The organism is Longimicrobium terrae, from assembly GCF_014202995.1.
GTDB classification, from domain to species: Bacteria; Gemmatimonadota; Gemmatimonadetes; order Longimicrobiales; family Longimicrobiaceae; genus Longimicrobium; species Longimicrobium terrae.
Genome location: NZ_JACHIA010000013.1, coordinates 115,344 through 172,755, shown reverse-complemented (window position 1 = coordinate 172,755; position 57,412 = coordinate 115,344). Strand labels below are relative to the sequence as shown.

At 67.8% G+C, this 57,412-nt stretch carries 50 protein-coding genes (2 of these 50 only partly in view); 27 read left to right on the top strand and 23 right to left on the bottom strand.

Annotation, left to right across the window (positions count from 1 at the left end; all coding sequences use genetic code 11):
- From HNQ61_RS19100 to HNQ61_RS19060, 10 genes are all read left to right on the top strand, one after another.
- On the top strand, window positions 1-167 hold the 3' portion of the coding sequence (locus HNQ61_RS19100) for a hypothetical protein (protein WP_170032026.1). It extends 64 nt beyond the left edge of the window; only the last 167 of its 231 coding nucleotides appear in the window; its start codon lies off the left edge, out of view; its stop codon occupies window positions 165-167.
- A gap of 971 nt (window positions 168-1,138) precedes the next feature.
- Entirely contained in the window at window positions 1,139-1,768 is a 630-nt protein-coding gene (locus HNQ61_RS19095; protein ID WP_170032029.1) for a hypothetical protein, read from the top strand.
- A gap of 4 nt (window positions 1,769-1,772) precedes the next feature.
- Window positions 1,773-3,131 (top strand): allantoinase AllB, encoded by a 1,359-nt coding sequence (gene allB, locus HNQ61_RS19090; RefSeq protein WP_170032032.1) that lies wholly within the window; start codon window positions 1,773-1,775, stop codon window positions 3,129-3,131.
- The gene (alc, locus tag HNQ61_RS19085) at window positions 3,131-4,132 is read left to right on the top strand and encodes an allantoicase (RefSeq protein WP_205761187.1); all 1,002 of its coding nucleotides are present in this window, start codon (window positions 3,131-3,133) and stop codon (window positions 4,130-4,132) included. The genes allB and alc overlap by 1 nt, the downstream gene beginning before the upstream one ends.
- Window positions 4,129-4,638 (top strand): 2-oxo-4-hydroxy-4-carboxy-5-ureidoimidazoline decarboxylase, encoded by a 510-nt coding sequence (uraD, locus tag HNQ61_RS28335; RefSeq protein WP_205761190.1) that lies wholly within the window; start codon window positions 4,129-4,131, stop codon window positions 4,636-4,638. Before alc ends, uraD begins: the two co-directional genes overlap by 4 nt.
- 422 nt (window positions 4,639-5,060) lie before the next feature.
- The gene (gene uraH / locus HNQ61_RS19080) at window positions 5,061-5,402 is read left to right on the top strand and encodes a hydroxyisourate hydrolase (RefSeq protein WP_170032036.1); all 342 of its coding nucleotides are present in this window, start codon (window positions 5,061-5,063) and stop codon (window positions 5,400-5,402) included.
- A gap of 30 nt (window positions 5,403-5,432) precedes the next feature.
- Window positions 5,433-6,632 carry a urate hydroxylase PuuD gene (locus HNQ61_RS19075; RefSeq protein ID WP_170032040.1) on the top strand — a complete coding sequence of 400 codons (1,200 nt, stop codon included), beginning with the start codon at window positions 5,433-5,435 and terminating at the stop codon, window positions 6,630-6,632.
- 96 nt (window positions 6,633-6,728) lie between these two features.
- Window positions 6,729-7,169: a hypothetical protein gene (locus HNQ61_RS19070; protein WP_170032043.1), complete on the top strand. Its 441-nt coding sequence runs from the start codon at window positions 6,729-6,731 to the stop codon at window positions 7,167-7,169.
- On the top strand, window positions 7,166-7,777 hold the full coding sequence (locus tag HNQ61_RS19065; protein WP_170032046.1) for a PIN domain-containing protein: 612 nt from the start codon (window positions 7,166-7,168) through the stop codon (window positions 7,775-7,777). The genes HNQ61_RS19070 and HNQ61_RS19065 overlap by 4 nt, the downstream gene beginning before the upstream one ends.
- A gap of 88 nt (window positions 7,778-7,865) precedes the next feature.
- Window positions 7,866-8,054, top strand: a complete 189-nt coding sequence (locus HNQ61_RS19060) for a hypothetical protein (RefSeq protein WP_170032048.1) — start codon at window positions 7,866-7,868, stop codon at window positions 8,052-8,054.
- A 113-nt stretch (window positions 8,055-8,167) separates the two neighbouring features.
- Here the strand turns inward: HNQ61_RS19060 and HNQ61_RS19055 are convergent, their stop codons facing one another.
- Window positions 8,168-8,830 (bottom strand): hypothetical protein, encoded by a 663-nt coding sequence (locus tag HNQ61_RS19055; RefSeq protein ID WP_170032051.1) that lies wholly within the window; start codon window positions 8,828-8,830, stop codon window positions 8,168-8,170.
- A 418-nt stretch (window positions 8,831-9,248) separates the two neighbouring features.
- On the opposite strand from HNQ61_RS19055, the gene HNQ61_RS19050 reads away from it, so the two are divergent.
- On the top strand, window positions 9,249-10,550 hold the full coding sequence (locus HNQ61_RS19050) for a PQQ-dependent sugar dehydrogenase (RefSeq protein WP_170032054.1): 1,302 nt from the start codon (window positions 9,249-9,251) through the stop codon (window positions 10,548-10,550).
- A gap of 299 nt (window positions 10,551-10,849) precedes the next feature.
- On the opposite strand, the gene HNQ61_RS19045 is transcribed toward HNQ61_RS19050, so the two are convergent.
- Complete coding sequence (locus HNQ61_RS19045; protein ID WP_170032057.1) at window positions 10,850-11,077, bottom strand: hypothetical protein; 228 nt, start codon at window positions 11,075-11,077, stop codon at window positions 10,850-10,852.
- 72 nt (window positions 11,078-11,149) lie between these two features.
- Here HNQ61_RS19045 and HNQ61_RS19040 point away from each other — a divergent pair, with 72 nt between their 5' ends.
- The 5 genes from HNQ61_RS19040 to HNQ61_RS19020 all read left to right on the top strand — a co-directional run bounded on the left by HNQ61_RS19040 (window position 11,150) and on the right by HNQ61_RS19020 (window position 13,194).
- Window positions 11,150-11,395 carry a helix-turn-helix domain-containing protein gene (locus HNQ61_RS19040; RefSeq protein ID WP_170032060.1) on the top strand — a complete coding sequence of 82 codons (246 nt, stop codon included), beginning with the start codon at window positions 11,150-11,152 and terminating at the stop codon, window positions 11,393-11,395.
- Between the two features lie 156 nt (window positions 11,396-11,551).
- Complete coding sequence (locus HNQ61_RS29275) at window positions 11,552-11,683, top strand: hypothetical protein (protein WP_276510075.1); 132 nt, start codon at window positions 11,552-11,554, stop codon at window positions 11,681-11,683.
- A 45-nt stretch (window positions 11,684-11,728) separates the two neighbouring features.
- A complete protein-coding gene (locus HNQ61_RS19030) occupies window positions 11,729-12,370 on the top strand; it encodes an FMN-binding negative transcriptional regulator (protein WP_170032063.1) in 642 nt (213 codons plus the stop codon).
- On the top strand, window positions 12,367-12,819 hold the full coding sequence (locus HNQ61_RS19025) for a hypothetical protein (RefSeq protein ID WP_170032066.1): 453 nt from the start codon (window positions 12,367-12,369) through the stop codon (window positions 12,817-12,819). Before HNQ61_RS19030 ends, HNQ61_RS19025 begins: the two co-directional genes overlap by 4 nt.
- A gap of 108 nt (window positions 12,820-12,927) precedes the next feature.
- A complete protein-coding gene (locus HNQ61_RS19020) occupies window positions 12,928-13,194 on the top strand; it encodes a hypothetical protein (protein WP_170032069.1) in 267 nt (88 codons plus the stop codon).
- 40 nt (window positions 13,195-13,234) lie between these two features.
- Here HNQ61_RS19020 and HNQ61_RS19015 read toward each other — a convergent pair whose 3' ends face one another.
- Window positions 13,235-14,575 carry a DUF6986 family protein gene (locus HNQ61_RS19015; RefSeq protein ID WP_170032072.1) on the bottom strand — a complete coding sequence of 447 codons (1,341 nt, stop codon included), beginning with the start codon at window positions 14,573-14,575 and terminating at the stop codon, window positions 13,235-13,237.
- A gap of 48 nt (window positions 14,576-14,623) precedes the next feature.
- Window positions 14,624-15,193 carry a nucleoside deaminase gene (locus HNQ61_RS19010; RefSeq protein ID WP_170032075.1) on the bottom strand — a complete coding sequence of 190 codons (570 nt, stop codon included), beginning with the start codon at window positions 15,191-15,193 and terminating at the stop codon, window positions 14,624-14,626.
- A 481-nt stretch (window positions 15,194-15,674) separates the two neighbouring features.
- Here HNQ61_RS19010 and HNQ61_RS19005 point away from each other — a divergent pair, with 481 nt between their 5' ends.
- From HNQ61_RS19005 to HNQ61_RS18995, 3 genes are read left to right on the top strand one after another with little or no spacing between them, the layout of a single operon-like run.
- Window positions 15,675-17,792, top strand: coding sequence for a xanthine dehydrogenase family protein molybdopterin-binding subunit (locus HNQ61_RS19005; RefSeq protein ID WP_170032078.1), 2,118 nt, complete (start codon window positions 15,675-15,677; stop codon window positions 17,790-17,792).
- Window positions 17,777-18,199 (top strand): (2Fe-2S)-binding protein, encoded by a 423-nt coding sequence (locus HNQ61_RS19000; RefSeq protein WP_170032081.1) that lies wholly within the window; start codon window positions 17,777-17,779, stop codon window positions 18,197-18,199. The genes HNQ61_RS19005 and HNQ61_RS19000 overlap by 16 nt, the downstream gene beginning before the upstream one ends.
- Window positions 18,196-19,017, top strand: coding sequence for an FAD binding domain-containing protein (locus HNQ61_RS18995; protein ID WP_170032084.1), 822 nt, complete (start codon window positions 18,196-18,198; stop codon window positions 19,015-19,017). The genes HNQ61_RS19000 and HNQ61_RS18995 overlap by 4 nt, the downstream gene beginning before the upstream one ends.
- Window positions 19,018-19,318: 301 nt before the next feature.
- Here HNQ61_RS18995 and HNQ61_RS18990 read toward each other — a convergent pair whose 3' ends face one another.
- Both HNQ61_RS18990 and HNQ61_RS18985 read right to left on the bottom strand, forming a co-directional pair.
- Window positions 19,319-19,849: a hypothetical protein gene (locus HNQ61_RS18990; protein WP_170032087.1), complete on the bottom strand. Its 531-nt coding sequence runs from the start codon at window positions 19,847-19,849 to the stop codon at window positions 19,319-19,321.
- Entirely contained in the window at window positions 19,846-20,415 is a 570-nt protein-coding gene (locus tag HNQ61_RS18985; protein WP_170032090.1) for a hypothetical protein, read from the bottom strand. The genes HNQ61_RS18990 and HNQ61_RS18985 overlap by 4 nt, the downstream gene beginning before the upstream one ends.
- A gap of 269 nt (window positions 20,416-20,684) precedes the next feature.
- On the opposite strand from HNQ61_RS18985, the gene HNQ61_RS18980 reads away from it, so the two are divergent.
- Window positions 20,685-21,554 (top strand): protein adenylyltransferase SelO family protein, encoded by an 870-nt coding sequence (locus HNQ61_RS18980; protein WP_170032093.1) that lies wholly within the window; start codon window positions 20,685-20,687, stop codon window positions 21,552-21,554.
- Here HNQ61_RS18980 and HNQ61_RS18975 read toward each other — a convergent pair.
- The 10 genes from HNQ61_RS18975 to HNQ61_RS18935 form a co-directional block, all read right to left on the bottom strand.
- Complete coding sequence (locus HNQ61_RS18975; protein ID WP_170032097.1) at window positions 21,500-21,784, bottom strand: MafI2 family immunity protein; 285 nt, start codon at window positions 21,782-21,784, stop codon at window positions 21,500-21,502. The genes HNQ61_RS18980 and HNQ61_RS18975 overlap by 55 nt on opposite strands.
- Before the next feature lie 172 nt (window positions 21,785-21,956).
- On the bottom strand, window positions 21,957-22,130 hold the full coding sequence (locus HNQ61_RS18970) for a hypothetical protein (RefSeq protein ID WP_170032100.1): 174 nt from the start codon (window positions 22,128-22,130) through the stop codon (window positions 21,957-21,959).
- 14 nt (window positions 22,131-22,144) lie between these two features.
- Entirely contained in the window at window positions 22,145-22,600 is a 456-nt protein-coding gene (locus HNQ61_RS29865) for a CDI toxin immunity protein (RefSeq protein WP_420816049.1), read from the bottom strand.
- Window positions 22,601-24,575: 1,975 nt separating this feature from the next.
- The gene (locus HNQ61_RS18965; RefSeq protein ID WP_170032103.1) at window positions 24,576-24,743 is read right to left on the bottom strand and encodes an RHS repeat-associated core domain-containing protein; all 168 of its coding nucleotides are present in this window, start codon (window positions 24,741-24,743) and stop codon (window positions 24,576-24,578) included.
- Window positions 24,744-25,811: 1,068 nt separating this feature from the next.
- Entirely contained in the window at window positions 25,812-26,699 is an 888-nt protein-coding gene (locus tag HNQ61_RS18960; RefSeq protein ID WP_205761192.1) for an RHS repeat-associated core domain-containing protein, read from the bottom strand.
- Between the two features lie 720 nt (window positions 26,700-27,419).
- A complete protein-coding gene (locus HNQ61_RS18955; protein ID WP_170032106.1) occupies window positions 27,420-28,520 on the bottom strand; it encodes an RHS repeat-associated core domain-containing protein in 1,101 nt (366 codons plus the stop codon).
- Window positions 28,521-29,173: 653 nt separating this feature from the next.
- Window positions 29,174-29,935: an RHS repeat-associated core domain-containing protein gene (locus HNQ61_RS29655; protein ID WP_205761194.1), complete on the bottom strand. Its 762-nt coding sequence runs from the start codon at window positions 29,933-29,935 to the stop codon at window positions 29,174-29,176.
- Window positions 29,936-30,264: 329 nt separating this feature from the next.
- Window positions 30,265-30,564 carry a hypothetical protein gene (locus HNQ61_RS18945; protein WP_170032109.1) on the bottom strand — a complete coding sequence of 100 codons (300 nt, stop codon included), beginning with the start codon at window positions 30,562-30,564 and terminating at the stop codon, window positions 30,265-30,267.
- A gap of 139 nt (window positions 30,565-30,703) precedes the next feature.
- Complete coding sequence (locus HNQ61_RS18940; protein WP_170032112.1) at window positions 30,704-31,399, bottom strand: hypothetical protein; 696 nt, start codon at window positions 31,397-31,399, stop codon at window positions 30,704-30,706.
- Window positions 31,400-31,412: 13 nt separating this feature from the next.
- Window positions 31,413-36,641 (bottom strand): RHS repeat-associated core domain-containing protein, encoded by a 5,229-nt coding sequence (locus tag HNQ61_RS18935; protein ID WP_170032114.1) that lies wholly within the window; start codon window positions 36,639-36,641, stop codon window positions 31,413-31,415.
- Window positions 36,642-37,295: 654 nt separating this feature from the next.
- Here HNQ61_RS18935 and HNQ61_RS18930 point away from each other — a divergent pair.
- The 4 genes from HNQ61_RS18930 to HNQ61_RS18915 all read left to right on the top strand — a co-directional run bounded on the left by HNQ61_RS18930 (window position 37,296) and on the right by HNQ61_RS18915 (window position 43,460).
- Entirely contained in the window at window positions 37,296-38,939 is a 1,644-nt protein-coding gene (locus HNQ61_RS18930; protein WP_170032115.1) for a glycosyltransferase, read from the top strand.
- Window positions 38,936-39,706 (top strand): ElyC/SanA/YdcF family protein, encoded by a 771-nt coding sequence (locus HNQ61_RS18925; protein WP_170032117.1) that lies wholly within the window; start codon window positions 38,936-38,938, stop codon window positions 39,704-39,706. The genes HNQ61_RS18930 and HNQ61_RS18925 overlap by 4 nt, the downstream gene beginning before the upstream one ends.
- Before the next feature lie 36 nt (window positions 39,707-39,742).
- Window positions 39,743-40,336 (top strand): hypothetical protein, encoded by a 594-nt coding sequence (locus tag HNQ61_RS18920; RefSeq protein WP_170032119.1) that lies wholly within the window; start codon window positions 39,743-39,745, stop codon window positions 40,334-40,336.
- Window positions 40,337-40,763: 427 nt separating this feature from the next.
- On the top strand, window positions 40,764-43,460 hold the full coding sequence (locus HNQ61_RS18915) for a DUF5916 domain-containing protein (RefSeq protein ID WP_170032121.1): 2,697 nt from the start codon (window positions 40,764-40,766) through the stop codon (window positions 43,458-43,460).
- Window positions 43,461-43,572: 112 nt separating this feature from the next.
- On the opposite strand, the gene HNQ61_RS18910 is transcribed toward HNQ61_RS18915, so the two are convergent.
- The 4 genes from HNQ61_RS18910 to HNQ61_RS18895 all read right to left on the bottom strand — a co-directional run bounded on the left by HNQ61_RS18910 (window position 43,573) and on the right by HNQ61_RS18895 (window position 45,484).
- Complete coding sequence (locus HNQ61_RS18910; RefSeq protein ID WP_170032123.1) at window positions 43,573-44,097, bottom strand: hypothetical protein; 525 nt, start codon at window positions 44,095-44,097, stop codon at window positions 43,573-43,575.
- 124 nt (window positions 44,098-44,221) lie between these two features.
- The gene (locus HNQ61_RS18905; protein ID WP_170032125.1) at window positions 44,222-44,761 is read right to left on the bottom strand and encodes a hypothetical protein; all 540 of its coding nucleotides are present in this window, start codon (window positions 44,759-44,761) and stop codon (window positions 44,222-44,224) included.
- A 15-nt stretch (window positions 44,762-44,776) separates the two neighbouring features.
- Window positions 44,777-44,914, bottom strand: coding sequence for a DUF6984 family protein (locus HNQ61_RS18900; RefSeq protein ID WP_170032127.1), 138 nt, complete (start codon window positions 44,912-44,914; stop codon window positions 44,777-44,779).
- Window positions 44,915-45,139: 225 nt separating this feature from the next.
- Entirely contained in the window at window positions 45,140-45,484 is a 345-nt protein-coding gene (locus HNQ61_RS18895) for a hypothetical protein (protein WP_170032129.1), read from the bottom strand.
- Between the two features lie 220 nt (window positions 45,485-45,704).
- On the opposite strand from HNQ61_RS18895, the gene HNQ61_RS18890 reads away from it, so the two are divergent.
- Window positions 45,705-46,856 carry a hypothetical protein gene (locus HNQ61_RS18890; protein ID WP_170032132.1) on the top strand — a complete coding sequence of 384 codons (1,152 nt, stop codon included), beginning with the start codon at window positions 45,705-45,707 and terminating at the stop codon, window positions 46,854-46,856.
- Between the two features lie 615 nt (window positions 46,857-47,471).
- Here the strand turns inward: HNQ61_RS18890 and HNQ61_RS18885 are convergent.
- The 3 genes from HNQ61_RS18885 to HNQ61_RS18875 are packed head-to-tail and all read right to left on the bottom strand — an operon-like array spanning window position 47,472 to window position 54,864.
- Window positions 47,472-48,122: a response regulator gene (locus HNQ61_RS18885; protein ID WP_170032135.1), complete on the bottom strand. Its 651-nt coding sequence runs from the start codon at window positions 48,120-48,122 to the stop codon at window positions 47,472-47,474.
- Window positions 48,119-49,765 (bottom strand): sensor histidine kinase, encoded by a 1,647-nt coding sequence (locus tag HNQ61_RS18880; protein WP_170032138.1) that lies wholly within the window; start codon window positions 49,763-49,765, stop codon window positions 48,119-48,121. The genes HNQ61_RS18885 and HNQ61_RS18880 overlap by 4 nt, the downstream gene beginning before the upstream one ends.
- Window positions 49,762-54,864, bottom strand: a complete 5,103-nt coding sequence (locus tag HNQ61_RS18875; RefSeq protein WP_170032142.1) for a PAS domain S-box protein — start codon at window positions 54,862-54,864, stop codon at window positions 49,762-49,764. Before HNQ61_RS18875 ends, HNQ61_RS18880 begins: the two co-directional genes overlap by 4 nt.
- 809 nt (window positions 54,865-55,673) lie before the next feature.
- Between HNQ61_RS18875 and HNQ61_RS18870 the strand changes: the two genes are divergently transcribed.
- Together HNQ61_RS18870 and HNQ61_RS18865 are read left to right on the top strand one after the other, a co-directional pair.
- On the top strand, window positions 55,674-56,930 hold the full coding sequence (locus tag HNQ61_RS18870; RefSeq protein ID WP_205761196.1) for an alpha/beta hydrolase: 1,257 nt from the start codon (window positions 55,674-55,676) through the stop codon (window positions 56,928-56,930).
- 117 nt (window positions 56,931-57,047) lie between these two features.
- Window positions 57,048-57,412, top strand: partial view of a response regulator gene (locus HNQ61_RS18865; RefSeq protein ID WP_170032145.1) — the 5' portion only. It continues 61 nt past the right edge of the window; the window shows 365 of its 426 coding nt (coding positions 1-365); it begins with the start codon at window positions 57,048-57,050; its stop codon lies off the right edge, out of view.

The window sequence follows — 57,412 nt, the reverse complement described above, 5'->3', positions numbered from 1 at the left end:
CGCGGGTGCTGCGCGAGGCGCGTGCGCAGGCCATCCGTACCTCGCTTCGCCCGGGGCCCACGCGGCTCGAGGTGGAGGAGTGCGCCGCCAGCCTTTATCCCCGCCTTGCCCCGGAGCTTCTGCTCGAGGCGGTGGAACTGGTCTGCGAGCGTAACGGCTCCCGCTAGACCGGCTGAACGTCTGTGAACGAGGCCCCGCATCCACCCGGATGCGGGGCCTCTTCGCGTCCGCCCGCCCCGGTTCGTCCCTGCCGCCCATGACCCGGCAACCGCCTCGCGCGCCCTGTGGCGTGACGATGGTTGATGGTCGATGGCGATACGCAGGCGGCGTCGATGCACTGCGTTGGGCGATGGCGATCGCTGACGATGTGCGCCCACGGGCGTAATTCCTGAGAGGGCGTGCGCCGGCCTCTCCGTCACGCCGAGGTCATGCGCGACCGAAGGATCTGCTCTCCGCCGAGCCAACGTCGCGACACGCACCGGGCCGGCGTTCCCTTGCGGCGCTCCGTGCCGCTGCCGCGCCCGAACTCAGGTGCAGCGAAGGGTAGATCCTTCGGCCCGCAGGGGCCCGCGCGAGGGCTGTTCCGGCGTGCCTGGGCCTCAGGATGACGCCTTTACGGCGTGAGCCGTCGTTGGGGCCAGTCTGAGCCAGGGTGGACTGGGTTTCTCATCACCTTCTCAGGATGACACGGTGCGGGGCGGCCGGACCCGATGCGAGGCGAGGCGATTGCCTGTCGTCCCGAGCGGGCGCGGGCCGCTTCCTTCGAGGTGGACGACGCATTGGCGCGGAGGGCGGCCCGCGCAACTCTGCCGCGCGCGCCGAAGCCGCCGATGCAGTCCGCGCAGGCGGACTTCGTGCCTTTCCAGCGGCGAATTCATTCGCTCCCGGACGGCCGACGCGCCAGGCTCGCAGACCCACGCCGATACTTCCGCCGCAGTCCGCGCAGGCGGACTTTGCGCCGTTGTTGCCGCGACTTCAGTCGCCCCGGTCCCCCGGCCGCGGTTCCACGAAAGGCCCCTCACCCACGCCCCACGTTCCCGTTACGCGGCGGCGGTGGTATCATTCCGTCCCGCGGCGGCAGCGCGGGGGGCGCGGCGCGCAAGGCGGCCGGCCGATTTGGAAATACAGGGTCAGGGTCATGGATTCAAAGATGGTGCTGGAGATCGTGGGATACGTGGCGAGCGTGCTGGTCGCCATTTCGCTGATGATGAGCTCCATCCTGCGGCTGCGGCTGATCAATCTGGTGGGGTCGGCCGCGTTCACCGTGTACGGCGTGCTGATCCACGCGTACCCGGTGGCGGTCGTCAACCTGATCATCGTGTTCATCAACCTGTACTACCTGCGGCAGATGCTGGGCTCGCGGGAGTACTTCAAGCTCCTGCGCGTGCGCCCCGACGCGGAATACCTGCGCTACTTTCTGGATTTTCACCGCGACGAAATCCACCGTTTTCTCCCCCGCTTCTCGCACACGCCGGCGGACGGGCAGGTCACCTTCTTCGTGCTGCGCGACATGGTGCCGGCCGGGCTGTTCATCGGCGAGCGCCAGCCGGACGGCGGGTTGCGCGTGCTGCTGGACTTCGTGATTCCGCAGTACCGCGACTTCAAGACGGGCACCTACCTGTTTCGCGACCAGGCGGACTTCTTTCGCGAGCTGGGCGTGACGGAAATCCGCAGCGAGCCCGGCAGCGACGCGCACTCCGACTACCTGCGCCGCATGGGCTTCATCCCCGGCCCCACCAGCGGGATGTACCGCCTTCCCATCGGCTGACGCCATGAACGGTCCCGTTCTCCTCATCCGCTCCCGCCGCGCGGTGCTTCCGGACGCCATCCGCGCCGCCGCCGTCCGCGTGGCTGGCGGCCGCATCGCCTCGGTTGAGGCGTGGGACGCGCCCGCGGACGGCGCGCACGTGGTGGACGCGGGCGACGACGTGCTCATGCCGGGGCTCGTGGATACGCACGTGCACGCCAACGAGCCCGGCCGCACCGAGTGGGAAGGCTTCGCGACCGCCACCCGCGCCGCGGCCGCCGGCGGGGTGACGACGGTCATCGAGATGCCGCTGAACAGCATTCCCGCCACGACCTCCGCGGACGGGCTGCGGCAGAAGCTGCGCGCGGCGGAGGCGCGCTGTGCGGTGGATGTCGGCTTCTGGGGCGGACTGGTGCCGGGGAACGCGGACCAGATCCGGCCGCTGTGGGAGGCGGGCGTCTTTGGCTTCAAGTGCTTTCTGTCCCCCTCCGGCGTGGACGAATTCGGCAACGTGGGCGAGGCGGAGCTGCGCGCCGCCATGCCCGTCCTGGCGGAGATCGGCGCGCCGCTGCTGGTGCACGCGGAGTGGCCGGCCGTGCTGGACGCGGTGGAGCGCCCGGTGAATGCCGATCCGCGCGCCTACGCATCGTACCTCGCGTCGCGACCGGCGCTGGCGGAAACCGAGGCGATCCGGGTGATGATCGGCCTGTGCCGCGAGTTCGGCACGCGCGTGCACATCGTCCACCTGGCGACGGAAGAGGGACTGCCGCTGCTGCGCGCCGCGCGCGCGGAGGGCTTGCCCATCACCGCGGAAACCTGCCCGCACTACCTGCACTTCGCCGCGGGCGAGATCGCGGACGGCGCCACCGAGTTCAAGTGCGCCCCGCCCATCCGCGGCGAGCACACCCGCGCGGCGCTGTGGGACGCGCTGGCCTCGGGCGCGCTGGACCTGGTGGCGTCCGACCACTCTCCCTGCCCGCCGCACATGAAGGGGCGGGACGCGGGCGACTGGTTCGCCGCGTGGGGCGGAATCGCGTCGCTGCAGCTGGGGCTCCCCGTCGTGTGGACCGGGGCGCGGGCGCGCGGCCTGGGCCCCGAACGGGTGGCGGAGTGGATGAGCGCGGCCCCCGCGCGCCTCGCCGGGCTGGCCGGGCGCAAGGGCGCCATCGCCGCCGGATGGGACGCGGACCTGGTGGTCTGGGACCCGGACGCCACGTTCACGGTGGACGCGGACGCCCTTCATCACCGCCATCCCGTGACGCCGTACGCGGGCGGCTCCTTTTCCGGCGTGGTGCGCTCGACGTACGTTCGGGGGCAGCGCGTGTACCACGATGGCCGCTTCGCCCCTGAGCCGGCCGGACGCACCCTTCTTCGCGATCGCTGATGATTGACTTCGAGGATCTGGCGGACCTTGCCTCCGAGCGGCTGGGCGGCGCCGTGCTGGCGGCAAACGATGAGTTCTTTGCCCCCAAGGAAGGGCTGCTGAAGCCCGGGCCGGCGGAGTGGCGGCAGGACGAGTACACGGAGCGCGGCAAGTGGATGGACGGCTGGGAAACGCGCCGCCACTCGCGGGACCACGACTGGGCGCTCATCCGCCTGGGCGTGCCGGGCATCGTGCGCGGCGTGGTGGTGGACACCAGCTTCTTTCGCGGCAACTATCCCGAACACTGCTCCATCGAGGCCGCCAACGTACCGGGCACGCCATCGCTGGAGCAGCTGGAGACCGCGTCGTGGGAGGAGATCCTTCCCAAGTCGGCGCTGGAAGGCGACAGCCGCAACCGCTTTCCCGTGTATTCGGAACAGCGCATCACGCACCTGCGCCTGCACATCTACCCGGACGGCGGCGTGGCGCGGCTGCGCGTGCACGGCGAGGTCGTTCCCGCGTGGACGCGGTTTGCGCGCGGCGGCGGCGAGGTGGACCTGGCCGCGCTGGAAAACGGCGGATGGGCGATGGCGTGCAGCAACATGTTCTACGGCGACCGGCAGAACCTGATCCTTCCCGGCCGCTCGCTGTTCATGGGCGATGGATGGGAAACGCGCCGCCGCCGCGGTCCCGGGTACGACTGGAGCATCATCCGCCTGGCCGCGGCGGGAGCGATTCACCGCGTGGAGCTGGATACGGACTACTTCAAGGGCAACGCGCCGGACCGCTGCACGCTGGAAGTGGCTAACCTGCCCGGCGCCACGGTGCGCCAGTTGACGGCGGCGGACGCGCCGTGGAAGCCGCTGCTCCCCGAAACGCGCCTGCATCCGCACACGCGCTACCGCTTCGAGGACGAGGTGCTCCCCGCGGGCGAGGCCACCCACGCCCGCATCAACATCTTTCCCGACGGCGGCGTGGCGCGGCTGCGGCTGTTCGGCACGCTGGCGGAGTCGGCGCGGTGAGCGGTCTCGCGCGGCTCAACGCGCTTCCGGCGGAGGACGCCGCGCGCGAGCTGCTCACCTGCTGCGGGTCGCGCGCGTGGGCTCGTTCGATGGTGGATGCGCGCCCGTTCGCCGACGCGGACTCGCTGCTGCGGCGCGCGGACGAGGCGTGGTGGGCGCTGGATGAGGAGGACTGGCGCGAGGCGTTCCGCAGCCATCCCAAGATCGGCGAGCGAAAGGCGCAGGCCGGGCAGACGGACCGCGAGCAGGCGTGGTCGTCCGGGGAGCAGGCGGGAATGATGACCGCCGCGGAGGCCACGCAGGCCGCGCTGGCAGAGGGGAACCGTACGTACGAGGCGCGCTTCGGGTTCATCTACATCGTCTGCGCCACGGGCAAGTCGGCGGATGAGATGCTGGAGATCCTCACCGGCCGCCTGGGCAACGCGCCCGACGCCGAAATCCGCGTCGCCGCCGAGGAACAGCGCAAGATCACCCGCATCCGCCTGGAGAAGCTCCTCGCCACGTAGCGGTTCTGGATGATCCACGGCCGTGCCTTGGCCGATCGCGGCGCCGTGGATCGCGCGCCGTGGATGGCGAGCGGTGACGGGATATGCGGGAGAGAGTGCCGGTGCGGAACGGGGGATCCGGCGCGGCCCGATACATCCAGGAGCGAATGAATTCGCCGCTGGAAAGGCACAAAGTCCGCCTGCGCGGACTGCGGCGGCCGCCTCCGCGCGGGCGGGATGATTCGGTGGACAGATCGGATTGCGATCACCCGCGCTCGTGGGATCCCGCATCGGCACTGGCCGCATCTACGCGCCCGGATTCCGGGAACGGCGTGAACCGGCTGCGCGCGGCGCGAAGGCAGACTTCGCGCCGTTATTGTTGTATTTTCAACCGCCCGCCACTGCCCCGGCGGTTCCGCGACTCCACATCCCAACGTCTGCTCATGAGCGCCATCACCACCCACGTCCTCGACACCTCCCGCGGCCGGCCGGCGCAGAACGTCGCCATCGTGCTGGAGTGGGTCGAGGGCGGCGCATCCCACGTCCTGGGCCGGGGCGCCACGGATGCCGACGGGCGCCTGCGCGAGCTGCTCCCCGCCGGCCAGCCGGTGCAGCCGGGCACGTACCGCCTCACCTTTCACACCGGCGCGTACTTCGCGGCCAGCGGCGTGGACGCGTTCTATCCCGAAGTCGCCATCCTGTTCGAGGTCCGCGCGGCGGGCGAGCACTACCACGTGCCGCTGCTGCTGAATCCGTTCGGCTACTCCACCTACCGCGGAAGCTGACATGCCGCCCCGCTCGCACTGCCCCCGCTCATGAGCCCCGCCATTCGCGAACTGCTGGACCTGGTCTTCCGCTGGATGCACGTCATCGCCGGCATCATGTGGATCGGCAACTCCATGCTGTGGAACTGGCTGGACCGCAACCTCCAGCCGTCCAAGACGGGAAAGCCAGGGATCCAGGGTGAGATCTGGCTGCTGCACAGCGGCGGATTCTACTTCATGGAAAAGGACCTCGGCGGATGGGACCGCGACCGCCCGCTGCACTGGTTCAAGTGGCAGGCGTACACCACCTGGCTCACCGGCGCGGCGCTGCTCATCGTGGTCTACTACGCCAGCGGCGGCGCGCTGCTCATTGACCCGGCCGTGGCGGATCTTACGCCTGGGCAGGCCGTGGCCGTCGCCGCGGGAAGCATCGTGGCCGCGTGGCTGGCGTACGACTTCTTTCTGGGCCGGCTGATTTCGCGCATGGGGAGGATGGGCGCCGTGCTGGGCCTGGGGCTGGTGCTGGCCGTCGCCTATGCGCTCACGCACCTGCTGAGCGGGCGCGCGGCGTATCTGCACGTGGGCGCCATGCTGGGCACGCTGATGGCGGGCAACGTGTTCCGCGTGATCATGCCCTCGCAGCGGTCGCTGGTGGCGGCCGTGGAGCGCGGCGAACTCCCGGACACCGCGCCCGCCAAGCGCGCCAAGGAAAGGTCCATCCACAACAACTACATGACCTTTCCCGTCATCGTGCTGATGGTGAGCAGCCACTTCAGCGACCTGTACTCGCACCGGTTGAGCTGGGTCCTGCTCGGGATTCTGGTGCTGGGCGGGGCCACGGCGCGCCACATCCTCAACGTCCGCTTCGGCTGGCCCCGCTGGAAGCCGGCGCTCGCCGCGACCTTTGCCGCCACGCTGGGCGCGCTCGCGCTGTTCACCGTGCGCCCCGCGCGCTCCAGCGCCTCGGTCGCGCCGGACGCGGCGGGGCCGGTGACGTTCGCGCAGGCCAACGCCGTCATCCAGAAGCGCTGCGCCGTCTGCCACTCCGCGGACCCGGCGGACCGCACCTTCGGCCCCGCGCCGGCCGGCGTGGCGTTCGAAACCCCGGAGCAGATCATCGCCCGCGTGGAGCGCATCCGCGTGCGCGCGGTAGAAACAAAGACGATGCCGCCCGCCAACAAGACGCACATTTCCGACGCGGAACGCGTCCTTCTGGGCCGCTGGATCGCCCAGGGTGCGCGGCGGGACTAGATGTGCCGTCCGTGGCGGAAAACATCCAGGGTGGACACGCTGGACAGTTGATGTATCTTTCGGGGAGCCTCAACACTTTCCCCCGGAGGATGTCGGATGAGATTGAACGCTGACTTTCTGGCCTATGCTCACGACGGACGTCTCGTTCTGGCGGCGGAAGCGCGCAACCGGCCCAGCGCAGGTCAGCGGTGGGCCGCGGAGTTCAGAAGAAACCTGCTGGCGGGCGGGGTGATCCCCGCGGCGCCGTTCTTTCTGCTCGCCCTGCGGGACAGGTTCTTTCTGTGGCGTCCGCAGGCGGCGGATCCCATGTCTCCGCCGGACTACGAGGCGGATGCTGACGATGTCCTCCGTCCATATCTTGTCCACCTCCGGCACTCGCTCGGCAGCCTTGGGAACGACAGCTTCGACATGCTCGTCAGCCTGTGGCTGGATGACGTCGTGCACGGGACTGCGGGGGAACAGCCGCTCTGGATGACGGCTTCCGGACTGGATCGTGAGCTGCGTGGCGGGACCATCGCCATGGCGCCGGCAACGTGATTGTCTATGCGGAATCGAACTTCCTCCTGGAACTCGCGTATTTGCAGGAGGAACACGAATTCTGTGAGCAACTCGTGGGATTGGCTGCCCAGGGTCGCGTTCAACTTCGCCTCCCGGCTTTCTCGGTCATCGAATCAAAGATGACTCTGAGCCGCCGCACGAGTGAGCGAAAGCAGTTCTCCCATGCGCTGACCAGGCAGATCCGAGAGCTTTCCCGTTCCAAGCCGCACTCGACCCTCCCCGCCCAGAGCAGTGGACTGGTCGCGGCGCTGCTCGGCAACGGGGAGGACGAACAGAAACGTTTGGAGAGTACACTTGGCCGGGTGACTGCTCCCGGAACGGTGATTCCCGTCACCTCACTGGTGCTTCAGCGTGCGAGGGCTGTTGAAGCGCGGTTCCGGCTTTCGTCCCAGGACGCAATCGTTTACGCGTCGGTCATTCTGGATGCCGAGCAGGTCCAGGGTGTGAAGTGCTTCGTGAACCGGAATTCCAGGGACTTCGCCGATGCGGAGATCGAAGCCGATCTGGCGCGCGCGGGCTGCAAGCTGTTGGTTTCATTCCGGGACGGCCTCGGATACGCCAGCCGCGTGGGACGTGCCGAGTTGTAGCGCCAGTTACGGCATTCCACTCCGTCTCCGGCACGCGCCCTGCCCTGCCTCATTCACAGCCGAAGCACCACCCCATCCGGAGACCGACATGGAACCGCAGGAGAACCGACTGCTCGGGCTTAGAAAGGCCATCAACACGCACCGCGAGGCTGAGGCCGCGCTGGGCGACCTGATCGCCAACACCCCCGGCCCCGGCGACGCCGAAATGCTGGCGCGCATCCAGGCCAACATCGCCACGCTGCAGGCCGAGTCCGAGATCGAGACTCCGCCGACCTGATGCGGCGGGTTAGATGACGAAAAACGGCAGGTCCTCTCGAGAAGAGGACCTGCCGTTTTTCATCGACCCACACGACCGTGCTGCCGCCGCGAGCCCGCCAGCAGCGATGGCGATCAGCGGCGGCGGGCCATGGTGTGCGTGGTGTACTCGATGGCCTCGCGCGGCGCGGAGGTGCGGTACAGTTCCATGATCTCGGTCAGGCGCGTGCGCTCGGCGTCGTCCACATCGGGGGCGTCCAGCATGCGCTGCAGGTCTGCCTCCACCTCGGCGCGCGTCTCGCTCTTGAGCGCCAGCATGGTCAGGCCGGTGAACGGAAACCGGTCAAAGTTCTCCGTCAGAAACTCGCGCAGCGCCGCGCTCCGCCGCAGGTGGAACATGATGGTGCGGTCGATGCCGCGCACCGGATACTGCGGAAACGCGGCCGAGTGCATGAGCGCCGAGGCGAAGTTGTTCAGGATCAGCTCCGCCATCAGCTTCACCTCATCCAGCGAGGCCTGGTCGCCGGGTGCCCACACCGCGCCGTCGTAGAAGTACGGGCGCAGGTGCGGGTGGTCCATCAGCAGACGCACGTAATCCGTCGTCTCCGTGATGGCACGCTGAATCAGGTGCAGGTCCGGCTGCTTCTGCGCGATCTCCAGCTGCCGCACCGCGGTGTCGATCTGCTCCTGCGCCAGCCGCAGCTGCCGCCAGAACACGGAAAAGTTCAGCAGACCCACCAGCACCAGCAGCAGAGTGCCCGCGAACCCCGCGATGCCGATCCACGCTTCAAAGCCCATCCCCCATCTCCTCCCGAAAAAGCAGCGATCCGCCAGCGATGCCGCCAGCGGATCCCGCGTCGTTTTTGCTCGATCAATTCCAACCGCTCCACCACACGCGCGGCCGGCTGTGCGGATGCAGATACCGCTGCCCGGCGCGGCGGGTTCCGTCCATCCCTTCGATGACGTGCGCCCCGGCCCGGGCGTCACGCGGCGCATTGCTCCATCTCTGTCCGGATCAGGATGGACCGGTGCCGTTCATCCTCCCCGGACCACACAGAGCGGTGGCGGATTACGGATCGTGGCCATGCGCGTGCGGCGACATTCATCGAACATTATACGCCACAGGACGCGCCGACCCACTTCTTGCAGCAGTGCTTCCGCGGTAGATGGCGAAAAACCGACTGAGCGCAACCGTTGAACAGCCCAGGGTAGATCCATGCGTGTTTCGAGTTTCCTGATTGCCGTGCCGCTCGCCGCCACGCTGCCGTTCGCGGCATGCTCCAGCACGCGCGAGGCATCCGCAGAAGAGGCCGCCGTTCAGGCCACGCCGGCGCAGACCGGCGCCACCGCCGCGGCCGACCCGGCCCAGTGCCGCCCGCTGGAAACGCGCCCGGCCAACGGCGCCGGCCAGCAGCCCGCCTTTCCGGGGCAGACCCGCGGCTGCGGCGTGCAGTCCAGCGCGCCGTACGACGTGCAGGTGGTGGCGCGCGGGCTCGCGAAGCCGTGGGCCGTGGAGCCGATGCCCAACGGCTCCTTTCTGGTGACGGAAAAGGGCGGGCAGATGCGCATCGTTTCCGCCAGCGGCCAGGTAGGGCAGCCCATCGCCGGGCTTCCCGCGGTGGACGCGCGCGGCCAGGGCGGCCTGCTGGACGTGGCGCTCAGCCCGCGCTTCGCTACGGACCGCACGGTGTTCTGGACGTTCACCGAGCCGCGCACGGACGGCAACGGCACCAGCGTGGGCCGCGGCGTTCTTTCCGCAGACGGCAGCCGGCTGCAGCAGGTGCGGGTGATTCTGCACACCATCCCGTCGTATACCAACAACATGCACTTCGGCTCGCGCCTGGCGTTCGGCAGCGACGGCATGCTGTTCGTGACCATGGGCGAGCGGTCCGACACCATCACGCGCCCGCAGGCGCAGCAGATGAACAGCCACTTCGGCAAGGTTCTGCGCATCACCACCGACGGCGCGCCCGCGCCGGGCAATCCGTACATCGGCGAGGCGCAGGTTCTGCCAGAAATCTGGTCCGCCGGACACCGCAACGTGCAGGCGGCGGCGGTGGACCCGCAGGGCGGGCTGTGGGTCATTGAGCACGGCACGCGCGGCGGCGACGAGGTGAACCACGTGCAGCGCGGTAAGAACTACGGCTGGCCCGTGCAGGCGTACGGCATCGAGTACCAGGGCGGCCCCATCCGTTCGCGCCTGGGCCCCGCGGCCACGCAGCGCGCCGGGATGGAGCAGCCTGTATACTACTGGGACCCGGTGATCGCGCCGTCGGGCGCGCAGTACTACACGGGGAGCATGTTCCCGGCGTGGCGCAACAGCCTGTTCATCGGCGGGCTGGCGAGCATGCGGCTGGTGCGGGTGCAGATGGAGAACGGGCGCGTGGTGCGCGAGGAGCACCTGCTGGCCGACCGCAACAAGCGCATCCGCGACGTGCGGCAGGGGCCGGACGGCGCGCTGTACGTGGTGACGGACGACCAGGCCGGCGAGCTCTGGAAGATCGTCCCGCGGCGGTAAAGGATGGAATGACGGTCTGATTCCGGCCGGTATGCGGCGGGTGCCAATCATGGCGCCCGCCGTATGTTCGTTGGTGGGTTGGGTGGATGATGGGCTGCGGGCGAGCAGTACAATCCGTCTCCGGGGAGAGAGTCGAAGCCGGCATGATCCGCGTCGGGATCCAAGATTGAATGTTGCGGCGGAGCATCCTGAGCGGATGAATCCGCCGCTCAGAAAGCGGGAACCCCCGACACGCCGCGCTGACGCGCGACGTTCGGGGCTTCAACTGCTTCATCATTCTGTACTCCGGCACCAGCAGGTCACGATGGCTCAGGGGCGAGCGCCTGATTTACCTGCCGGAGATCGTCGCCGAACTCCAGTATCGCCTCGGCAGTGAGACGGCTCATGGGCAGTTGGCTCTCCGGCGCGTTGCGCGCGAGTTCGATGGATGCGTACGCGAGCGCCTCGAAGGCACCAAACCGAAACTCCAGCATTTCCAGCATCCTCGCTGCCGAGCAGACCTTTCCGCGTTCGCTTCTGGTGAGCATTCGATCATCTCCTGGCCGCTTGCACCCTGATAGTTGGTGGACGCGGACGCACTCGCGCCGTAGCGTGGGCGCATGGCTCGCTACGATCCCGATCCACCGTTTGGCGCTGTGCTTCGGCGCCTTCGCACGGACCGCCGCTTCACGATTGAAGAGGCTGCCCAGCGCGGAGGCGTGACTGCTAACTATCTTGGCGATGTCGAGCGCGGCCAGCGCAATCCCACCATGAAGGTTGTCGCGCGTATTCTGGCCGGTCTCCAAGTCTCGTGGACACAGTTCGCTGAACTGCTCGACAATTCACCAGAGCAGAAAGCACCCTGATAGTTGGCCTCAGGATACGTGCTCCGCTACATTCCAGCAAGTAGAGCAGTTCTCCTGATGTTGTTTTGCGTGACTGGCGAGGGTTTGATGATCGCTCCGCGACCGCTTGCCGAAGTAACCCAACACGCGATTAAGGTCCTCTCCCGCGAGATGGGAGTGGCGGATACGATACGCTTCTTGAATCAGTTCGCCACGGGGTCCGGCAACTACACCGAGGAGCGGCAGCAACTCGCAAAGAGCCTCGTGCTGGACGACATCCTTTCCGAGATCAGGCACTCCGCACCGTAGTCGATTGAGTGTCCTCACCCCGTCGTTTTCTGCGTCGCATTACCCATGTACATCCCGTCATCCAACGCCGAGAACGATCCCGGCATCATCTTTGATTTCATCGAGGCGCATTCGCTCGGCGCACTGGTGACGACCGGTGCGGACGGGCTGTTCGCTACGCATCTGCCGCTGCTGGTGGATCGCACGCGCGGGCCGCACGGAACGCTGCAGGGGCACATCGCGCGCGCGAATCCGCATCACCGGATGGCTGATTCCGAGTCGGAGGCGCTCGTCATCTTCACCGGGCCGGACGCGTACATCACGCCGGCGTGGTACCCGGCCAAGGCGGAGCATGGAAAGGTCGTTCCCACGTGGAACTACGTGGCCGTGCACGCGCATGGAACGTTGCGCTTCATCCAGGATCCCGCGTTTCCGCACGCGCACCTGCAGGCGCTGACAACGCGCCACGAAGCCGGGCGGGATCAGGAATGGTCGGTAAGCGACGCGCCCGCGGAGTTCATCGCGGGGCTGGAGCGCGCCATCGTGGGCGTGGAGATCACCATCACGCGGCTCGAGGGAAAGTGGAAGATGAGCCAGAACCGCTCCGCCGCGGACATCGACGGCGTGGTGCGCGGGCTGGCGGATTCTGGTGATGAGGTGCAGCAGCGCGTCGCGGAGATCGTGGAAGCGCGAAGGCCGGCGCGATGATCGGCAAGGCAATCGCCGCGATCCGCCGGTTCTGGAATACGCCCACGTGGAAGGATCACGCGCGGGCGCACGGCCTTCTGCCCGTGATGGACATCGGCTGGGAGCGGCTGTACGCGGTGAATGCAGGCGGGCGGGTGTACTGCTCGGAAGGCGATTTTCAGGATCTCCACGAGGAAACCGACCCGTGGCGCCTCCATATGGTGCTGAGCCAGGCGGCGCTGCTGTATCCTGAAATCGATGGATTGGCGCCCGTCCGCACGGCCAGCGATTCCGATTGCGATCGGTGCGGGGGAACCGGGCAGTGGCCGGGCTCGCGCCGGCTATGCTACTGCGGGGGAACGGGTTGGCTCCCGGCCGGCGTCCACCCGGACCTGCACGGCCGCACCGGCGCGGAACCCGCGCTCGGCGAACGGGCATGGATCGCGAATCCTGATCCGCCTCCGCAGTGACCCACAAGAACATTGCGTCCGAAAACGTGCCCGGCTACCATGCAACGTGGTCATCACGGCCGGACGTGCGGCCGGCCATCATGCGCTCACCATTGCCGGAGTACTACAATGAAGAAGCTCAAACTTGACCTCGACGAACTGAACGTATTCTCATTCGACACCGGGACCGCGGCAGTTCGCGGCGGAACGGTGATCGCGCACAGGCCGCCGCCGCCGTCGTACATCACCTGCGACGAAGCCTGTCTTCAGACGCGCGACAACGGCTATACCTGCCAGTACACATGCGGTCAGTCGTGCGCCGAAACATGCGTGCTGACGCGGCTTACGAACGAGTGCGGCGGCTGCCAACCCGACACCATCAACATCTGCGTCTGAGCCGTGCATCGCAGGGCGGCGTAGATGATACGTGCACCCGTCACGCGTCTGCCGGTCCGCGCAGTTCAAGGATGTGGTGGAATGACCGGCTCGCCAGCTCTTCAGGCGTAAGCCCGGTGCGTTCCACCACTTCTTCGTCGGAAAAGGCACCGCAGGCGATGCCGCGCAGAAAGTAGTTGAGCAGCGCCTGCCCCGCGTGCGGATCATCGAACGACTCGCCCGCCTGCGCGGCCTTGGCCAGAAAGCCGCGCAGTCGCGCGGCGGCGGCATCGCGGCCGGCCAGAAAGAACGCGAAGACCGCGGCGTATCGCGTGGGAAGCTGCGCCGGATGCAGATCCCAACCCTGGTACCAGCCGTTCACCAGCGAGTGCTGCACATCCTCGTAGTGCATGCGCCACGCGCGGTGCACGGCCGCGCGGTTCTCGTCCCGCTGCGCGTCCGAGAGCGCGTCGCCCTCGTGCATGGGGACGGGGAGCACGGCGGTGGACCCGTCCGACATCCACATCCCCGTCCCCGCGAACGACACCTGCATCACGTGCCGCACGAAGTCGCACGCCTTATGGCGCATGCCCTGGTACGCCGCGGTAATGCCCACGCCTGACGTGTAATCATAGGTGCCGAAGTGCACGCCGGTCATGCGGCCGCGGGCGCGGTCCAGAAACTCCGGCATGGGGCACGCGCCGTCCGGGCCAATGACGGCCTGCGGCGTCTCGATCATGATCTCGAAGCGCAGCGATCCGCCGGGCAGCCCCAGCCGCGGCTCCAGCAGTTCCAGCACCTCCGCAAAGAACGTCACCTGCTCCGGGATCGTCACCTTGGGAAGCGTGATGACCAGCCCGGGCGGCAGCCGGCGATCCGTCACGTCCAGCAGCCGCGTAAGGAACAGGTCCAGCGTGCGGATGGCGCGCCCGCGCATCTCCTCCGTCAACGCCTTTACGCGCAGGCCGGTGCTGGCGGGAAGCGTACCGGCCGCCATCCCCCGCCCCATCTCTTCCGCCACCGCGAGCGCGGTCGCGTCCTCCTCCGCGTCCGGACGCACGCCGTAGCCGTCCTCGAAGTCCACGCGAAAGTCCTCCACCGGCTCGCGCGCCAGCTTGTCCGCGACGCGCGCGTACAGCGCCTCGGCGTCCAGCTCCGCGGGCAGGCCCAGCGCGCGCGCGAACACGTCCGCGGTGGGCGCGTACTCGCGCAGGGCGCGCAGGGCGTCCCGCCCGTGCGCCGCGGCCGCGTCGTGCGTGTAGAACTGCGCGCCCGCGTACACCGTGTGCACCGGCTGCCGCGCCGCGGATTCGCCCGGATAGCGCCGCACGAACGCCAGGTTGGCCGGCCGCAGCCGCGCCGCCGCGCGCTCCATCTCCGCGACGGGAATGGACGTCTTCATCGGCCGATCACCTCCGCCCTCCGGCACCGTCGCACGCTGCTCCGCCGTTCATCCGTTGTAGATGATTCCCTTTGACGAACCGTACAGCTGAAGCACCTCATCCGCCTCGTCGCGCAACAGGCCGTGCTCGAATCGGATGCCGCGCTCCGCCAGATAGGCGTACGAATCGGGGAACACCGGGCCCTCGTCAAAATCGATGCGGCGGGCGTCGTCGCGGCTGGCGCCGCACAGCACGCGGCGCACTCCGCTCCACAGCGTGGCGCCCAGGCACATGGCGCAGGGCTCGCACGAGGTGGCCAGCACGTACTCGGGCCCGTCGCTCGTTCGCAGGCTGAAGCAGCTCAGCCGCGACTGCGCCATCATGAACGCCACCATCTCGCCGTGCAGCGTGCAGTTGTTGAGCCGCACCACGCTGTTCATCCCCACGGAAACCAGCTCGCCCGTGGCGGCATTGAAGATGGCCGCGCCGAACGGACCTCCCGTTTTGCGAACCACGTTCTGGCGGGAGAGGTCGATGGCCAGCCGCATCTTGTCGTGATCGGACGTGTAGCGGCGGTCCCAGTCTACCGTATGCTGAACCCAGTCGGGATAGTCGATCTGGACGGGCGGGATGATCATGCGAGCGGGTGAAAGCTGGAGGAATGCGCTGCTGGATACGCCCGAACCATAGCCAAGCGGGGACGGAACGGCAATCCGCGGGACGGCCATCCGCTGTCCTCATCCGCCATTTATCGCACGGAATGGCTTGATGCGCCCTGTTTTCCGTTCGACGCGGTTGACGCCGTCACACGCGAAGCCGCAAACGGGTCGCGCGGCCGAAGAGCGCCCCTTCCCGCAGGAGCGCGCCCACCGCCACGCCAGCCTTCCGGCGCGGCCCCCGGAACCCTGGCGCGATCGGGTGGAGAGGCCTTGAAATGGACGGAGAGCGGCCACTTGCCCGCCTCACTCGTTTCCGCCTTTCCCGCCGCGGACGGGCCGCCGCCGCCCCGCCCGAAAGTTCTGGCCGTTGCTGGTCGGGAGGTCGCATTTACGCCCGGATCAGGATAGGTTATCCCTTCCTGACTTTTCTTCCCCGGATACCACTAGCCGCAGAACCCGCATGATCCCAGCCGTCGGCCGGTCCGTATCGCGCAAGGACGGAATGGCGAAGACCACGGGTGTCGCCAAGTACATCGACGACCTGCATTTTCCAGGGATGCTGTACGGGCGCACTATCCGCTCCACCATCCCGCGGGGCCGCGTCACGGCGATCCACCTGGACTTTGATCCGGCGGGATTCACCGTCGTGGACTACCGCGACATCCCCGGCCCGCGCTGCAACTTTGTGGCGCTGCTGGAAGACGACCAGCCCTTTCTGGTCAAGGACGAGATCAACCACGTCGCCGAGGCCATCCTGCTGCTGGCGCACGAGGACCGCGAAACCCTGGCCGGCGCCACGGTGCGCCTGGAGTACGAAACCGACACGCCGGTGCTGGATCCGGAGCAGTCGCCCACCGTCTTCAAGCACGTCCGCATTACCAAGGGCGACGTGGACTCCGCGTTCTCCCAGGCGGACGTCATTGTCGAAGGAACGTACACAACGGGCCACCAGGAGCACGTCTACATCGAGACCAACGGTGTCATCGCCGTCCCGCAACAGAACGGGATGACGATCTACGGCTCCATGCAGTGCCCGTACTACGTTCACAAGGCCGTCAAGCACCTGCTGCAGATTCCCGACGACCGCGTGCGCGTGGTGCAGGTGGAAACGGGCGGCGGATTCGGCGGCAAGGAAGAATATCCCAACATCCTGGCCGGCCACGCCTCGCTGCTGGCCCGCAAGTCCGGCCGCCCGGTCAAGATGGTGTACGAGCGGTCCGAGGACATGGAGGCCACCACCAAGCGCCATCCCTCCATCATCCGCCACCGCACGGGCGTAAAGCGCGACGGAACGCTGGTGGCGATGGAGATTGACGTGCTGATGGACGGCGGCGCGTACGTGACGCTTTCCCCGGTGGTGCTGTCGCGCGGCTGCATTCACGGGGCAGGCCCGTACCGGTGCGAAAACACGCGCATCCGGGGCCGCGTGGTGATGACCAACACGCCGCCCAACGGCGCGTTCCGCGGCTTCGGCGCCCCGCAGACGCAGTTCGCGACGGAGGTGCACATGGACCGCATCGCCGACGCGCTGGGGATGGACCCCGTGCACCTGCGCGAGATCAACGCCCTGCGCCCCGGCGACACCAGCGCCACAGGCCAGATCATGGGCGACGACTGCAGCGCGCTGGAATCCCTGCGCGCCGGCGTGGAGCGCAGCGACTACCACCGCAAGCGCGCGGAGTACGCCGGCACCAACCGCGGCATCGGCCTCTCCCTCTTCTTTCACGGCTCCGGGTTCACCGGCGGCGGCGAGGTGTACCTGGCGTCCAAGGCGACGCTGGAGGCCACCGAAACCGGCGCCCGCATCCGCGTGGCCAGCGTGGAGATGGGCCAGGGCACGCGCACCATGCACGCGCAGATCGTGGCCGACGCGCTGGGCATTCCGTACGAGGACGTGGAGATCGTGCAGCCCGACACCTCGCAGGTGCCCGACAGCGGGCCCACCGTGGCGTCGCGCACCTGCATGGTCGTGGGCCGCATTCTGCAGCGCTGCGCCGAAGAAATGCGCGAGGTGCTGGGCGACCGGACGCCCGGCGAGTACGTGCGCGACCACGGTCCCCTCTCCATCACCCGGCAGTTCCAGAAGCCGGAAGAAATCTCCTGGAACGACACCGAGTACACCGGCGACGCGTACGCCGCGTACGGCTGGGGGTGCGACGTGGCCGAGGTGGAGGTCGATCCGGTGACGTACGAGGTGCGTCCGCTGCGGATGACCATCGTGCACGAGGTCGGCAAGGCGATCCACCCGTCCATGGTGGTGGGGCAGATCGAGGGCGGCACGGCGCAGGGGATTGGCTGGGCGCTCAACGAGCACGTGGTGATGCGCGACGGCCGCATGGCCAACCCCACGCTCACCAACTACACCATCCCCACCACGCTCGACACGCCGCCCATGGAGGTGGTGGTGCTGGAGAATCCCAGCGGCTACGGCCCGTACGGCGCCAAGGGCGTGGGCGAAATGCCCATGGACGGCCCCGCGCCGGCGCTGGTGAACGCCATCCGCCATGTGGGGCTGGACGTACGCTCCATTCCCGCCGTTCCCGAAACCATCATGGAGGTGGCATGCGCTTCACGCTGAACGGCGCCGAGACCACGGTCGACGCGCACCCCATGAAGCGGCTGCTGGACGTGCTGCGCGAGGACTGCGGGCTGACGGGAACCAAGGAAGGGTGCGGCGAGGGCGAGTGCGGCGCCTGCACGGTGCTGATCGACGGCCAGCCGTCGGTGTCGTGCCTGGTACCGTTTGCCCAGGCGCGCGACGCGGAGATCGTGACCATCGAGGGGCTGGGCGGCGACCACCCGTACCAGCGCGCCTTCAGCGAGTTCAGCGGCGCGCAGTGCGGCATCTGCACGCCGGGAATGATCCTGTCGGCCGTGGCGCTGGGCCCCGATCCGTCGCTGGAGCAGATCCGCACGGGACTGGCGGGAAACCTGTGCCGCTGCACCGGCTACGAAGCCATCTACCGCGCCATTCAGAACGCATGAAGATCGCGACGACGACGCTGCAACTGCGCGAGCCCCGCTCCGTGGACGAGGCGCTGGTGATGATGAACGAGGACGCGCCGCTCACGCCCGTCGCCGGGTGCACGGACGTGTTCGTGACGCTCAACTTCGGACAGCAGCCCGCGCGGCGGTTCATCAACCTGTGGCCGCTGGATGAACTGCGCGGGATCTCGGAGGATGGCGAGGCACTGCGCATCGGCGCGCTGACCACGTACACGGAGCTGATCCGCTCCGACGTGGTGAACCGGCGGATGCCGGCGCTGGTGGCCGCGGCGCGCGAGGTAGGCGGCGTGCAGATCCAGAACCGCGGCACGCTGGCGGGGAACGTGGCCAACGGCTCCCCCGCGGGCGACAGCCTGCCGGTGCTGGCGGTGGCGGATGCGGTGGTGGTGCTGCGCAGCGTGTCTGGCGAGCGGCGCATTCCGGTAACGGAGATCTACACCGGCTACCGCGCCACCGTGATCCGCCCCGACGAGCTGATCGTGGCGATCGAGATTCCGCGCACGGACGGGGCGCAGTGGTTCCGCAAGGTGGGGACGCGGGCGGCGCAGGCCATCAGCAAGGTGGTGATGGCGGCGGTGCGCGGCCCCGAGCCGCGCGTCGCCTTTGGCAGCGTGGCGGCCACCGTGGTGCGCGTGCCGCGTACGGAGCGCGCCCTGGCGGACGGCGCCACGATCGAGGAGGCGCAGCGCGTACTGGCCGCGGAGATCACCCCCATCGACGATGTGCGCTCCACCGCCGCGTACCGGCTGCGCGTGGCCGGCAACCTGCTCGGGCAGTGGTGGACGGAAACGGTGTAGAATCCCGGCTCCCATGACGGGTTGTTACGCGGGTCCGGCGGAAACGCCGGGCCCGCTTCGTTATTCACCCGTGATGGTCCGCGGGCGAAAACACGGATCGTCGTCAACCTCCAGAGCCAACGAAAAGCGCCGTGCGAAGAAACGATGACGGCGGTGGCCGTTTCGCCGGATCAGCCTCCTCCGCGTGAAGATCGGTTTCGATCGTCGGGTGTGCGGACGAGGTTGACGGGCGTCTCCGGCCGCAGCACGTCACCGTCGTACGTGGCGTAGAATGCAGGCGTCATCCTGTCCTTTCAGCGGATCACGCGGCGGCGGCGAGAGCGCTGGTCCGCACGAAATTGCGGAGTCTTGTGATGGCGGCCGTGGCGCGCAGTTCCCGCAGATCATCTTCCGTAAGACGATCCACAAGGTGCCGCGCCTCGCTCCCCGCAAGAACTTCCAGCACCCGCTTGGGCGCGGCTCGCCCCGCCGCGACAACAACCGGGTCCAGCGCTCTCCCCAGCAGCCGCTCCAGGATGGCGGGCCGCTCAAAGTAGATCGTTTCTGCTTCCGGCTCGAACTGCATGACCAGAAACGGACACCGTGCCCACGGGCGAAAGTAGGATTTCAGTCCGGACTGCGTTTCCCTTACCCGCTGCGGATTGGTGGAATCGGCATTGATCACGAAGGCAACCGGGCGCGGGTGCTCAATCATGATCTGTCGTGCGAACGGCCTCGCGTCGTCGGCGCTGCTGCCGGACCGCACGGAGACTCCGTGTTCCTCCATCAGATCGGCAAGCAGCGCCTGGACCAGTCGATGCTCTGCTTCACCTCCTACCACCACGCTGATCATGGCTGCGACCTCACAAAGGAGTAGTTGGAGAGTCCGAACTCGTTGGCGAACCGAAGTTTCTGCTCCAGACCCGATCGCATTCGCCCGGTCCGCAGTGCGAGATCGACGTCCTTTCCGGTCCAGAGCAGAACATTCAGCGGCGACGCGAACTGCGTGAAGACTTCGGTGGGCTCGGAAAACGTGGCGACGCTGAACAGAAGCCCCATGGTTCCGGGCGGACGCGCTTCCAGCCGAAACCGCAGCTTTGCGACCGCCTCGATCCCGGGTGCTTCGGCAGTTGCCTTGCTTTCGATCAGAAATGCGCGATCACGCACGTACACGAAGCCGTCATGCTGTTCCATCGTGCCAAAACGCTGCGGATAAGAAACTTGGAAGGGCCAGCGGATCACCGCGCCTTCCAGCTGGAATGCGCGAATCACGAGGTACTCGAATACCTTTCCGCGCCCCCAGCCCGCAATGCGCTCTCCGGACTGAATCCGGCGCCAGAGCGCAATCAGGTCCGCGTGTGTCCATTCTTCCGCTTCCGTGGCGAGTTGCTCCGTGCTTCTGGCCAGTCTTGCTTCCATCCAGCCCCGCCCTTGCAGACGACCCACGCACCCCGTGAACGACCGAACTATATCCGGTTCACCCCGGCGTGTCCACCCTGTAACGTTTCCCGTCACCGGTGGGTACGCCGCCGCATCCGCGAACGGCGTTCTGGGAGGACCTGTCTGTTTGCCAAGGTTCATTGGCGTGCAGCACGGCAACTCATCGACGAACGCACAACCCGTTGCGGGCACGCGTCTTTCATTCGAGGCGAACATCACCGACCAGCGTCTCAAGCGATGGAAGCGCCGTGGCTGACCTGAAGCATCTGGAGTTCGACAACACGTATGCGCGGCTCGGGGAGCCGTTCGCGCGACGGGTGCAGCCCACGCCGCTGCGGGATCCGCATCCCGTGGCCTGGAACCCGGATGCGGCGGAACTGCTGGGGATCGACGCCGCGGAAGCGGAGGACGGGTTCTGGTGGAAGGCGTTCAGCGGCAACGAGGCGCTTCCCGGCGCGGAGCCGGCCGCCATGCTGTACGCCGGCCACCAGTTCGGCGCGTGGGTGCCGCAACTGGGCGACGGCCGCGCCATCCTTCTCGGCGAGGTGCGCGCGCCTGGCGGCAAGTGGGATCTGCACCTCAAGGGCGGCGGCGGCACGCCGTTCTCGCGCGGATTCGACGAGCGCGCGGTGCTGCGCTCCACCATCCGCGAATACCTGTGCGGCGAGGCCATGCACGGGCTTGGAATCCCGACGACGCGCGGGCTGTGCATCACCGGCAGCAGAGAGCCGGTGCGGCGGGAAACGATGGAGACCGCGGCCACGCTCGTTCGCCTGGCGCCCAGCCACGTGCGTTTCGGCACGTTCCAGGTGTTCGCGTCGCGCGGGGAGACGGAGCACCTGCGCACGCTGGCGGAGTACGTCATCGACCATCATTTCCCCCATCTGACGGGCGAGCCGGACCGCGTCGTCCGCCTTCTGCGCGAGGTGGTGGAGCGCACGGCGCGGCTGGTGGCACGGTGGCAGTCGGTGGGCGTGGCGGCAACTGTCATGCGTGCGCCGCGTCAGAAGGCGGGGCGGCATTGCACGGCGGCATGTCGCACACTTTGCTTCCGTCCGGAACCTCACTCGCGCCGGCGAAAAACCTTTGGAAGATCCTGCGGAATCTGCTGGGGATGATCACACCGGATCAGTTCTTCTGAAACGGTGATGGAATGCGGGAGTGCCGCCATGAGTTCAGTCCCGACGCACGAAGCGGATTCGCGCTCGTCGTCGGAGATCACACCGTCATGATAGAACCGAACCGCAATCCGGTCAGCCTGCAGGTCATACGCTACGGCGCGCAGCGATGGGCCGACTTCGCCCAGCAGGGCCACCTGCAGCACGAGCCTGAGTTCTTGTTCGTTCATTTGTCGCGTAAGATCGGCGCAATGTGAGGGAGCCCTTGGTCCTGGGGAGAAAACCTGCATTCCGGCCCGCGTTCTACTCGTCAGGCCCAAGCGGCGGATCGCCCACTCCTCGAACCACACCCTGAGCGACTTCACGCGGTTTCCGATCGATAATCCCTCGCAGAGGAGCGCATCACTGCCGGGTGACAGTGAATCCCCCCTTCGCTTGCGGAAACGATTCCGTCGACCAGATCCCCACGATCGACTGACCTTGAAGCTGTCCCTGCAAGCGAAGTGCGCCATGAGTCACACGTGGCGAAAGCTCCATCGTGATTTCTTTGCCACCCGAAACCTGAAATTCCGCCATGGCCACTCCGTCCGTCACCATGCATCTGGAGCCGGCGATGATCCGAAACAGAGTTCGCCTTCATGGTACACCTCGATGCACCACTTTCCGGCATCATCAACAATCCACATATCCCAGTCTATCTCCATGAGCGGTAACAGGTTACTCCTTAGAGCCCGGACCGGGACGTGAAGTATGGGGCGTAACGCGTTTGTCCATATGACGTACGCGTTTTCTTTTTTCAGTGGCACATGCGCGGCGATCTCGTTGACCAGCAGGCTTGCAGACTCGAGCGATTCCCAAGGTCGGCAGATGCTGTGGCTGACTCTGGACCAGTCAACTCGTCCCCACTCCGCGATCGGGAACCTGGATGTCAGGCATGCCTCGGCTTGGCTGTGTGCGTCCGTTCCCGGAACGAGCACCGTGTAGTCCCCTGACCGCAGACCGGCTGCAGCTGCGGCGGCGTAGATGTACGGATCCAGTGTTGTCATTGTGATGAGGAGACAGCGTATTGCGCCTCGGCAGCCTCATCAGTCCGCAGCGCAGCGTTCAGGGGGCATTGGATTGAGCCGAAATGCTCCACAAACCTCCCACACGTCCCCAGAAACTTCGGCTCAGAGTATTGGAGAGCGATGTCAACGTACCCGCCAATGCGGACCGCGGCGGAGAATGAGGGCTGCGTCTCGCCCGTCATGAACGTGCAGATCTGGTAGTCGCCCCGCCAGTTCGTGTGCGGGTAGATCGTCAGCGGCTGCATGCTGAGCGGCGCACGCACCCGTATCGGACCGCGTGAACAGCGAAACCCGGTAGTCGAACCGGTGCACCGCCAGAGGAGGGCCCAGCGCCTCCCCGAACGTGTATACCCCCCTTTGCTGATGATCGGTCGCTCAATGGTAGTAGACAGAACGGATTCACGTCACCATCCACGAGCATTACTGGCGTAATTACGCGAATGTGAACCGAAAAAGTTCCTTTCTAGTGTTCTTTTCGCGAGCCGCTCCGGTTCCCACACGAGCCTGCTAGCACGCTGGCGGCGCTTCCCAGCACTGCTCATCACCCCACTGGGTCCGGAAAAGGCAGGGAATGCTGCTCCCCAGGGTCGCGCTCACGGCAATGTCGTCCGCGGAGCCATGAATGCGATCCGGACCTGCGGACCTAAGCTCAAACGCTGTACCTGCGCGGACATACCGTACTATTGTCCCCCACATATCCGGCAGTTCGCCGCGGTCGTCCCTGTGGCCAATCCCGGGGCCGCGGAAAGTCTCGGGCAACGTTCCGATTTCTCTGCCGTAGCCATCGATTGCCCGTGCAACCCGTACGAGCCGGCGCCCGGTTGCCGAAATTGAGTCGCGTTGAGTCGCAGGGACGATTCGCTCCGGCCGATCGGACTCGTTCAGTGCCGGGCAGAGCCGGTATACTGTTGTACCCTCTCCGGTGGCACAAAGGGGAGCAATCCGTTCATAGCGAGTGGTCTGCAGTTCGTCGCGCAGTTCGCAGGGGAATGCCCGTCCCAAACGAGCAAGGGCAACGATGTCATCACCGGAATCAAAGGCGCCATCACTGCCCGCCGACCGGAGTTCGAAGGCGGTCCCGGTTGGTGCATACCGGAACTCTCTTCCCCAAGGGTCATTCAGGATACTTACTCGCTCGTCTCGGATTTCGTAGAGCGTAAGCGGGAGTGAACCCGCCGTACGGCCAACACGATCAATCACCCCGACGAGCGAGTAGAGCCGCCATCCCGCGTGCCAAACGGAGTCCTGTCGGGTGTACAACGCACCAAGGTCATCTGAAACTCGGCTGCCCCTTCCTGTCCCGCAGGCCGCCACCGCTGCACCTGCAAGAAGCCCGATGATGCCTGTCCCGCGCCTCAACATCCTGCTGGCAATCTGCTCGGAGATTCGGGCGGAGCACATCCGAAGGCGCATATTCGCGGAGGATTTTACGGGATTCCCAACTGGTTGCGTATCGTTTGCCAGTTTCCGCGTTGAGCGGCGCCAGAGTGAATGCATCCAAGGATATTTCGCGTCCCTCTGCCACCACTCGGAACGGGGAGTTCCCTGGCGGCATTGAAATTGTTTCCGATGCTCGTCCCAGGGCACATGTCCAGGTAGACCAGACCTCGGTTTCGTCTTTGAACTTGATGGCCATACTCATGAGCAAGGATGAACGCCCGCTGACCAGCCGTTGCGTATCCCAGCCGGGCCATCATCATTGAAGAACTCCCTGGTCACGATGATTCGTCCTTTGGGAGAGCCAGCAGGTTGACCATTATTGGTGTTCCCCACCAACCGAATCTGCCCACGTCCAGCATCGCCGTCAAAGGCTCGCGCACGGTCCCGTCCAGAAGACTGATCGAAAGGGCGAGGTCGTCTTACTGGTCATGCGAAAGGCGACCAAGTCACGTCGTGCGACCGATTCCGAGCCCTCCCAGCAGCCCATGTTTCCTGTACAGGTGGGCTGCGCATTTTAATTCGTACGGGTCTGAATAGCTCCCCGGATCGCCCGCCGCGAACCGAACGCGTAAAGCCCGCCCGCGAGGCCGATCGGGTCTTCCTGCGTGAAGCGGCCGGCCTGCGCGTCGTAGTACCGGTTGCGCATGTACATATTGCCCGGCAGATCCCGCTTGTTGTGCACCAGGCTCCCACCCAGAACCCGTCCGTTCCCGGCGGCGCCTTGCGCAGGCTGTGGTCCAGCCAAACGTAGTCTGCCCTGCTACAGTACTGTGGCAGGACACTGCATGGGCAAAGAAGTACGATGCCTCGCGTCAGGTAGCGCGGGGCATGGACATCATGATTGTTTTAACCTCGGATGGTGAAACTCACCCGTCTAGGCAGGGCGGAGGCAACTCCGAACAAGCGACTACACGGCCCTCGGTGACAAATAAGCATGGCACGACCTGCCCAAGGTGCCCCTCGACAACGAGATCGTCGGGGGTGTCATGGTTCCCGTCCGGACCCGCAGAACGTACCTCATAGTCCCGATTGTTCGGACGGTATCGGAGCGGGCGTCGCCAGATGTCACCGATCTCATCCATGTTGAGTGCGCTGGCACTCGCAACAGCGCGGAGCGTCAGCGGGAGTCCACCCAGATCACGCCCGGCAGCGTCGATCCCGCGAGCGATCCGAACCAGCCGCAACCCCATGAGTTGCACGGAATCCCGGGAAGATGCCGGAGCCTCGTCATCCCTCGACGACGGGGAGGTCAGCTGGGGGCACTGCAGCAGCACGATGATCGCACTGGGACCGCAAGGCGGCTCATACCCCGCACCCGTCCACGTCCGGAACTCGTCTCGGATCACACACGGCTGATTGCGGCCGATCTGCCCAAGTGCGATGACATCATCGGAAGTTTCGAAGATCCTGTCCGAGCCGCTGGACCGCACCTCGAACTGCTTCCCCCGTGGGATGTAGCGCACCGCCTGCCCCCACGGGTCGAACATCAACTCTGCAACAATGGGCTGCGTCGTCGACTCCAACGTGACCGGGAGTTCACCCGTTGAGCGAGCCTGAAGATCCACAACCCTGGTCAAACCATACAACACCTGTCTCGTTCCGCCGACGGAGTCCCGCTTCGTGGGCCCGATCGCGGGACCCATGACACCACGCCCCGCCGGCGCAGGGAGGCAACTCGCAAGCGCAATCAGTGCCATCAGACCGGCAGCATAGATCAACCTAAATTTCATCCGACTCCTTTCTCTCGCCTTTAGCAGACATGTGGCCCCCAAAGACCGGGCTGACGTGCAATTCGACACCCAACAAGGTTAGCGTCGCCCTGCAGCAAAGCATTTTCACCGTTCTGCGACTGGTCCCGAAACAGACCTAAGATGTACGCCCGGTTACTCGGAATCGCAGGGTTATCGGCATGTTGGACGAGCTTGCCCGTCTCATACTGGAAAATATGCCCAAGTTCGTGACCAAGCACCCATCCACGTTCTCCAGGTGTGTTATAACCGGTCAGAGAACCGGGCTGTTTTCCATCGAAAAACCCGTACATCACGTTGATCCTGCCACGCTTGTAGTCAGCCTCTGCGGGTCGGCCCCGCCAAGTTCTTTCAACCCTGCGGATGCCTCCATGGTCTAGCATGTGGAACAATCTGGTAGTTTCAGAGCCCGGTACCAACGTATTCAGCGCTGCGAAAGTAATGTCGTACTCTTGGTGAGAAAGCCCGCCGGGACACGTTTTCTCACCGACTCCAAACAACCCCAGCAAGCCCCTTCGTTTGTAGAGTCGATCCGCACACAACCCATATGGATCGCTGTAGCTCACCGGATCGCCCGCCGCAAACCCGTACGCATTCAGCCCGCCGGCGAGGCCGATGGGATCTTCCTGGCTGAAGCGGCCGGCCTGCGCATCGTAGTACCGGTTGCGCATGTACAGGTTGCCCGACAGGTCGCGCTTGTTGTGCACCAGGCTCCCCAACCCAGAACTCCGGTTGCCCGGCGGCATCGCGCGCACGCTGTGGTCCAGCCAGATGTACTTGCCCGCCCACTGCACCGCGGCCAGGCAGTACAGGTACGTGGGATTGATGTTGCCTGGCCGGCCCGGCACGTACCCGTCCACCGTCTCGTTGTCGCCCGGCTGCGAAGGCACGCGCGCGCACCGCTGCGTCTCGCCCGTGATGAACGTGCCGATCTGGCAATCGGCCCCGCCAGTTGGTGTGCGGGTGGTTGGTCAGCGGGTCTAACGCGGCAACGGCGGTGTCGTGCTGCGCGAACGTACTGTCGCGGAGGTCAACCGGGCTCCCCGTGCGCTCCCGCCTCCGCAATGGTTCGTGGCAACAAATCATGCCCCGCAAAGGCAGGGGGGGATGGGGGAGTTTCCTTTACGACACAAACGGCACCCTGACTCAGAGCCTTCGGAAGGGAACAACCTCCGCCACGCCCCTGACTGTCTGCCAGGAAATTGCGGCAACCCGAACTCCGTCACTCCGGAATGCTGCCAACGGCCTGGAATCCGTTTCTTTCCCCAGTCTATCCCCGCAGAATGCAGTAAAGAGAGCTACGTATATCTGATTGCCTTCAAAGAACCGCGTACATTCTGGACGCGCGTGAACAATGCGAGCGTAATCGGCGGAAGCTTGCCGAACCGCTTCCGGTACTCGTTGGTCAACGGCCTCGCCCAGCGTATCAGACGGGGGTATTCCAAAGGCGTGAGCAGCGTGAGGTCCCGGGACCAGATAGCCCTGCGATGCGGGTGACCTATCCCCTCTCGACATGCTTAAGCAGCCGCTCATCGAGACGATTACGCACGCTGCCAGAAACTTGCAATGTTGGCGGTATGGGCCTGACCGATCCATAATCTGGGTTCTCATCAGTAATCCTGTGGATTCGGGTTATCGGGACCTCTCGGGATCACAAACCGGTGGTAGGTTGTCATGGTGACAGAACCGTCCCGAGACGGCGTTAGCCTGTAAATATATTTATCATCGATGATGTAGGTTGTCGGCATGATACCCAATCCTACATAAGCTCCACTTCCGCTAACGTCTGTGTCGCTTGGGCCGCGGGTGTACTTATCTCCAGGGATGCCGCTTTCCCTATCTAGACCAACATTCCCGTGTGTATGGTAGTCATATGTGGTATTACGATTTACGGGAATTCGAATGTCTTCTCTCGTTGCGTTCTGGCCGGGGAGGCATCCCCCCGCCACGCTGCAGGACGCACCCTGTTCAAGAGCGTATCCACCTTCGTCATGCGGTGCATTGTTGAATGCAGCCTCCATTGGTCGCCTCTTGGCTGGATCATCCAGTACCGCATCGCCCGTTCGGCCATTCGGAACACTGAGCAACGCGACTGCGGCGCCAACGCACACCGGGCACAACCCATACGGATCCGAGTAGGTCACCGGATCACCGTTCGCAAACCCGTACGCGTTCAGCCCGCCCGCGAGGCCGATGGGGTCTTCCTGCTTGAAGCGACCGGCCGTCGCGTCGTAGTACCGGTTGCGCATGTACAGGTTGCCCGTCAGGTCCCGCTTGTTGTGCACCAGGCTCCCCACCCAGAATCCGTCCGTCCCCGGCGGCGCCTTGCGCACGCTGTGATCCAGCCAGACGTAGTTGCCAGCCCACCGCACCGCCGCAAGGCAGTACGGGAGCGTGGGGTTGATGGTCCCCGGCCCGCCCGGCACATATCCATCCACCGTCTCGTGGTCGCCCGGCTGCGAAGGCACCTGCACGCACCGCTGCGTCTCACCGGTGGAGAACGTGCCGATCTGGTAGTCGCCCCGCCAGTTCGTGTGCGGGTAGATGGTCAGCGGCTGCATGCTGATGGGCGCCGGTCCCGTGTCGTACTTCGAGAACACCGAGTCCCGGTAGTCGAACCGGTGCACCGCCGGCGGATGGTCCAGCGCATCCCCGAACATCATCGCTGAAAAGCCAAACGATGGCTTAAAGATGCTCTCCGGTGATGTCATCCCAGCCTGGGACGCATCTCGGCATATATCGGCACCACTCACCTCGCCGTGCCCGCATCACGCGCAACAGCACGGCTGCTGTTCCGCCTGATGCACCAATACAGGTACGGACCAACATGGAGCCGGTCCGTACCTGTTAGAGGTTTCAGCGGGTTAAGCGCAGTTCAGAACCGGACGGTGTCCAGAATAGTTTGGGTTACTACCAGAAAAAAGCCAGCGAACACCAGCCGCAGGTCGGGTCCGGTGCGCCTGCGTAGCCCAGCCGCGAAGGCCGCTGCGAATGCAAGGCCCAAAAGGCAACTAACCCCAAGGCTAAACATCGCCAGCGAACTCCGTCCCGTGATCATGCCGCGGTAAAGACTCGATCCGGCGAATCCCGAAAAAATCATGCTCAAGGACAGCCCCACCGCGTTAGCAAAGACACGTCCGTTCATTTTCTCCCTCCTCGATCTGGGTGTATCCCCCGGCAGCCTCGGCACGGCGGCGCTCACGGTGTTGGGGCAATGAGCGCCGTCCCGCAAGAAGCGGCAGCGGCAGTAGACGTTATCGACAGCTCCACCTTGGCTTGTGTATGGTCCTCTTTCATGTCTTCCCAATTGCGAAGCGCATCAAAATACTGTTCGTTCTCGTGTGTAAACTCGATACCAGCAGCCTCACCGCCGCCGTTTGCATAGATCTGGTAACCGCCGCTGGCGTTCCCACTGTCGGCGCATCTGGTCTTCAGCTCTTCGCATCCGCCGTTCGGTGGTCACCACCCGGCGTGCGGCCAAGGCTGTGACGGCCGCACCACCCAGGCAGACCACTGTCCCGATGCCAGGACCATCCTCTCCCGCAGATACCAAAGCTCGTGAGCCATCCGGATCTGTGCATTGCAGGACAGCCTCACCGCTGATCGCCCATGCGCAGAGTCCATACGGATCCGAATAGCTCACCGGGTCCCCCGCCGCGAACCCGTACGCGTTCAGCCCGCCCGCAAGGCCGATGGGGTCTTCCTGGCTGAAGCGGCCGGCCTGCGCATCGTAGTACCGGTTGCGCATGTACAGGTTGCCCGTCAGGTCCCGCTTGTTGTGCACCAGGCTCCCCACCCAGAACTCCGGGTTGCCCGGCGGCATCGCGCGCACGCTGTGGTCCAGCCAGATGTACTTGCCCGCCCACTGCACCGCGGCCAGGCAGTACAGGTACGTGGGATTGATGTTGCCCGGCCCGCCCGGCACATACCCGTCCACCGTCTCGTTGTCGCCCGGCTGCGAAGGCACGCGCGCGCACCGCTGCGTCTCGCCCGTGATGAACGTGCCGATCTGGTAGTCGCCCCGCCAGTTCGTGTGCGGGTAGATGGTCAGCGGCTGCATGGGCAGCGGCGCCGGCACCGTGTCGTACCGCGTGAACAGCGAGTCCCGGTAGTCGAACCGGTGCACCGCCAGCGGATGGTCCAGCGCCTTTCCGAACGTGTACGGACGCTAGGTCCGAAAGACGGTGTCAACCATCAGCCAACGCCGCGGGTACCGACGCGGACCTCGCAGTCGCGCAACGCAGGAGTAGCGTGGCGACACCTGTAGCTGCAAACCGTGGTAGTAAGCGCGCCTGGCTTTTGCCGCGATCATAGACATACCCGATCCGGTGTACTGGTCAGCACACCGGATCGGGTATCTTTCAAGGGAGTCGCGCCGATTGCCGGCCCACCAATACATAGACCAAGCCGAACAGGACACGTGCCAATCACACCGGCGTTTCGGGTGACACCGAGTCAGCTTGGATCCATTCCAGTATGGGCTGAAACTCCCTGTTCAACGCCGGTCTCAAGAAGGACATGAACTCCTTCGAGGCAATGAGTTCGTCGGCAATGTATTCCAAAAAACGAGACCGAGATCACTTCTTTCACATACTCTGATCCGAACGCTGCCCCCCGTTCCATCACGGCGAACAGCGCATCGAGAGTCTCACCCCCGTTATTTACCCCATCGAGGCTTTCCTTGTACAGTTCTAGAACGAAGCGGCTAACATCACCCATGAGAACGTGCGGGAGAAGATCGTCGTTGTCAGCCACCCACCGTACCAGATCAGAGTCGCTCCGGGATTGCCGTTTCACCTCGTGCAGAACTGGCCGCGCAACCGGGTGAGCAAGTGATGCAATGAGCCGCCCTTGCTGGCTGTCTCATGCTCTCGACTGACCGCGCCGCCGACTTTCACAAGGTCGAGTGAACCGTGAACACCTCGCTGTTCCTTGCAGACCAGGCAATCAGCCGACCGTCTTGGGCGAATACGATTGTGTACAGGCGCGCAGTCCACGGCATGCTGATCGCGCGCGTATTACGCGTCAGCACCGTTACGCGTACAAGGGTGCCTGATGCAAACACCAAGGTAGTGTCACCGGGCCAGATTTGAGGGCGCCTCCCCGCCCATGTGCGCAGCAAAGCCGCCGTCCGCTCGTCGGTTGCAGCGTCCGCTGCGTAGACGATTTCTGCGCCACCATGCGGATCGAGCACGCGCGCGATTGTCCGGCCAAGCGCATCTGCCTCTTCGCGGGATCTCGGCGGGGGTGCCACCTGAGACACGAACTCTGCCACGTCGGGCTCTGAGAATCCGCCCAGACGAAACGCGCGGCTGGAATCAGCCGCAATCAGGTACCATTTGGAATGATCCGCCGGCAGGCTGCCCCGCCACAACACCAACTGGTTCCCCATCGGCTGAACCAATTCCACCCGCAGACTTCCGGTTCCATCAAGACGGGTTGACGCGGCCTCATAGAGCGTGAGATCCGCGGCGATCTGCGGCCTCAACATCGCAGAAACCTCCTCCGGAACCAGGACTTGGCCGTGTATGGCTGTCGGAGCTTGAAACGCCATCAGCGTGGACGCGAGCAAGACGACTGCGTTCTTCATGGTTCTTTCTTCATCAGGGATTCACAGGTACTCTGGGGATATTCGTTTCGCCACGCACCGTGTTCTCCGTCTGCCGCGCGCACGGCTCGGAAGCACAGCCAAGTACATGCGCGAATTCGTGTCCGGCAGCTGCAGGGAATGTGAAAGGTACCCCATCGCTCTGGGAGATCGATGCGAAATCTGCCGGGTTGACCGTAACGGTTCCACCTTCCCCGTGCCCGGCGACCGGAGTAGGATCCCAACACCCCCCCGCGAAGCCCGCGCAGGATGCCGGAAGTGATCCGACACGGAACTCGACGTATTTGCTGCTGGCCTCGATCTCTCTCATTTGACGGTCTATGGTAGGCGAAGCACTTCGTGCCGCTTCCAGTTCAGCCCCCCCACTTACAATCACTAGAGTGTCGCCGCGCAATCCATACGGATCCGAGTAGCTGACCGGGTCGCCGTTCGCGAATCCGTACGCGTTCAGCCCGCCTGCGAGGCCGATGGGGTCTTCCTGGCTGAAGCGGCCGGCCTGCGCATCGTAGTACCGGTTGCGCATGTACAGGTTGCCCGACAGGTCGCGCTTGTTGTGCACCAGGCTCCCCACCCAGAACTCCGGGTTGCCCGGCGGCATCGCGCGCACGCTGTGGTCCAGCCAGATGTACTTGCCCGCCCACTGCACCGCGGCCAGGCAGTACAGGTACGTGGGATTGATGTTGCCCGGCCCGCCCGGCACATATCCGTCCACCGTCTCGTTGTCGCCCGGCTGCGAAGGCACGCGCGCGCACCGCTGCGTCTCGCCCGTGATGAACGTGCCGATCTGGTAGTCGCCCCGCCAGTTCGTGTGCGGGTAGATGGTCAGCGGCTGCATGGGCAGCGGCGCCGGCACCGTGTCGTACCGCGTGAACAGCGAGTCCCGGTAGTCGAACCGGTGCACCGCCAGTGGATGGTCCAGCGCGTCTCCGAACGTGTACGCCACCCGCCCCGTGCTAATCTGGTACGGCGCAAGCTGGTTGCTGGGAGTCACGTCCTGCTCCGGATTCTCCCCACCCGTCCGGATCTCCCACAGAATCCGGTCGCCGTCCCACACGGTGCGCACCAGCGATTCCCGGCAGCCGATCTCGCAATGCTCACGGCTGCGCACCAGCACCCGCCGCCCCAGCGGGTCGTAGCGGTACTCCTCGAACGCCGAGCCCTCGCCCGAGCGCATGGAGTAGCAGCGCATCTCCGAGTGCCCCGGCCCCGTCGGGATGAAGAGGAAGTACGGGATCGACGTCACGACCGCGGTCATGGCGCAGGCCTGCATGTCCACGATGCGCAGCCGGCCGGCGGCGTCGTAGTGGGAGGCCTTGCCTTCCAGCCGGCGGGAGTTCGCGATCCCGCTGTACGGGCGGGTGTCCGTGCTGAACACCGTGTTCCCCGCCGAGTCGAACAGCGCGCTCGTCGCCGACGTGATCGCCGCGCCCGCGCCCGGCGCGCCGGACTGGAAGCGCAGCCGCCCCGTTCCGGGCTCGTAGTCGTGACGGGTCACGTGCAGGGCGGGCACTTCCACCTTGGTGTAGTCGTACTTCTGCACCACGGCCGCGTTGCCCAGCGCGTCCTGCACATAGCCCTGCTCCATGTAGTTGGTGCCGTCGGGCGACGAGCGCGACCACGCCAGGCTCCCCAGCCCCGAGTAGAAGTTGGTCACCTCGCCGATCCGCTGGTTCACGTGCGCCAGCTTGCCGCGCACGTCGTACGCCATCGTGTCGTCGTCCAGCGCGCCGATTCCCGGAATCGTAAGCCTGCGCGTGCGCAGCCGGTTCTCGGCGTCGTACGTGTACACCTCCTGCGCGGTGCTCGGGTACAGCTCCCCCGTCTTCTGCCCGGCGATGTTGTACGCGAACTGGTGGATCCCCACCGGGTCCGTCACCGAGGCCAGCGCGCCGGTCACCGGGTCGTAGCTGTTGTGCACCGTCCATCCGCTCGCCGGCGCCAGCGTGGACGGGTGGATCAGGTCCGTCCGCCGCCCCGCCATGTCGTAGGCGTACCGCAGGCCGTACACGTGCTGCGTGGTGTCGCGTGTGGCGTACGTCCCGATGACCAGCGTATCGCCGGAGATGGAACCGTTGGGGTTGTAGCCCCGCCGCACGATGGCGTCGCGGTTGGCCGCGTGCACCATGTTGCCGGCCAGGTCGTAGTCGAACCGCTCCACGTCACCCGGAATGGTGATCGTCTGGCCCGCCGCCGTCGCGTTCCCGGAGGCGTCCGTTCCCCAGATCGGAAAATTGAAGGCCTTTCCGTATCCAACGGAATCGACGTAGCGCGGATTCGTCCTCGTGGCCGGCAGGGTGCGCGTACGCAGCCGGTTCAATGCGTCGTACGTCATCGTGATGCGGTACCGGAGCCGGTTGGTGACCGCCACCGCGTTGCCTGCGTTGTCGTACTCCGTGGAGTCACGCTTTCCGTCCGCGGCGATCTCCACCGTCTTGCGACCCGCCGGATCGTACTCGAAGCCGGTGGAGAACACGCCCACGTGCGCGGTGTCGGGCACCGCCCACCGGCGCACCGTCGCCAACTCGCCATACGTGTTGTACACGTTCTCCACGAACAGGCGTTCCTCCGGCGTGGTCCACGGGGCGCTGTAGGCCGGATCGCCGACGACCATGGACAGCGCCGGCCCGCGGCTGACGGTCAGCGCCACGCGGCCCGCCGAGTCGTACACGACGCTGTCGCGGCGGAAGAGGCCATTCGCCGGGTCCACCGGACTCTTGGTCACCCACGGGCGCCCCAGGCCGTCGTTCACGTACTCGGTACGGATCTTGGTGGGGCTCACCGTCGAGGCCATGTTCCCGACCCCGTCGTAGTAGATGGAGTCGCCCATCACCCCGTGCTCCACGTTGGACGGCGTGCGCACGGTGGCCGGCATCCCGGCGAACGCGCTGCCCGCGGGATAGTACCCGTAGTTCACCCGCCGCCCGGCGTCGCTCCCCAGCTGCTGCCACAGCCGGTTCCCCGTCGCCGCGTCGTACGCCATGGTGTCCTTGCCCACCAGCTGCGTCAGGGCACCGGTCGACGAGACCTCGTATCGGGCGAGCCGCACCGGCGCGTCCCACGTGTCGTCGTAGAGCACGGTGGTCCGCGAGTTCCGCCCGTCGTTCAGCGGGTTGATCACCTGCGTCGACACCACCCGGCCGCGCGCGTCGTACTCGGCCGTGGAGCGCAGTCCGTTGGGCGCCACCGTTTCCGTCGGCAGCGCGGGAAAGCGGGTATCGCCGCGGGTGACGGTGGTCACAGCCCCAAGCGGGTCCTGCGCCGCCACCGGCCCGCCCCACCGGTCCAGCCAGAAGCGCGTGGTGTCCGCCGCGTTCTGGCGCGGCCCGTCGATGGTGGTGATGACCTGCGCGGCGGGGACGGGCGGGCCCATGTTGGGGGTCCCGCGCGTGGATGCGTTGTAGTACACGTACCCGATGTCCTTTGCCGGGTCGCCCATCCACACGGTCGCGCGGGACAGCTCGGCGCCCCAGTCGTACTCGTAGCGCGTCGTGGTGCCGCGCAGGCTGATGCTCCGCGTCATCCGGCCGGGCTCGGTGTTTTCACCGTACTGAAACTGCCGCGCCGGCACGCCCGGATCCTTGATCCACAGCTGCCGCCCCGTTGCGTCCGGACCCAGCGTGACGGTGCGGGCCGCGTTGCCCGCCAGGTCGGGCGAGGTCACGCGGTTCAGGCGGCCGTTCGCGTCGTAGTAGAAGCGGAACGGCGGCTTGTGGGCCAGGTAGCCCACGCCCGTGGGCGTGAACACGGCCTGCAGCCGTCCGGAGTCGTGCCAGAAGTGCGTGTGCCGGTCCAGCACATCCACGGTGGCGATGTGGCTGCCGTCCGCGCTGTAGTAGATGCTGGCGCCGTTGCGCAGCCGCCGCACGTACGCCGCGTCCTGGTAGGTGGTGTTCGTGCGCAGCGTGTCCGGCCGCCCGCCCGGGTTGCGGGCCACCCAGATCCCGTTGTCGCGCGCCAGCGGACCCTGCTGGTACAGACGCGTGCTCCCGTCCCCGCCCACCCACAGGATCTCCTTGTAGCCGTTGTTGCTGGGCGAGAGCACCAGCTGCTCCAGCCCGGCAAGCCACCAGCCCCGGCCGAACGGGCTGTTCCGGCGGTTCACGATCGCGAACCGTCCACGCCGGATCCAGTCCTGCGTCTGTCCGTCCGCGTAGGTGGCGGTAACCACGAGGAAGTAGTCGTACACGCCCGTGTTCTGTTCGAGCGCGTTGTAGCTCAGCGAGACGTGGCTGGTCTGTCCCGGGGTGAAGTTGCTCCCCGGCCAGGTGGCCTGCGCCTGCAGCACCCCCGCCTCCGGCATGCTGCGCCCCGTGTGAACGCGCACAGTCACCTGCGTCAGCGCGGCACGCCCCGTCGGCGGCGTCACGTAGACGCCGAACGTGGGAATCGGGTGCGCCTGGTCGCTGCCGTACAGAAGCGTGGGGGCGCGGCTGCGGTTCAGCACGCGGACGGCGGGAAGCGCGTGCGCCACCCGCAGTTCGCCGCACTCGTACACGCCGTCCAGGCCGGCCGGCGCGCTCAGGCACTGGCCGCGCGAGGCGTCCGTCCCCGCGCCCGGCACCACCATCACCGGCGCGCGCGAGTCCCAGTGCGTCACGGGGCGGCCGGGCACCGCGTCGCGCCCGAACTGCTCCGCCGGGTACCAGTCCGCCTGAATGGAGTCCACCACCTGCCGGTAGTTGCCGGCCGTGACCCGCGGGCTCCACTTGGTCACCTCCGCCGGGGTGGCGGGCCGGTCCCACAGGTGGCGGAACAGCGAGTCCACCGCCACGTCGGCGCCGTGGCCGGTCACGAACGCCGCCTGGTACTCCGCCGACTTCGCCAGATCCGCCACCAGCGCCGCCACCGTTCCGCCCCCGGTGGAGATCCAGGACACGCGCGCCGTGATCTCCGCCGCCGTCGCATCGCGGTCCAGCACCTGGCGGTACGCCATCCGCACCACCTCGCTGAGCACGGGGAGCGGGGAGGGCGGCACGGGCGGCGTGGGCGGCGCGAACGCAGCCGCCGTCCCGCTCGCGGCCGTGCCTGCCCGCGGGGCCGCATGCCGCTTGTCAGAACGGGAAGCGGATGAAACCGCGTGCTCCGCGCTGGTGGCCGGTCGCGCGGGTGCGGATGGACGGGCCGCGAGTTCGCGCAGGCCCAGCCAGCCCACGGCGGAGAGGAAGGGGACGAAGACGAGTACCCGCGCATGGCGGGCGAGGGCGGAGCGGAAGTGTTGCGGCATGGAAGCGTCTGGAAGGAATGCGGCCCGGGGAAGACGGGGGCCGCGCCGTGATGCAGACCGATGATAACCGCGCCCTTGAAAGGTTGTAAGCTGGCGCGTAATAGCGGTCCCGAGAGTGCCGGCTTTCCGCCGTACACTTGTGAAATCCGCCAGAAATGCTCATCTCCCGCGGAGACGCACCCCGGTGATCACCGGCGGCATCCCTGTCGCTGCAACCGTGCGGAACTCTCCTCCCCTCCGCGACGCTTCCGGCGTTCCCGGTGGATGATATCCATCGTGATGCGATGTCGACTTTCCCTGGGATGCGCAACGTGCACAACCTGTTTTACGCCAATCATCACCACAACACGGGATGCTCCTCACCCTGCCAGGTTGGCGCGATTTGATACGGGGAGATCGCGAAGTGTTTACCGAACGCCGATCTGGATGCGAGAGTGTGGCGCGTACGTCCCCATCGGGCGGGCACGGCCGCGGACATGGGCGAGCATCCCGGCCCGTCCTTGGAGCCGCTCCGGGAGCCCGGGACGGAGCCCTCCAGACCGGGGGCGGCAGGCGACGGACCCCATCCACCCCAAACTCGCCGGGACGCGCAGGCCACGGAGCGTGGCCGGGGGATTGCGCAGGTGAGCGGGCTTCCCGCCGCCCCGAGGTCCCATGATCTGCATTCTGCACGGCTACCTGCTCGAAGGCTCCGGCAGCAATCTCTGGACGCGCTCCATCGTGGAATCGCTCTGCCGCCAAGGCGAAACGGTGCACCTGATGGCGCAGGAAAACCATCCCGAGCGCTACGAATTCATCAGCGAGGCGCGCTTCTACCGCCCGGACGGCACGGTGGAAACCCGCTTCCGGCGCGCGCCCTCCACCTCCGGCTGCTGCATTCTGCACCAGCCTGACCTGGGCGACACGCTTCCCGTCTACGTGTGGGACAAGTACGAGGAGTTCCCGCGCGTGGTGCCGCTGGTGGACCTGCCGGACGACGAGGTCGAGGAGTACGTGCAGCGCAACACCCGCGCGCTCCTGCGCATCGTCAAGGAGCAGGGGATCACGGCCATCCACGCCAACCACGCGGTGCTGATGTCCGTGGTGGCGCAACGGGTGAAGGCGGCCACGGGCGTTCCGTTTTCCATCATGCCGCACGGGAGCGCGCTGGAGTTCGCGGTCAAGCGGCAGAAGCGCTATCACACGATGGCGGTAAGCGCGTTCACCGACGCCTCGCTCGTGTTCGTGCACGGAGACGAAATGCGCCAGCGGGTGCGCACCATCCTGGGCGACGTGCCGGGGCTGGAAGACAAGTTCATGGACCTGCACCTGGGCGTGGACACCAGCCAGTTTCAGCCCGTTCCGCGCTCCGGACGGCGCGAGATGGCGGCGCGGATGGCGGCGGTGCTCGCGGACACGCCGCGCGGCCGCCAGCCCGGCCACTCGGAGCCCATGCTGGCCCGGCTGCGCGGCGGCATGGGGCACGATGAACTGCGCGAACTGCTGGCGGAGGAGCCCGCGTACGACGGCAAGGCGCCCGACGCGGAGGTGGAGGCGCGGCTGGACGCCATCCACTGGGAAAGCGATCCCACGCTGCTCTTCGTGGGGCGGCTGATCTCCACCAAGGGGATTCAGGGCGTGGTGGCGGCGCTCCCCTTCATTCTGCGCGAACGGCCGGAGATGCGGCTGATCATCGTGGGGCACGGCCCGCTGCGCCGGCCGCTGGAGGCGCTGCTGTGGGCGCTGGAGCATGGCGAGCGCGAACTGGTGCAGACGATCGTGGCGTGGGGGCGCGACCTGGAGGGCGCGCCGGAGGGGGAGTCGGAGGGCGCGGAACTCACGCAGGTGGCGCGCTTTCTGGAGCAGGTGGAGGCGCGCGGCGAACTGGACGCGTACTACCAGGCCGCGCGCGACCACGTCCGCCCGGACCGCGTCATCTTTACCGGATACCTGACGCACCGCGAGCTGGCCTTCCTTTTCCCCTGCTGCGACGCGGCGGTCTTTCCCTCCGTGGTCAAGGAAGCCGGCCCGCTGGTGTTTCTGGAAGCGCTCGCCGCCGGTAGCTTTCCCCTGGGCACCTACTTCGCGGGGATGAAGGCCAGCATCGACGCCGTCGCCGACAGCCTGCCCGCGGGCGACGGGGACGCGATGAAGCTGGATCCCGCCACGGAGCGCACCGTCGCCGACATCGTGCGGCGGGTGCCCGCGGCGCTGGACATGGGCGAGAAGCACAAGGAAACGCTGTACCGCGTGGCGCGCGAGCGGTTCGACTGGACCAGCGTCGCGCGCACGCTGCACCAGGAGCTGAACGAGTTGTGACGGAGCGGGAAATCGAGGACGGGGGATACTACCCGGCGGACGCCATCGTCGTCCTGGGCGGAGGGGTGCTGCCGGACGGCACCCTTCCCGTCGTGGGGCGCACGCGCGTGCAGCGGGCGGTGGAGCTGTACCGGCGCAACATCGCGCCGCGCATCATCTTCAGCGGGCGGTGCGGGCTGATGGACGACGATCCGCCGGTGACGGAGGCGGCGGCCATGGGCGCGCTCGCGCGGGAGATGAAGGTGCCGGCGGAGGCGATTCTGCTGGAAGAAGAGGCCAAGGACACGCTGGGCAACGCCTACTTCGTGCGCGAGCAGTTTCTGGAGCCCAACGGATGGACATCCATCCGCGTGGTTACGTCGGACTTCCACATGTCGCGCGCGGCGTGGGTGTTCCGCAAGATCCTGGGCGCGGGCTACGACTTCTCGTTCATGTCCGCCGCGTCGGGCCTGTCTCCGCGGGAGCTGATCCACCGGGCGCTGGAAGAGTGCAAGATCACCATCTTTCTGAACGAGTGGCTGGAGGCGCTGGAGGACGCGGACGAGCACGCCATCGAGCGGCTGATGAGCCAGGAGCACCCCGGCTACTCGGACGCACCGGTGCTGACGCATGATGAAATGCGCCAGCGGCTGAACGCCATCGCGGAGATCAACCGCATCGCCGGCACGCAGCACTGGCTCACCAGCGCGACGCCAAACGGATGGAACGGGCGCACGGAACGGCGCGGCAACCGCGAGCGCCGCGGCGTGGGCCCCGTCCGCCGCTGACGGCACACGATCAACACCATCGCAGGAGAAGATCCCATGCGCCTTTCCCCTCTGCCGCTGATCGCGCTGCTGCTCGCGTTCGTCTTCGCCGGGTGCGGGGACAGCGCCACGGGCGAGCAGTTCGATCCGCGGGGCAGCCTGTCGTTCACCTACCGTGACCCCATCAACGGCACCTTTTCCGCCGATGGCGAGCTGACGCTTCCCGCCGACGCCCTGATTCTGCCGGGCGGCGCCGCGGCGGCCGTGCGGCGCGGAAACACGCTTACCGTGGCCGCCGCGCGGCCGGCGAGCGGGAGCGCGGTGGACGTGTTCACGCTGGGGCTGGGGGACGCGCGGCAGGCGGGGACGTACTCGTTCAACCCCGTCGCGTGCAACCAGCAGGGCGCCGCCGAGTGCCGCACCGGTGCGTTTGCGCCGGCGCTGGACGCCGTCGCGCTGGGACTGAACCCGTCGCTGGCGACGCTGGCGGGAAAGGCGTACATCGTGGTTCTCGGCAGCGTGCGGATCACGGAAATCTCCGCCCGGCGCGTTCGCGGCGAGTTCAGCGGCACCGCGGCCCTCGCGAACGATCCGCTTCATCCGCTCACCATCGCGGACGGCCGCTTCGACGTCCCCATCCAGACGTTCTGACGCCAGCTCCTGGCGGCGCGAACAATCCGCAGGAAAAATTCTCACGCAGAGCAGCAGAGACGCAGAGAAGGGACAAGGATCGAGGCGGCGAACGGCATCGTCTCTTCCCGTCTTTCTCTGCTCCTCTGCTGCTCTGCGTGAGATTTCTGTTTCGATCCTCCGCGGAACGGGGTAGCGCGATACCCGGCATCCACATCGCCAGCGGACCACGCAGGCACGAGGGCGGCACCACGACGGGTGCCGCCCTTTCCTTTGCCGTCCATCCACAAAACGCGCTTTCTGGACAGGTTATCCGCCCCATCCCGCGCGGCCGTCCGCTTCGGCATTCTGCACGCGGATCCGGACAGAGAGGATCAAACCTTTTGGGCGGGTCGCGCATCTGAGTACCTGTTCGTTTCAACCACGCCCGAGCCCACCGTGCCGCCCGATGCGCACTCATACGTTCGTCCTGACCGCCGCCCTGCTGCTGGCCGCGGTGCCCCGCGCCGCGCAGAGCCAGACGCAGCCCTCCCCCGTACCGGGAGTCGCGGCGCACCCCGCGCGCGACATCGTCCTGGACGGCAAGCTGGATGAGGGCGTGTGGGCCACGCCGGAGCCGGCCACCGGTTTCCGCCAGCAGCAGCCCCGCGAGGGCGAGCCCGCCCAGCGCACCGAAGTCCGTTTCGCGTACGACGAGAGCGCGCTGTACATCGGCGCGCGCATGTTCGATTCGCTGGGCGCGGCCGGGGTGAACACGCAGCTCACCCGCCGCGACCAGAGCGTGGAGAGCGATTATCTGCAGCTGGTGTTCGACACCTATCACGACCACGCCGGGCGCACGGTGCTTCAGGTGAACCCCTCCGGCGTCAAGTACGACGCCGGCCAGGCCTCGCCCAGCGCCGACCCCTCGTGGGACCCCGTGTGGACCGTGCAGACGCGCATCGACTCGGCGGGATGGACGGCGGAAATGCGCATTCCCTGGAACCAGCTGCGCTTCAGCAACGCGGTGGAGCAGACGTGGGGATTGCAGGTGCTGCGCTACGTACAGCGGCTGAACGAGAGCTCGCTGTGGTCGTTCTACGGCCGCCAGGAGTCCGGCGGGCCGGCGCGCTACGGCCACCTGTCCGGCATGCGCATCGAGAACCGGCCGCGCGGGCTGGAGATCATGCCGTACGCCGTGGCGCGCGCCTCGTACGTGGAGCCCACGCAGTCCGGCAGCCCGTTTCAGGAAGCGCGCGCCTACGACACGCGCGTGGGGGCGGACGTGCGGGCGCTGCTGGGGAGCAACCTGACCCTTTCCGCCACCATCAACCCGGACTTCGGGCAGGTGGAGCAGGACCCGGCGGTGGTGAACCTGAGCGCGTTTGAAAGCTACTTCGATGAGAAGCGCCCCTTCTTCGTGGAAGGGAGCGGGCTGCTGAGCTTCGGCGGATTGAACTGCTTTACCTGCAGCAACGTGAGCGGAATGTCGCTGTTCTATTCCCGCCGCATCGGGCGCGCGCCGCAGGGCGGGCTGCCGGGCGGGTACGACTACCAGGACGCGCCGGCCAACACCCGCCTCCTGGGCGCCGCCAAGCTGACGGGCCGCACGGCGGGCGGCTGGCAGATCGGTGCGGTGGAGGCGGTGACCGCGCGCGAGGTGGGCTACGTGCGCAACGCGGACGGCACCGGCCAAGAGACGACCGTGGAGCCGTTCACCAACTACCTGATGGGCCGGGTAAAGCGCACCTCCGGTGGCGGCAGCCGTACGTGGGGATTGATGGGCACCTCCGTGGTCCGCCGCTTTGGCGACGACGGCCAGGCGCTGCGCGGCCAGCTTGCCACGCACGCCGAGGCCGTGGGCGCCGACTGGAACCTGTACTGGAAGAACCAGACGTACCGGCTGATGGGGAACGTGGCGCTCTCCAACGTGATGGGCGATTCGCTCGCCATCCGCCGCCTGCAGCGCTCCTCCGCGCGCTACTTTCAGCGGCCGGACCGCGACGGGGGCGGCAACGGGATCTTTTCCGATGCCTACGCCACGGATGCCACGGCGCTGCGCGGCTTTGGCGGATACATGCGGATGAGCAAGGAAAGCGGCGCGTGGATGTGGGAAACCTCCACCAACTATCGCAGCCCGGGGTTCGAGGTGAACGACATGGCGTTCCTCACGCAGGCGGATTACGTGTGGATGAACGCCAACCTGGTGCGCAACGTCACCACGCCGTCCAACTGGTACCGCTCCATGTGGATCTCGGGAGGCGGGCAGCAGCAGTACAACTTTGACGGCGACCGTACGGACCTGCAGTTTCACCAGTACTCCGAGGTGAACCTGCTGAACAACTGGGACCTCTCTCTCTACGGCCACGTCCGTCCGGAAGTGAACACCGACCGCATGACGCGGGGCGGTCCGGTGGTGCGCCGCGCGGCGAGCTGGTTCCTGAATCCCTCCATCAACACGGATTCGCGCCAGCGGGTGGTCTTCTCGCTCGGGGGCGGCTTCGGCGGCACAGCCAACGGCGGCGGGGTCACCGAGATCAACGGCAGCATCCGCGTAAAGCCCGCCACCAACGTGCAGATCAGCGTGGGCCCGTCGTACACGCACGAGCGCGATCCCTCGCAGTTCGTGGCGCGCTTCACCGACGCCAACGCCACGGACTTCATGGGGCAGCGCGTGGTGTTTGCGGAACTCGACCAGCACGTGGTGTCGATGAACACGCGGATAAACTGGACGTTCACCCCCACAATGACGCTGGAACTGTTCGCGCAGCCCTTCGTGGCCACGGGCGACTACAGCGACTACAAGGAGTTCGTGCGGCCGCGCACGGTGCGGACGCGCGACTTCAGCGACCAGGAGCTGACGGTGACGGACCGGGACGCGGGCGGGCGGCCGTTGCGCTACCGGCTGGACACGGACGGCAACCCGGCCACGGACGAGGGGTTCCGCTTTGACAACGGCGGCTTCAACGTGCGCTCGCTGCGGGGCAACGCGGTGCTGCGGTGGGAGTACCGCCCGGGGAGCACGCTGTTCTTTGTGTGGCAGCAGCAGCGCAGCGGATCGCAGCCGTACGGCGAGTTCGACTTCGGCCGCGACGCCAGCGCCGTGTTCCGCTCGCACGCCGACAACGTGTTCGTCATCAAGGCGACGTACTGGATCGGCGGCTGATCCATCCGCGGGTTTGGATGATGGCGGGGATGGATGATTGAACGACGGGTCCGTGCAGCCGCACGGACCCGTTTTTTCCGTCATCCACCGAACGGCGACGCGGATGGATGCCCTACGCCGGGCCGCCGCCGGATGGGAGAAGAATCGGTGTCCGCTGTCCGTCGTGCCCCGAACGCGCAACCGAGTACGTCCGCGGACGGGTACGGCATGCGAACCGCGGCTTGGTCCGGTCCAGGATCTGGTACGTCGCGACGCACTGGATCAACTGGCTGGGCGGCGTCTCCGCCCCGACGCACTCCGGGTGTCCCGCCAGCGGTGTGCCGCTGCTTTCGCCGCAGACGTAGAAGCAGTATACCCGATCGAGGGGGATCAGGATGAGGGGCTCCCGCCGCGTGATCGCGGCGAACTCGAACCGTCCCGCCGCGTCCGTGACGGTTGAAGAAGTCGGCCGGATGCAGGTAGAATCTCCGGCCGCGGTCGAGAGCAGCATGCGGGCGCCCGGCACGGGACGTCCGTCTTCCTGCGTGTACACTCCAACCATGTGGGGAGAAAGGGTAGCCGTCACCACACCCGGGATGCAGCCGGCGGCACACGCGAGCACCACGACGGCGATCGTGGACGGCATGCGGGGCATCATTCGCGGGGCTCCATGTTCAGGCTCATGCGCCGGCGTTTATCCACTCGAACTCCCGCACGATCACCATTCATCCATCTCCGCTCGCGAACCGCGGCACCTGCCTCCGACCCGTTACCGCCGGGGATCATGTCGATCGTTCCCACTCGCCCAACTGCATCTCCAGTGGCGGGCGATAGGGGCGATGCGGCTTCAGGAGCGCGTCCAGCCGGTCCGCCGCGGCCTGGAGGCGTTCGCCCCGTTCGTGGTCCGCGCCCGGAACCGTGAGGTCCGGATGCCCCTGCGTGCGTCCCGTCAGCCGGCGGAGCGCGGAGGTCGCGCGGCGTTGGAAGCTGGCGCGGGCGGGCTCCGGTTCGGCGGCGCCCGCCACCAGTTCGCGCCAGCGCCACCGGAACTCCTTCCACGCGTCCGCTACCTCCCGGTCCACGCGAGCGCCGCGGATCTCGCCATCAAGAAGCTGCTGGGCGACGTCGACGATGGCGAACGACTGCGAGCCGTGGAGTTCGCGGGCGCCCATCGGCGCGATGGAGAGGAAGGCGGTCGCGCGCGACACGAACTCCGCCAGGTACTCCGCAAGCCACGCAATCCGCTGCGGCCGCCCGAACCGGCCCCGTTCCGCGGCCAGTTCCAGCCGGCACTCCAGCAGATCCCGCAGGGTCTCGCGCATCGCGTCCATCCGCCCTCAGTGGAACGCGTCGTCGCCGGGCACGCGGACCACGGCGCTGTAGTCCACCTTCCAGACATCGAGTTCGTACACGCCGCCGAAGTTGTCCGCGGCCAGCGTGACGAGCACCTGCACGCCGTCCTCGTCATCAAACATGCCTCGCCCAGCGGCCGGCCGAAGCGTCGCTCGCCTTCCGGCGGGGTGGACGGAGTACGGAGGCGCAGGCTCCCCATTCCGCCATCGGGGAGCGGGCGGACGCGGACCTGATCCAGCCAGCCGTCCGGGAACGCGAAGTCAGCGGCCGCGGCCGCCGCCGCGCGCAGCAGCCGCACCTCATCCGCCACGGGCGCGCGGAAACCGGCGTCGTCATCCACGAGCGGATCAGCGGCGGGTGTCGACGGAAACCGGGTGCATCTGCTCCCCTTCGTGCCACAGGGTGAGCATTCCCTCGTCCGCGGCGTGCGAGGCGATCACGAGCGTGCCCTCGCCGAACTCCCAGTCCAGCGGGTGGTCGGGCGGGCCCTCCACCAGCAGTTCGGCGTACTCGCCCGCATTCAGGCGGTACACGGCGCCCCACGGCTCCAGGAACACGGCCAGCGCGCGCCCGGAGGTATTGGCGATGCGGTACGTGCGCGAGGTTTCGCGCGGCTCCACGTACGGCGCGGGCTCCGGCTCGTCGGACACGCGCCGCCACCCCATCGCCTTCATCCATCTCTCGATCATCATCCCCCCGAACGTCCCCGTCTCGGCCGGCAGTCCTCTTCCGCCAGCACGCGCGCGCGGAAGTGAGCGGACAACCTATCGCATCCGCACCGGAAGCCGAAGTCGTGCCACGCGGACGCCCGAGCGCGGCGACGCAGGAAACGGCGGATGGGGAACGCCGCGGCCCGGTGTGTGCGTCCGCCGCGCCCGCTCACGGCGACACTCAACCGCTTCTGGAGGCACCATGGACAGAAACGACGATCTCGGCGGACCGGACGCACTCGCGGGCACGGGCGGCACACCCGGACTGGGCGGTTCAGGACTGGACGCGGGCGGGCTGGGAACCGGCGGACCGGCCGGCGCGGCGGGAGCGGGCGGCGTGACGGCCGGGGATACCGACGACTTCGGCGTGTACGACGTGCAGTACTACCGCGGCCACTTCGACAGCAATCCGGCGCGCCCGGAGACGCACACGTACGAGCAGGCGCGCACCGGCTACCAGGCCGGCCACGCGGCCGCGTCTACGCCGGCGTACGCGGGGCGGCCCTTCGCCGAGGTGGAAGGCTACCTTGAGCGCGCGTATCCCGCCACGGAGACGACCCGCTGGGACCAGGTGCGCGACTATGCGCGGCACGGCTTCGAGTGGAAGACGGTGGTGGGCGGGCTGGCGCTGGCGGCGGGCGGATGGTGGGCGGGCAAGCAGATCGTGGAAGCGCTGCGCACCCACAACAACGAGGACGAAAAGCACTACCGCGCGCACTTTGAGTCGCACCCCGCCCGGCAGAACGGGATGACGTACGACCATGCGCGCACCGGCTACGTGGTGGGCTACACGGCCGCGCGCAATCCGGCGTACGCGGGCCGCAGCTACACCGAGGTAGAGACGGACCTTCGCCGCGGCTTTACCGGCGCCAACGCCAACGAGTACGAAGTGCTGCGCGACTTCTGCGAGGCCGGCTACAACCGCGGCGTGGGCGCGTCGGGCAGCGCGGGCGTGTCGGGCGGCACGGGGACGACGGGCGGGCTGGGCGGCAGCGGATTGGGAAGCAGCGGATTGGGCGATGGGAGCCCGGCGCTGGGCGGCGCCGGCGGATCGGGGCTGGGGTCCACGGGCGGATCGGCGCTGGGCAGCACCGGCGGATCCGGGCTGGGGTCCACGGGCGTATCGGGCCTGGGGTCCACGGGTGGATCGGGCGCCGGCACCCTGGGCACGACCGGTGGCGTGACGGGCGATCGTGACGGCGGCGGCGGCACGATCGGCAGCGGCACGGGAACGGGCGGTCCGGGCGGCGGCACCGGCGGTAGCGGAACCGGCGGCGCGGGGATCGGCGGCGCCACCGGCGGTACCGGAACCGGCGCCGCGGGGATCGGCGGCGCGGGGTTCGGAACGGTCTGATCCGCGCGATCGGGTTGTGTTGGATGGATGATGAGCGGGGCGCCTTCCACGGGGAGGCGCCCCGTTTTGATTCCGGAGCGGGGCTGGGGCGACTGAAGTCGCGGCAACAACGGCGCGAAGTCCGCCTTCGCGGACTGGGGGTTCAGGTGCCGGTGGAATCCACGCCGCGGCGCGTCCATCAGCGCCGGAAAGGTTGGTGCGTGAAGGCGGAGATCGCCGCGTCCGCCATCCCAGGAGCGAATGAATTCGCCGCTGGGAAGGGCACGAAGTCCGCCTGCGCGGACTGTGCGGGCCGGCATCGGCGCGGATCGCGGGCGCGGAGGTGCCCGCCGGATCGGTTGAAGCCCCGAACGTGGGCGCGACAGCGCCACGTGTCGGGGGTTACCGCTGTTTGAGCGGCGGATTCATTCGCTCAACGATGGCGCGGACCGCACGTACCCTCGGAACCCGCACTTGTTGTGATCTGCACCTATCCGAGAACCCTCTTGAGACCGAACCCGCATCATCCCGGGGTACGTTCTGGCATGGGCGATCATCAACAAGACACGGAACGAGAACGGCCCGCGCGGCATGGTGCCGGGCGGGCCGTTCATCGGTCGCGATCAGCGTCGCAAATCAACCCGCGTAAAGGAGCGCTCCGACGCCAGCGCGGCTGGGGACGGCGAGCTTGGCCAGCACCTGTTCGGTGTGCGCGCGGACGGTAAAGAAGCTCAACCCAAGCTTTTCCGCGATCTCCGCGTTGGTCAGCCCCTCCCCAATGAGCCGCGCCACGTCAATCTGCCGCGGCGTCAGCCCGAACCGCTCGCGCAGCGCCTCGTCCGGGAGCGCGGCGGGGGCGGCCGCGGGGGCGGCGGGGGCGGCCGCGGGGGCGGCGGGAGCCTTCCCCGCCCCGGGGCACGTCCGCTCGTGGCGGCGAAGGAGCGCGGCGATGCGGGCCAGCAGTTCCATCGCCCCGAACGGCTTGGTCACGTAGTCGTCCGCGCCCAGCCGGAACCCCTGCAGCTTGTCGGCCTCGTCGCGGCGGGCGGAAAGGATGAGGACCGGCGCGTCGTCGCCGCGGGAGCGAAGCTGCTCCAGCACCGAGTACCCGTCGCGGTCCGGCAGCCCCAGATCCAGCACCACCAGGTCCGGGCGATGGCTGGCCGCAAGCGCCCCCGCCTGCGCCGCGCGCGTGGCGATGGCCACCGAATAGCCCTCACGCTCCAGGCTGTTCTGCAGCGCCTCCGCCAGTTCGATGGTGTCTTCGACGATCAGAATGCGCTTCATGCCACGGCGAGCGGAAGAGGGATGGGATCAGCTTCAGATACGGTTTCGGACAGCGGAAGGGCGACGTGAAAGACGGAACCGCGGTCTTCCTCGCTCTCCACCCAGATGCGGCCGCCGTGCGCCTCCACGATTTCGCGCGCGATGGCGAGGCCCAGGCCCAGGCCGCGCCGGTCCGCGTGCCGCGCCTGCCAGAACGCGCCAAAGATGTGCTGCAGCTGCGCGGCGGGAATCCCCGCGCCCTGGTCGGCGACGGAGACGCGGAACTCGCCCGCCTCCATCCCCCACGCCAGGGTGACCACGCCCGCGGACGGGCTGAACTTGACCGCGTTGCCCACCAGGTTGCTGATCACCTGCAGCATGCGCGTGGGGTCCGCGACCAGCACCGGCGCGTCGCCCGCGTCCACGTACAGGGTGAGCCCCGCCCCGGCGGCCAGCGGCTCCAGCAGCCCCGCGGCCTCCGCCAGCAGCACGCCCATGTCCTGCGGGCTGCGGTCCAGCGCGAGGGCACTGCGGCTCAGCCGCGACACGTCCAGCAGGTCTTGGATCAGCCCGTCCATCCGCTCGGCGGCCTGCTGCACGCGCTCCAGCGAGCGGGCCTCGTACTCGCCCATCCCCGGCGGCAGATCGCTGCGCAGCATTTCCGCGTCGAACAGGATGGCCGTCAGCGGGCCGCGCAGATCGTGCGCGACAATGGCCAGCACCTGGTCGCGCCCCTCCAGCGCGGCGCGGGAAGCGTGGTACAGGCGGGCGTTCTCCACCGCGAGGGCGGCACGGTGCGCCAGTTCCGCCGCGAGCGCCTCGTCCTCCGCGTCGAACGCGCGGCCGTCCGCGCCGCGCCCCAGCGCCAGCCATCCCACCGGCGCGCCGGAAACGGCGAGGGGAACGACGAGCGCGGACGCCGGCGCATCCGCGCCGAACCACGCCTCCAGCCCACGCACATCGTCGTTGGAGATCCATCCATCCGCCCCGCCCATCCGCCGGACGCGTTCTCCGTCCTCCATCGGCACACGACAATCCTCCGGCGCCATCTCCAGCACCACGCCCTCCGCGCCGGGGCGCGCGCTGGCCACGCGCATCCGCCGGTCATCCTCCAGCAGATCCACTACGCAGCGGTCCGCCAAGCGCGGCACCACGAGGCGCGCGAGCTGTGCGGCGGCGGTCGCCGTGTCGAACGAGGCGTGCAGGATGCGCCCGGCCTCCGCCAGCAGCTCCGCGTCCCGACGCGCGCGGCGCTGCTGGCGGTGCAGCACGCGGCCGCGCAGCAGATTGCGCACGCGAAGCTGCACCTCCGCGTTGTGGAACGGCTTGGTGATAAAGTCCTGCGCGCCCTCCCCCAGCGCACGCTGCCGTGCGTCGAACGTGGCATCCGCCGTCAGGACGAGGACGGGGATGAAGTCGTCCGGCGCGATGCGCGCGCGCAGGTCCGCCAGCACGGCGAACCCGTCGCGCCGGGGCATGTGCAGGTCCAGCAGCACCAGGTCCGGCGCGTGCCGGTCGAAGAGTTCGACGGCTTCCACGGGATCCGCCGTGCGCAGCAGGTCGTGGTGCCCGTCGCGGCGAAGGATGCGCTCCAGCAGATCGAGGTTGGCTTCCTCGTCATCCACCAGAAGCAGGGTGCAGGCGGTAAGGTCCGGCTCGTTCATCCGCGCCCTTCGCGCCCGGCCAGCGCCTCGTCCACCGTGCGCAGAAAGAGGCGCACGTTCAGCGGCTTGGTGAGGTAGGCGGCGGCGCCGTCCGCGCGCAGCCGCTCCAGCGTGCGCGGCGTGGCGTCCGCGCTGATGATGACGACGGGGACGTGCGCCGTCCGCGGATCCGCCCGCAACTGCCGAAGCACCTCTTCCCCGCTCAGGTCGGGAAGGTGCAGGTCCAGGAGGACGACGTCGGGAACGTGCTCGCGCGCCATCTCCACCCCCAGCTGCCCCTGCAGCGCCGGCAGCAGCCGCCACTCCGGCCGCCCCATCAGCACCCGCTCGATCAGGCTGAGGTTGGCGAGATTGTCTTCGATGTACAGCAGCGTGGCCGCCGCTCCCTCCGCCGGGACGCCCGCGTCCGCCGGCTCCGCCGGCTCCGCCGGCGCGCCGGCGCGGTCCAGCGGGTTTTCCGCCGCGTCCAGGTCCAGCCGGAACACGCTGCCACGCTCGCTGCTCGCCTCCAGCCGGAGGGCGCCGCCCATCGCCCCCACCAGGCGCTGCGAAAGCGTCAGCCCCAGCCCCGTTCCCTCAATGCCACTCTGCTCCGCGCCCAGCCGCGCGAAGGGCGTAAAGAGCTGGTCCTGCTTGTCCGGCGCGATGCCGTAGCCGTCGTCCTCTACGCGGATGACGATGCGCGGCGCGCCCTCACCTTCCGCCACGCGGCAGCTGAGGCGCACGGACCCGCCCGGCCGGTTGTACTTGACCGCGTTGGAAAGGAGGTTGAGGAGGACCTGCGCCAGCCGCTGCCGGTCCGCGCGCACGTAGCGCCCCAGCGCCGGCCCCGCGGTTTCCGCCACGCTGATCCCCCGCGCGGCGGCCAGCGGACGAACGAGGTCCAGCGCCTCGCGCAGGACCGCGCCCGCCTGCACCGGCTCCAGCGACAGCGGCTGGCGCCCGGACTCGATGCGGGCGATGTCGAGCACCTCGTTGATCAGGTTCAGCAGGTGCTCGCCCGCGCTCAGAATGTGCTGCACCGCCTTGCGGTCTTCCGGCGCCAGCTCCAGCTCCGCCAGGATCTGCGCGAAGCCCAGAATGCTGTTCATGGGCGTGCGCAGCTCGTGGCTCATCCGCGACAGAAACTCGCTCTTGGCGCGGTTGGCGCGCTCCGCCTCGTCCGTGGCGCGGCGCAGCGCCCGCTCCGCCGCGCGGCGGTCGGTGACGTCGCGGGAGTTGACGACAATGCCTTCCGCGGCGGAATCCGGGAGCAGGGTGCGGCCGGTGCTTTCCAGCGTGCGCCATCCCCCGTCCGCGTGCGGAAAGCGGTACTCCATCGTATGCGTGGTCCCCGGCTCCGCGCACATCCGCTCCAGCGCCTGCGCCACCCCCGCCACGTCGTCGGGGTGGATGACGTCCAGGCTGCGCAACGAATCCAGCTCGTCCGGCGTGTAGCCCAGGACGCGCTGCACGCTGGGGGAGTGATAGAGAAAGAAGCTTTCCTCGTTCACCACCACGATCATGTCCGACGCGTTTTCCGTCAGCCGGCGGAAATGCTCTTCGCTGCGGCGGATGGCGTCCTGCGCGGCGCGGCGCTGGCTCACGTCGCGCAGGCTGAAGGCGATGCCGGACGCCGCCGAATGGGGATCCAGCGTGCGCGCGGTGCTTTCCATCCACCGGTACTCGCCGCTTGCGTGAAGGAAGCGCGCCTCGGTGATGTCCACCAGCCCCGGCTGTCCCAGCACCTGCGCCGTCGCCACGTGCGCGTGCGCCAGGTCGTCCGGGTGAAGCAGGTCCATCACCTGCCGCCCCAGCAGTTCCTCCGGCGTGTAGCCCAGGATGGCGGGGGATGACGACGCGGAGTAGGTGATGAAGCCCTCGGCGTCGCACACCTGCATGAGATCGTTGGTGTTTTCCGTCAGCCGGCGAAAGAAGTCTTCGCGCTCGCGCAGCGCCGCCTGGGCCCACACGCGCTCGGTGACGTCGCGCGAGTTGACGACGATCCCCTCCTCCGGATCGGTGCCCAGCATGCGCGCCTTGCACTCCAGATGGCGCCATCCGCCATTCGCCGCGCGGAAACGCAGCTCCACGGTGATGGTGCGTCCCGGGCTGGCCATCACCGAGCCCAGCGCGGCGCGGGCGGGCGCCACGTCGTCCGGGTGCAGCCGGTCCCACGCGGAGCCGCCCGCGTCTTCCCGGTCGTAGCCGTACAGGTTGCGGATGGCCGCGCTCTCGAACCGCCGCGTGCCGTCCGGCCCGATGACGGTGATGAGGTCCTGCGCGTTCTCGATCAGCCGGCGGAAGTATTCCTCCCGCTCCCGCAGCGCCTCTTCCGCGCGGGTCTGCTCGGTGATGTCGCGCGTGTTGGCCACCAGCGGCGCTTCCGGCTCCGGCCCCGTCTTGCGCACGACGGAACTCAGTACGCGCCACGAGCCGTCCCTGTGGCGCGCCCGGTACTGCCCGCTGAAGGTGCGGCCGGGCTCCGCCGCCGCCGCCGCCAGCACGCGGGCGACCACGGGCAGGTCGTCGGGGTGCGCCGTGTTCATCCCCTCCGGCCCCGTCATTTCCTCCGGCAGGTAGCCCAGCATGCGGGTGATGGAGGGGCTGACGTAGATGACTTCCCCCGTGGGCGACACGATGGTGGGGATGTCGGACGAGTGCTCGATGAGCATGCGGAACTGCTCCTCGCGCTGCCGTAGCGCCTCTTCCGCCTGGCGCAGCGCGGTGATGTCGCGGGTGTTGGCCACCAGCGGCGCCTCTGGCTCCGGCGACGTCTTGCGGGCGACGGTTTCCATCACCCGCCAGCTCCCGTCCCTGTGGCGCACGCGGTAGTGCACGCCGTGCGGCCGGGACGGGTCGGCCGCCGTGGCGCGCATCAGCTCCGCCAGGTTGTGCACGTCGTCGGGATGAATGCGCGACGTCTGCCCGCGGTGCCCCTTCACCTCGTCCGGCGTGTAGCCCAGCACGCGGGTGACGGCGGGGCTGATGTACAGCGACTCGCCGGTGGGGGACAGGATGGAGGGCACGTCCGACGAATGCTCGCTCAGCAGGCGGAACTGCTCCTCGCTGCGGCGGAGCGCCTCTTCCGCGCGCGTCTGCCCGGTGATGTCGCGGGTGTTCAGGACGAGCGGCGCCTCCGCCTCCGCCGACGTCTTGCGGACGATGGACTCCACCACGCGCCACGAGCCGTCCAGGTGGCGCACGCGGTAGCGCGCGCTGTGGGTGGCGCCCGGCTCGGCGTCCGCGGCCCGCAGCGCCTCCATCAGGAGCGGCAGGTCGTCCGGATGGGTGAGGTCGCGCGCCTCGGGCCCCATCATTTCCGCCTGCGGCCAGCCCAGCACGCGGGTGACGGAAGGGCTCACGTACAGCACGCCGCGGGTGGGCGAAACGATGGTGGGGATGTCGGACGAATGCTCCGTCAGTGTCCGGAACTGCTCTTCGCTCAGCCGCAGCGCCTCTTCGAACACGCGGCGCTCGGTGACGTCGCGCGCGTTGACGATGACGCCCTGCGTGCCGGAATCCTCCGCCAGCGTCATGGCGTTGGCCTCCATCCACCGGTACCCGCCGTGCTTGTGGCGCACGCGGTACGAGGCGGGAACCGGTACGCCGGGCTGTTGCAGCATCAGCCCGAACTGGACGAGCGTAGGCTCCACGTCGTCCGGGTGCAGGTAGTCCATGGCGCTGGTCCCCTCGATCTCCTCCGGCGTCCACCCCAGCAGCCGCTCCATGGAGGGGCCGGTGTAGACGATGAGGGTGTCGGGGCCGACGATCTGCACCATATCGCTGGCGTTTTCAATCATCCGTCGGAAGTGCGCCTCGCGGTCGCGCAGCGCCCGCTCCGCCCCGGCCCGCTCGGTGACGTCGCGCACCACGGTCACGAAGGTGCCGTCGCCCAGGGGGACGATGCGCGCCTCGAAGTCGCGGCGCCCGTGCGGCAGGTCCATCGCGTACTCGGCGGCTTCCGGCGCGCGCGTTTCCCGCGCGCGCGCCATCGCCCGGTCCACGATTTCCATCACCTCCGCCGGCATGAGGTCGTGCAGGCGGCGCCACAGGAACGCCTCCGGCGGCGCGGCCAGGATGGCGGAGTCGCCGGCGCGGTAGTCCAGGACGGTGCCGTCGTCCGCCAGGCGGAAAAAGAGGTCCGGGAGCGCGCGGAAGATGGCCTCCATCTCCGCCGTGCGCTCCAGCAGCGCCTCCTTTGCCGCCTCGTGCTCGGCGACTTCCTCCTCCAGCGCCTCGTTGACGGAGCCCAGTTCCGAGGTGCGCTCGGCGACGCGCGCCTCCAGCTGCTCGTTGGCGCGGCGAAGGGCTTCTTCCGCCGCGTTCCGCTCGCGGACGTCGCGGGCCACGTTCACCAGCACGTCGCGCCCGCCCAGGCGGATGCGCATCATGCGCGCTTCCCAGAAGATCTCGTCGCCGTCGCGAGTCAGCGTGGTCCACGAGTACCACTGCGGCTCGCCGGCGGCGGCGCGCGCCAGGAGCTCCGCCCCGCGCTCGGCGGAAAACTCCGGGCGCGTGGAGGAGACGCGGGGGACGGCGGGGTCGCGGAACTCGTCCAGTTCACGGCCGTGCACCTCGCGCCCGGCACGGTTGACGTCCAGGACCTCGCGCGTGTCCACGTCCAGCACCGAGATGGCTTCGCCGGTGAGGTCGAACAGCGTGCGATAGCTGTCCTCCGCGATGGCGAGACGCGCCTCGGCCCGCGCCGCCCGTTCCGCCAGGCGGAGGCGCGAGACGGCGTCCGCGGCGAGGGCGGCGAACGCGTCGGCGGCCGCCTCGTCCTCTTCCGTGAACGGCCCGCCGTGGATGCACAGCGCGCCGAACACTTCGTTCCCGTCGCCGACGGAACGCACCAGCGCGGATTCATGCGTGGCGGATTCCGTGTCCCCGTCCAGCCGCAGCACCACCCCGTCCGCGCGGATCGCGGCGGGAAGCGCGGCCTGGATCACCGCCTGGACTTTGGCGGTGGAGCGGGCGCGGGCGGCGTGCTGCGCGGCAGCGGCCAGCACGCGCATGCGGTGCGCGGGGGACGACGCGGGATCACCCACGCGCGGGACCTGCGCGAGGGCGCGGGCAAGCTCCGGGGCGAGGCCGGCGTGAGACACGGATTGCGACATGAGAGAGCCTGCTGGGGCGCGCGCCGGAGGCGGGCGGGCCGGAAAACGCGGTTGCGGAGAGCGGGGCGAAAAACGGCACAAAGCTATGTGGTTTCCGCAGATGCGGCAAGGCACCCGGCGTCCCGCGCGAAGTCCGCGGACCGGCAAAGATCACCGCCGCCAAGGACCGGCGCATCGGTCGGATGACCGGGGGTGGATGGGGGCTTTGCGGGCGGCCCCCACCCGGGCCGGCACCACCGGCCAACCCTCCCCCGAAAAAGACCGGGGGAGGGTTGGCGGGGCGGACACGCCGGCGCGGGAGGCGGAGACCCGTGGGTGAGCGGGGTTTGTTGAGCGAATGAATCCGCCGCTCAAACAGCGGGAACCCCCGACACCGGCTGCTGGCGCATCCGGTTCGGGGCTTCAACTGCATCGGGTGATGAGGACCGGTTCGAGGCCGGATCCGCGCGGAGTTTTGTTATTGTGGCGGGGTTCGACCCGCCGGGCGAGAGCAGGGTAGGTTCAGTCTCCGCGTCTGCATCCATTCTGCGATTCGGGCCTGAAACTACCTGGGCCGGGCGCCGTATCGCGGTGGGCGAGGGCCGGCGCGAGCCGCCAATCCCCTCTGGCCGGGCCCGCACAGGGTGCCGGCCTCGTTCTTGTCCCGCAACGACCGCGAGAAGTTGAAGCCGTCCATCCCCAAACTCGTGCCCGCGGCCCTCGCCGCTCTCCTGGCCTTTGCGGCGCCCGCATGGTCCCAACGTTTTCAACCCTGTTCCGACGCGGCCACGCTGCCGGCCCTGGCCGGGTCGCTCTGCATGACCGCCACGATGCCGCTGCGTCAAACGGTGGCTGAAGGAAGCACGGCGGAAACCGTGGATCTGTTCGTCCGCAAGATCCCGGCGACCGATCCGGCTCGCCGGCGCGGTGAAGTATGGCTGGTGGCGGGCGGGCCGGGAGAAACCGGCGCCTCGTTTCTTCCCGTGCTCCCGGTGCTGCGGCGCGCGTTTCCCAACCACGACCTCATCTTTCCCGACCATCGCGGGACGGGATATTCATCCAAGCTGTGCCCGGAGCAGGAAGCACCGGCCAGCGCGAACGGGATCTCGCTGGCGGGAGAGGAATGGGGACCGTGCATCGGCGCCATGCACGCCAACGCGGCGCGGACACGGGCCTTTACCATCACCAACGCCGCGCACGATCTGTCCGCCCTCATCCGCCGCCACCGCGGCCGGGGCGAAACCTACCTGTACGGCGTGTCCTACGGCACGCAGCTCGTCCTGCGCATGATGCAGGTGACGCCGGTCCCGCTGACGGGGATCATCCTGGACGGCCTGGTGCCCCCGGAATCCGCGCCGCAGTGGGACCTGAGCCAGCGCACGCGGGTGGTGGACGCCGTGGGCCGCGCGGTCCTCGCGCCGGACCAGGCGGAGCGCTACCGCCTGATTCTCGCGCGCAATGACCCACCCTGGAAGGCCGCGGTGCCCGGCGGAAACCTGCGGCAGTTCATGGGGGCCCTGCTGAACTTTCCGGAGCTTCGGGATCAGATTCCCGCCATCATCGGCGCGCTCGCGCGGGATGACGCCGCGCCCCTCACCCGGGCTGCCGGGGAGCTCCGGGCGGAGATGGCGAAGCTCGGCGCCTCTCCGCAGTCGCCGCCGTCGCTGCCGCTCGTGATCCTCATCAGCGGATCGGAAAACAACGCCCGGCGCGATCTGACGCGGGAGCTCGTGGAGCGGGAGGCGGAGGGAGCGCTGTTCACCAGCCCCATTCCCGGCATGCTGGTGGACAGTCCCCTGCCGCTGTACGAACCGGACGCCTTTTTCGGACACACCCCGGCCCGGCTGCCGCGCACGCTCGTCATTCACGGAACGCTGGATCCCAATACGCCCTTCGAGGGGGCGCAGGCGCACGTGGCCATGCTCGCCCGCGCGGGCGACGTGCGGCTCGCGACGGTGACGGGCGGTGCGCACTTTCTGCCGCTGGTGGCGCCGCGCTGCTTCGTCCAGGCCGCCGCCGCCTTCGTGGCGCGGCGGACCGCGCCTGACCGCTGCGAGGAGGCGAACGCCCAGCCAGCGCGGGACTGACCCGCTCCGTGCGGATCAAACCTCTTAGGTCAGGCAACCGATGGCCGGCAAAGGAGATCGGCGGCAGTTTCAGCGCACCGAAAAATCCGGGCACATGCGCTTCAGGACGCTCCGCCGATGACCATCCCCTTCCCGCTTCCCGTCACCGCCGCCACCGCAGCGCTTCCGCCCGTGATCCTGGTGGTGGATGACGATGCCGCGCACCGCGACCTGCATTGCATGATGCTGCGGCGCGCCGGTTACCACGCCGAGGCGGCGGACGGCGGGGAGGAGGCGCTGCGGTGGATGGGGCAGACGCAGCCGGCGCTGGTGCTGACCGACCTGCGGATGCCCGGGCTGGACGGCTTTGCGTTCGTGCAACAGCTTCGCGCCCAGCCCCGCCTCACCGGGCTGCCCGTGATCATGGTGACGGGCGACGCGCCGGATCTGGAGCCGGACCGCGCGGTGGCGGCCGGGCTGCACGCGCTGATCGCCAAGCCGGT

Coding starts and splice junctions, on each gene's coding strand:
- HNQ61_RS18870 (WP_205761196.1), top strand. CDS start 55,674: ATGCCGCTGCGTCAAACGGTGGCTGAAGGAAGCACGGCGGAAACCGTG.
- HNQ61_RS19000 (WP_170032081.1), top strand. CDS start 17,777: ATGCGCTTCACGCTGAACGGCGCCGAGACCACGGTCGACGCGCACCCC.
- HNQ61_RS18875 (WP_170032142.1), bottom strand. CDS start 54,864: ATGTCGCAATCCGTGTCTCACGCCGGCCTCGCCCCGGAGCTTGCCCGC.
- HNQ61_RS18975 (WP_170032097.1), bottom strand. CDS start 21,784: ATGAACGAACAAGAACTCAGGCTCGTGCTGCAGGTGGCCCTGCTGGGC.
- HNQ61_RS18885 (WP_170032135.1), bottom strand. CDS start 48,122: ATGAAGCGCATTCTGATCGTCGAAGACACCATCGAACTGGCGGAGGCG.
- HNQ61_RS18930 (WP_170032115.1), top strand. CDS start 37,296: ATGATCTGCATTCTGCACGGCTACCTGCTCGAAGGCTCCGGCAGCAAT.
- HNQ61_RS19070 (WP_170032043.1), top strand. CDS start 6,729: ATGAGATTGAACGCTGACTTTCTGGCCTATGCTCACGACGGACGTCTC.
- HNQ61_RS19055 (WP_170032051.1), bottom strand. CDS start 8,830: ATGGGCTTTGAAGCGTGGATCGGCATCGCGGGGTTCGCGGGCACTCTG.
- HNQ61_RS18905 (WP_170032125.1), bottom strand. CDS start 44,761: ATGCGCGAGACCCTGCGGGATCTGCTGGAGTGCCGGCTGGAACTGGCC.
- HNQ61_RS19040 (WP_170032060.1), top strand. CDS start 11,150: ATGGCTCGCTACGATCCCGATCCACCGTTTGGCGCTGTGCTTCGGCGC.
- HNQ61_RS18915 (WP_170032121.1), top strand. CDS start 40,764: ATGCGCACTCATACGTTCGTCCTGACCGCCGCCCTGCTGCTGGCCGCG.
- uraH (WP_170032036.1), top strand. CDS start 5,061: ATGAGCGCCATCACCACCCACGTCCTCGACACCTCCCGCGGCCGGCCG.
- HNQ61_RS18890 (WP_170032132.1), top strand. CDS start 45,705: ATGGACAGAAACGACGATCTCGGCGGACCGGACGCACTCGCGGGCACG.
- HNQ61_RS29865 (WP_420816049.1), bottom strand. CDS start 22,600: ATGACAACACTGGATCCGTACATCTACGCCGCCGCAGCTGCAGCCGGT.
- HNQ61_RS19015 (WP_170032072.1), bottom strand. CDS start 14,575: ATGAAGACGTCCATTCCCGTCGCGGAGATGGAGCGCGCGGCGGCGCGG.
- HNQ61_RS19005 (WP_170032078.1), top strand. CDS start 15,675: ATGATCCCAGCCGTCGGCCGGTCCGTATCGCGCAAGGACGGAATGGCG.
- allB (WP_170032032.1), top strand. CDS start 1,773: ATGAACGGTCCCGTTCTCCTCATCCGCTCCCGCCGCGCGGTGCTTCCG.
- HNQ61_RS19050 (WP_170032054.1), top strand. CDS start 9,249: ATGCGTGTTTCGAGTTTCCTGATTGCCGTGCCGCTCGCCGCCACGCTG.
- HNQ61_RS18920 (WP_170032119.1), top strand. CDS start 39,743: ATGCGCCTTTCCCCTCTGCCGCTGATCGCGCTGCTGCTCGCGTTCGTC.
- HNQ61_RS18995 (WP_170032084.1), top strand. CDS start 18,196: ATGAAGATCGCGACGACGACGCTGCAACTGCGCGAGCCCCGCTCCGTG.
- HNQ61_RS19020 (WP_170032069.1), top strand. CDS start 12,928: ATGAAGAAGCTCAAACTTGACCTCGACGAACTGAACGTATTCTCATTC.
- HNQ61_RS19075 (WP_170032040.1), top strand. CDS start 5,433: ATGAGCCCCGCCATTCGCGAACTGCTGGACCTGGTCTTCCGCTGGATG.
- HNQ61_RS18985 (WP_170032090.1), bottom strand. CDS start 20,415: ATGGAAGCAAGACTGGCCAGAAGCACGGAGCAACTCGCCACGGAAGCG.
- HNQ61_RS19045 (WP_170032057.1), bottom strand. CDS start 11,077: ATGCTCACCAGAAGCGAACGCGGAAAGGTCTGCTCGGCAGCGAGGATG.
- HNQ61_RS18900 (WP_170032127.1), bottom strand. CDS start 44,914: ATGTTTGATGACGAGGACGGCGTGCAGGTGCTCGTCACGCTGGCCGCG.
- HNQ61_RS18935 (WP_170032114.1), bottom strand. CDS start 36,641: ATGCCGCAACACTTCCGCTCCGCCCTCGCCCGCCATGCGCGGGTACTC.
- HNQ61_RS18895 (WP_170032129.1), bottom strand. CDS start 45,484: ATGATGATCGAGAGATGGATGAAGGCGATGGGGTGGCGGCGCGTGTCC.
- HNQ61_RS18990 (WP_170032087.1), bottom strand. CDS start 19,849: ATGATCAGCGTGGTGGTAGGAGGTGAAGCAGAGCATCGACTGGTCCAG.
- HNQ61_RS18970 (WP_170032100.1), bottom strand. CDS start 22,130: ATGGCGGAATTTCAGGTTTCGGGTGGCAAAGAAATCACGATGGAGCTT.
- HNQ61_RS19060 (WP_170032048.1), top strand. CDS start 7,866: ATGGAACCGCAGGAGAACCGACTGCTCGGGCTTAGAAAGGCCATCAAC.
- HNQ61_RS18910 (WP_170032123.1), bottom strand. CDS start 44,097: ATGATGCCCCGCATGCCGTCCACGATCGCCGTCGTGGTGCTCGCGTGT.
- HNQ61_RS19030 (WP_170032063.1), top strand. CDS start 11,729: ATGTACATCCCGTCATCCAACGCCGAGAACGATCCCGGCATCATCTTT.
- HNQ61_RS19095 (WP_170032029.1), top strand. CDS start 1,139: ATGGATTCAAAGATGGTGCTGGAGATCGTGGGATACGTGGCGAGCGTG.
- HNQ61_RS19010 (WP_170032075.1), bottom strand. CDS start 15,193: ATGATCATCCCGCCCGTCCAGATCGACTATCCCGACTGGGTTCAGCAT.
- HNQ61_RS19025 (WP_170032066.1), top strand. CDS start 12,367: ATGATCGGCAAGGCAATCGCCGCGATCCGCCGGTTCTGGAATACGCCC.
- HNQ61_RS18940 (WP_170032112.1), bottom strand. CDS start 31,399: ATGAAGAACGCAGTCGTCTTGCTCGCGTCCACGCTGATGGCGTTTCAA.
- HNQ61_RS18955 (WP_170032106.1), bottom strand. CDS start 28,520: ATGACATCACCGGAGAGCATCTTTAAGCCATCGTTTGGCTTTTCAGCG.
- HNQ61_RS18880 (WP_170032138.1), bottom strand. CDS start 49,765: ATGAACGAGCCGGACCTTACCGCCTGCACCCTGCTTCTGGTGGATGAC.
- alc (WP_205761187.1), top strand. CDS start 3,131: ATGATTGACTTCGAGGATCTGGCGGACCTTGCCTCCGAGCGGCTGGGC.